Here is a 57,671-nt window from a genome sequence, read left to right as displayed (position 1 = left end):
AATAAATTAGTTTTCAAAGGGGAAGCTTCGTCGGCCTACGGCCTCCTCTGCTTCCCCTTTGAAATATAAACTTAAACCTAGGCACAGTTAATTGAACTATCCCTTAAAGAATTAGAAAACACAGTGGATCAATTTATCCGCTCCAGATAAAATTCTCCTTCGCTGATCAACACCGATTCTTTGGTAATCATATCATATACCCGACCGGAGAAAGTTCCTTTCGCCTCCTTTTCAGTAAGCTCGGTTAATTCGAAAGTAGGGTCTTCTTCATCAACATCAGAAACATAAGTTTTACTGTTGCTTTGCGTGTAGTAGCCTAAACTAGCCCCCCGAAGTCCGTATCCAGTAGATTCGAAAGGCTCCAAAAAATTATAGCTACCCACCCGAATTTCCTGATCGTCTTTGATGGCAATATTGAATCCTTCAGGGCTTCCGTTATCTTCCTCATTAAGCTCACCTCCTATAATGCTGGCCTCGAAGATTCCTGGGATATAACTTCCCACCATAATATAGAGCATATCCGGGTTAGTAAATTCCCTTAACTCTCCGTCTACTTTTGCACGAATATAATAGGGGTATTTTGCATTTCCTGCCGGCTGAATTTCACTTTCATGATCAGTAAATTCATTCGAATTTTCTGATCGTTCAGTGCAAGAAAATATCAGAAGAGGAAGTAAAAGGAGTAGCTGCCAGAAATTGTAATTTAGTTTCGTTCTCATATCAATATCGCTGGAAATCGGTTAAGACCATTCGATCCTTAATTTTTCTATTTAAGTCTACAGAGAATAGAGAATCATGCTGAACTCGATAGTTCACCTCTTGCTTAAGGTTGGTTTTATCCCAGATTCCTGCCCATTTTCTAGTTCGACCATCCATGTATGTTTCAACATCAATTAGATTCCAACCCTCCTTTATTCGAGCGGAAACCAATTTCTGAAACCCTGAGGATTCATAATTTCTGTTGAGTAACCCATCATTTCCTTCCACCCATACCCCGCACCATTTTTGTTGCCCATTCGAATAGTACACTTCGATATCAATTAACTTATACCCTGACTTTCCTAATTCTTCCCTCTTTTTACCAAATTCATCAGGGGAAAATCCGCGATAGAGTGCATACTTTCCTTTGCCTGGCAAAAACAATCCTGCATAAAGTCTTTTTGATCCTTCCATGTAGGTTTCCAGATCCACTAATCGATACCCTTGTTTACTCATTTCCTGCCATTTTTGATTGAACCCCTCCGAATCAAAGTTTCGCCACATCGCTTGTCTTTGGCTCTGCTTTTTGAAAATCCCATCCCAAACGCGTTTATCATTATGCATGTAGGTTTCAAAGTCCACACAGACATACCCGGCATCTCTAAGTAATCTCCATTCATCACCAAATGATTTGGTGCTATATCCCCTCCTTAAAATGGTATTCTGATCTCCCAAATGCCACACCGCGACAATTGGTTCGTTGCATGGATTGTTGGTATTCCTATTATCGGTATCTGAAAAATGGAAAGGTTCAGTTTCAAAAGCCCGGTTACTAATTCCTGTAGCCCTAAAAATCCTATTAATGATATTATCTCTAGTTCGAGAAGCATATGCTCCACCATTGACTGCAATAACAATCCCATTATCTGCCTCGGTACTAAAAATCATTTTGGTTCGCATATCGTCATGAGCACCTCCATGTTCAACAAATAATTCAGAACCTAATTGGACTCGCCTTAATCCTAAGGAGTAGTTGTTATTATTAGTAAACGTTCTGCTCCATAGGTCTTCTGTATTGGCCAAAAGGTCATCATTCATCAAGCCAACCATGAATTTTCGCAGATCATCTATCGTGGATAAAAAACCACCTCCAGGAACCTTCCAAATGACATCACTCCCATCTGTTTCAGTCAGCATATCATCACAGAATTTATTGTAACCGGTCATTTGACGGTTAGAATTATAGGTCAGGGAGCTCAAACCTAGTTTATCTTTGATATGAGCATTAATATAAGCATCAAAACCACCCCCCTGCTGGTCAATAACAGCTCCCAATAAACTCGTACCAAAAGTTGAATACCGAAATTGAGTCCCCGGTGTAAAAGCCAATGAACCTGAGCTAAACACCTCTACCCCCTCTTCTGCATCATAGGCCTCATCCGCATCTCCAGTATAATTATTCCTATTATATTGTTGATAATGCCTGATTCCACTTCTATGGGACAAAAGATGCTCTACGGTGATCAAGTTTTTATTATCTCTTGTGGGCCAATAATCAACCAGATCCGAAACCCGGTCACTAAGATCAATCGCTCCATCCTCAACCAATTTATGAATAGCCACAGCAGTCACAACTTTTGAAATGGACGCCCATCGAAATAAATCTGTATTCCGGAAAGGGGTTCGATTTTCTACATCCCTATAGCCATAGGTTTTTTGGTGAATGGTACGTCCATTTTGTACCACAGCAACAGCTACACCTACCAAGTTCCCATAAATCATTTCTTCTTCTACAATGCGATCTATGGCAGCAGTAGTTTGTTTTTCTGAACTAGAATCCTCCGTTGAATTGAAAAAAGAAGGAACTAGAATGAGTAAAAGGACTGGAAGAAGTTTTATCGAAAGGACCGTTCGATTCCAGACAAACAGATTATTTATCTTATTTTTCATGTGTTTATATTTTTTCTATAACGGCCACATGGAATCTAGCGGAATCGATAGTCATATCAGTGTGTGAATTTTTAGTCATGCTCGATTTTATGGGGTTATAATTGATTTTCAAAGGTCACATGGAATCTCACACATTTTACAATCATCCCGGTGTGAGACGGATACGTCATGCTCGATTTCATTAGTACAGTAGTTAGAAATTGGTTAAAATTTTACCAGCCATATGCCTCGATAATTGCATTGGCTAACTCATAGCGGAAATTGGTATTACTTCCATTGGTTAAGACCACAATTCCTGCACTAGAAATCCTTCGGTCTGGATCATTGATAGTCGGAAAACCAATTATAAAACTTCGGTACCCATTGTTTACTCCACCATGGCAGTAATATTCGTTATTTGCATTTATACTTGGATCCCTTGTATTAGTACCGAGCCCATTTTGTATTTTTAAAGCATGCTCCTTGGTAATGACAGGTCGTCCCTTGTAAACCCCTCCATTATTGATGGTTAGTAACAGGTTAGCCAATTCTTTGGCATTGGTATAAAGGCCTGCAGCAGCAAACTCAGGGTAGCGGTTTCGCACATTTCCCTTATTGTAGCCCCAGGTGAGTTCTTCAGTTTTGTAACTATTTTCTGGAGATACTGTAAAGGCACTTTTTTGCATACCCATTGGATTTAAGATAGTTGACTTCATCCATCGTTCATATGGGCTACGAGTAAGGTCAGCGGTTAATTTTTGTAAGACAGTAAATCCGGGTCCAGAATAGTAATCCCTTCTAGCCGTATCAGCTTGGTAGGCAATCGTAATCTTTTCGCTATTTGCGGGATTATCACCTTCTAAAATTTGGGTTAAGTTTGGAAGTCTAGATGCTGGAATGCTTTGGGCATATCCTGAATATCCGCCACCCTGTAAAGGATCAAAAACCCGAATTCCTGGCAAAGAGACGTCAGCACCATCTATCCCACTTCTGTGATTCAAAATTCCCTCTAGGGTAATGTCATCAGCTGTAAAATTTTTCAAACCACTGTTAACCGGTACTTGATAATTCGTGAATGAATCTTGAATATCTTCATCCAGCTCAATTGAAAAGTCCTCGGTTAGTTTTACCCCACCCACAGCCGCTACCACTTTACTTACAGAGGCCGCTTGAAACATGGATTCGGAGTGCACCGCATGGGTCTTGTCCCCATTTTTCAAGAATCCGTAGCCAGTTGACCAAACAATTTGGTTATTCATCACCACTGCAATACTTACCCCAGGAACATTTAGCTCCCTCATTTTTTTCCAAATATCAGGACTCACTGAATTTTCGAAATTTCGGATGGGATCTGAAGGAATTTGATTGATTCTTCCATTCGAAATGATCGACCATCCTCCAGTAGGAGTAAACATGACCAAATCAAGTCGCTCCTTGTTCCCACGCATCGTATTCATTTGTTTAAATGCTTCATTATCAATATTTCGAGCAAAATGGTAATCATCTGCAATCACCAACCACCCTCCAGAAGGGGTAAATTCTAGATGATGAATTTTCCGGGTGGCAGATTTTCCCGGTACAGGCGATTGGGAAAGGTTAGTTAAAATTTGATAGCATTCATCATCAATATTTCGTGCAAAAAAAGTCCCGTCTTCTGCCAGAATCACCCAAGAATTTTCTGTCCGAACAGAAGAAGGAAATACCACTTTTCTGATTTTTTTCCCTCGATTTTGAAGAGATTGTATTTGCTGATGAGCCTCATCGGGAATATTTCTTGAAAAGGTAGTTTTGTTGGTCACAATTATCCAACTATTCCCGCCCTTGGGTGGAAAAGCCACATGTTTTATTTCATGACCGAGTTTCTGAAATTCCTGGATCTTCTCATAGCATTCCTGGGGGATGTTTCTGGAAAAACTTTTTCCATCCTGAGTGGCAACTACCCACCCGCCATTGGGAGCAAACCCCACCGTATTTATCCCTGCTGAAATCAGCTTCCCTATTTGGGTATGTGCTTCATTGGGAATATTTCTGTTAAAATGAGTCTGGGAATTTGCTAGCTGTTGTATTGAGAAGAATAGTACTGTGATAACGTTTATTAAAAGTGACTTTTTCATAGTTCCGGTTCGTGTCATGATTTAAAAAAACTTCCCGATCCAGCGAAATTGACTCGAGTCATCCATATTTCGTATGGTGATCTTGGATGGAAAAGATCCCCTAATCTTCGGATCAGTTTCATACACTTCCTCGATGTCGTATTGCACCCAATTAAAACCCGGCTCCAAAGTCAATTTAAATTGATATTCCTGAAGAATCTCCTCTCCTTGATAGGGCATTTTTGAGCTGGCAGAATAATCCAGGGTAATTGGTTCTTCCACATAAATAATATTTAAATAAGATCCAATCACCGCATTGTTGTAGGCTGAGTCTTCTAACCAATTCTTCACTTCTTCACTGGTCACCGGAAATACATTTCCTGCCCAGCGATTTCTACTGGCCATAATGGAGATATAAGGATTTTTTAGCGCTATTACATCTGCCAACAACCCAAAATCATCTCTGGAAAATGCACCATCAAAAGCCGTATGTAGTCCTCCAAAAAATACCGCCATATCCTCTTCAGCCATGTCTGCGGGTAATGTTGCTTGAGACAGATCTATCGAAAAGTCCCCTCCCTTGTTTACCGTTCCAATCTCAATGGGAAAATCCGCTCCCAGCGTAAACAAAGCCAACTTCATCTCGGGAAGTTTATCAAATCCCTCTACTGTTCCCACCACGGGTTGAGTGGTTTGGTGAGCAGTTTGTACGGTCATGGACATCAGTCCAATTGTCAAGATTCCAAGTAGTTTTTTCATTAGTTTTAGTATTAAAGTTTATTTAACAGGGTAAATAATTACCCATTTTGTCCATCATTCCAATGAGTTTACTGAGTCCCCCCATGACTTCCTCAGGTTGGCCGGTCATTCCTCCGTGAATCCATCGGGCAGCATCACATGCATCCATCTGCAAAGCCTGAAGTACGTCTTGCTCCAAATTACTCGTATCCATGGTTTGGATGGCATGGGATGCGATTGCGTACAGCTTAATGAGAATCAATTGATACCCAATTAAGCCAATACTCCGTCCTGGATTTTGTTTAAAATGACGTGTATAGGCCCTTAAAACCATATTAATATCGTCGTAGCGGGTGTAAACTTTTCGCTTTCCACCACCGGTTTGATCTGGCAAAATACCCAGGAGCTCTCCAGTCTTCTTATCAATTTGCCAAAAAGCCAAGGTGTCTAGCTCCCTTCCAAAAATCTTCAATTCCGAACCCGCACGGCTCCAATATTGCTTGATGAAGTTAGCATGCGGGCCATTCTGAAGTTGCTCCTCAAACCAATTCTCATTTTTGGCTTCTTCGTTACTGATTAAATCAGCACCATTCAAAAGATTTAAGGTACTTTGTTCAAAAAATGCTCCTTCCAACAACGCTAAATGAACAGTCTTTTTAAGATTTATCCGAAAACTTTTCTCCAAGTCCTCTGATATCGTCACAAAATTTGCAGTCGGTAAAATATCTACTGCATCTTCTGAAAATTCTTGATTGATTCCCGTGGATCGCTTGACGATGACCATTCGAATCCCGCTGGCAAAAATCAAGGAATCCTCTGTAACTTGATCCGGTAAAGGTGCCAAAAGATGAATCATCAGGGGATCATAAGTCCAACTAGACTTTTCCACTGCTTCCAGCGCCAGATCGAGATTTTCCGCTTTGACTGCATCCATCCAGGGCTGTTTGCTCAGCCTATATTCCAGTAATTCATTCAAGGCATTGGCAAAAGTGGGTCCCTGCCCTTCCACACCGATGATGACCGAACCAAAAAGCAGGTTGCGAACCTCATCGGAGTGTTTTTTCCCAATCTGGACCTCTTCCCCGATCACCGGATCCCAACCTGCCAAGACTCGCTCAGTTATGTGATTCCCGATTTTTATTTTCAAATAAATCCCAATCACTTTTGGGCCAATCGTTTGGGATTCTTCCCTAAATTTAAATTGATAAGTTTCACGGGTACTAACTCGATCGTTGTCAACAGAAACCTTAATTTCATTGGTTTCCGATTGAAGTGAACCATGGAACGTGAATACATAAGCAGGCAACTCCAATAATGAAAGCTGCTCCAAAATCTCCTGCTGGGCGACTCCTTGGTCCTGAGCATTAATTATGTTGCCTTCACTGGAGACGGCCAAATTTTCGAAAACCTCCTGACTGCTTTCTCGAGTCGAATTAAATACATCCAAAACAATCACCGGTGGACCTGCTCGAAAAGCTTCCAAATCTCCATCTTTCAGCTCATCCTTATTATCCCCATCGGTGGCAAAAAGGATCAAGTCAAAGGATGTTTGACTGGCTTTGCGGAGCCATTGATACAAAGATGAATCGGTGGCCCAACTAGTCACCGAAGCTTTAGGGAAATCCTGCCGGATTCCCACCTCCAATTTTTCCAAAAACGCTTCCATCCCCTCGTTACGATATTCAAGAGGCATACTCAACGAGGTATCGTAAAGGATCAACACTTTAGGAGCTGTTTCATTGGACTCCATTAAAGGGCTGAACGGAAGGTCATTTTCCCAAAAAGTAAAATTAGAGGCCATCAAACCCTCTACCCGTTTTCCGTGTTCATTGGTCGGCCAAATCTCCATTTTTACCATAGAGGGAAGCCCCGCAGTAATTTTTAATGTTAATTGTGCGACATCCTTAACCCTGGTAGATTCCTCTACCCAATCGATTGGAAAACCGTTGACTCGAATAGTTTTTGCTTTTTCATCAACCTGGATTTTCTGACCCTCCAGGGTAAATGTTTCCCCAAGTTGCGACAATCCTACTTTTTCCTCTTGGGAAAGATCGGGACTCTCTATACTCAAGGCAGGTGAAAATATCCGAACCTGCTTAAAAGTGGTACTTGCCTGCTCCATCCAGTCCAATCCATGAAAAAAACCTAAATGCAGCTGCCTCCCAATCAGATCTTTAGCCTCATAATTTTTGGTTAAAAGAATTTTATCTTCTGTTGGTTCTATATTGTCTCGATAGCTCAAACTAAGCTCGACCTGATCCAAAACATATTCCGCAGGATCAGCACTTCTGACGGGGCTTCCGGCATTAAAAGCTTCCCCAAATGGAATGTCCGGATCAAAGAGATGGGCAATTAGGGTTTTATTTTCCCATTGAAACTGAACAGCGGGACATCGGGAATCATCCCAACGAAAATCAAAATCATGAAACCGGATCTTTTCTTTCTCAGGAATGAGATCCCAAAGTCGATCGGCCAATTTTTCAGCATCCTTCTGATCAGCATTAATAAAAGTGAGCTCCTGAAGGTCTGATTCGGAAAGCTCCAGCATATTCATCCATCGCTCATATTGACCCTGGTTCAAGTCTGGTAAAATTTGATTTTCATTAGGCCGAAAAAACAAGGACTTAACCATTTTCTCATCAAAATCAGTTCGCTCAAAAACGACCTCAGCCTGAATTCCTGACTCCTCGAGAAGTTGCCTTAAAACCTCTGCTTTTTCCCTTGGGGTAGCGAATCCATCCCTCAAAACCCCTCTAATCCCTGCACGCATCGCCGTACCCATTCCCCTTAATGAAGCTTCATTAGCGGGAATCAAAAAGATAGAATCTCTTACAAATGCTAACATCTGTTTGGGATCCCTACCCTCTTTAACTCGTTGGTAAGCTTCAATCAGACAGGATGGACTAGTTTGGATCAGCTGTTGCATCTCGCGCCAAACCTGAAAAACTCCTCCCTCCAGATTTTCGGGACGAAGCTCAGCGTCATCACAGGAGGCCAACCAGCCCCCTGTAGATGACACTAACCCAAAAAAAGCCAGTTTCTTGAAAAATTCTCTTCGATCTGAGGAATAAGACATGGTTAAAAAATTAGATTAAAAGTTTTTAAACCATTCTTCAAAACGATCTCCCAAAATGGGGACTGGTTCCATCCGACCGTTTACGGCGTGAATCAAGCCCATCACCCACATGTAAATCATCACCACCAAGCCTAACAGATAAATAATCCAACCCAGAATGGGGATCAAACTAATAATCACCAGGACCAAACCGACCACTACCAAGCCCAAGGATTGCTTGATGTGAAACTTAGTAAAGGGATACTTTTTCTCATTGTTCATTACAAATGCGATAATCAAACCAATCACCGTGATGTAAGCAATGATCGCCTCTGTTTTCCCCTCAGGAGAGGAGGCTACCGTTAAATGTTCTTTAGATTCTTGCATAGTTTTTATAATTAGTCCATAGTCAATCCTTCATCTCCCGGTCTCATTCGGAAAGTAAAGTCTCTGATGGTGATTTGATGAGAGCCGTTAAACGTAGCCAAAGTCATGGATGCCACCTCTCCGGTAAGCATATCCCCTTCGGTTTGGATCATGACCGAATTGGAGGTGTTTTCAAATCGATAATAAGACACATAATCCCGCTCTTCGGCATCATTCCAATAGCTGACGATTGCATAGCTATCGTATTGCTGCAATTGATTGATGTAAGCGGTGGTATAATCATTGGATTGGGCCCAAGGCTTAAGTTCGGGAGCTTTAATCGTTACCGAGAGTACATCCCCCGCTCTAGGGTTATCATCCGGCGGATAAAAATTAAGGGTCATCGTTCGGTCAAATTCCGTAGCCGTAACCATTAAATACGTATCAAAATCATCGGTCAACAAAGTTTCCCCTTCGGTCCCTACATACTTGGATTCATCGTAAACAATGCTTCCAGTGACATCACCGGTGACATCGACGGAAAAATATTCATAGTCAAAAGGCTCCATGTCATCCTCCTTCTGACATGAAAAAATGAAAATACTGAATACTAAGAGTAGTAGTTTGCTTTTGCAGTTCATGGTTTTTATCGATTAGAAATTGTGTATTCATAGGATTCAAAAGCGACACATTCCATGGTGGCACTTCCGTTTTTTTTGCCTTTGTTTTCCTTGTCCTCCATCTCCATATACATCATCAGACTACCTTGATGCTCTTCTACAAAGCGCTGCATCTCTGGAGGAAGATTTCCTTGTGTGTTTTTAAAAACATTATCAAAATTGGCGGGCATGTCAGTGGCAAAATAGACCGTGAACTTGTACTGCTCATTTTCCATTTGCCTGCCGATGCAGTCATAGCCCAGAAACTCCTTGTTTGGAAGCTCAGTAAGGGTAAAATCTTGATATTCTTCCATGTACTCTTCTTCTTGGTTATCCATGTTTTCGGCAAGATCCATTGAAGTGGCGATGGGGTTCCCGTCGATGTAGTTCACAATGACTTTTCTGTCTTCATCGATGATCGAAAAAAAATCCATTCCCATATCCATTTTGTAGCCCAGGTAGGACTCATTGGGGTTGAGGAAATAATCAAACTGCATTTCACCGGCAGAAGTGGACATTTTCATCGCATAGCGGTATTCGAAATAATAAGTATCAGGGAGTTCGGCAACGTCCACGGGCTTCCCTTTACCCCCACCTTTCATCAATCCTTCTAGATTTGGATTAAGGATTTTGTCCAAAGCATTTTCAGTCATTTGACCCGCCTTATCGGCAGTTTTATATTCAATGACTTCTTTGGTTCGTTCCTCAACTCTTTTTTTAAGATTTTTGAGAAATTGAGCCTCCGCCATCGGGACACTGCAAACCAGCGCCAGCAAGATTAAAATTGATTTTTTCATGGTCGTTCAAATTTTGATGGGATAAAGTTCTCGTTTGAGCTAAAAATGGGATATCAATAATGTATCAAATGATATAAAAATGGTAACATCACCCCTCCAACTAAGCAGAGGGGCGATTTTGATTAATTCAGCAATTCAAAGCGAACCCAAATAGCTGCTTTTTCACCTGCATTTCCTGCTTTAATGGGACCTTCAAGAATGTATTTACCACCCGTATCCGGAACATTGGTCAACCAAAGAGTATGGGTAGCTCCAAAATCTGAAAACCGGTAGGCACCCTGAGCAATTTGTCCATCAGGAAAAGTTTTGGTAGGATTTAAAGCTTTGATTCCAGACAAAACATCCAGAACTTCTCTTAACTCTACCCCTATAGAACTGTCGTGGATTACTTTATCATTTGATCCAGTATATTCCTTTAACCAGGTGTAGATTTTCATTTCCTGTTTTGGATCGGTGTAAGCATCCCATGGAATATCAAAAATAAGGGTGTTGTTGATTTGAAAAGGGTCCCGAGAGGTTCGATTCTCCCGAACATGAAGTTGCTTATTTACTCCTCCACCCATCCAGCAGGTGTAAGGACCAGATATTTGGTTTCGGCTAGGATCGCCAAAACCACAGGGGGCCCCTGGGAATTTGTTGATTTGGGTACTGCTGGGTTGAAATACTTTTCCCTGGGCTTTGAGAACTACTGCCATTTGCAACCCGTAATCATCTGGGTCATCTCCACCCCCATCTCGACCATCGACATTTTGGATATCTGTTAACGTCATTTTCAATTGGTAATTTCGTTTTTCCACGCAGGTTTCAATTTCCTGAATCATCGAATTGTCCATACCCACTTGCTGATTCCATAGGTTTTTTAATTCAAATCCAATGGGTAAAGCATATCTGTGATTCCCTGGCTGGGAGGTAATCCAATTTCCAATATTTGGGATTCCTTCATCCTGTACATCTACAATGGTATTTGCTGCACTAGAACTTGTACCTCCATACATAAATGCTTTGATCTCTACTTCGCTATTGTCATAGAGTTGACTGTATAGGGCATTTAATTCTGTTTTTGAAATACCTGAAAAACCAGAGCTAGCAGTTACTGTAGCGCCATACTCTTGTATAGATCGTTTACTTTTAAAGAGCACCCCTCCTTTTCTCCCATAGTCTACTTTTGAGATATAAACGTAATCTTTATAAGGCACCGGGTCCGAAGTTTTGAAAACAGCCTCCGCATCAAGACCATCCACTTCAAGTGAAAACATATATTGGCTAAATTCTACCAAATAATAATGGTAGTTTTTCTGTGTTCCTGCCTCTATACCTAACGAAGCTGCAAATGAACCTAATCCACCTGAGTACCTACCGGTAAGCTTAAAGCTTAAGTCTTCCCGACTTTTTATCTCGGTCATTCTAAAACTCATATTAGCAGCCACCGGACTCGCATTTTGGGAAATCAGCTGATTTTCCGCCTCAGAGATTTTAGATTTTTGCCGGGGATCCGGAATCGTAATGTAAGTCTTACTTACATTACGTAGGTCTGGCGTGGAAATGGTTATGGGATATCGATCATAATTTTCCTCGATTTGATAGGAGCCATTGACAAAACTTCTTGCCTTTAAAATTATTCCTGGCTTCAACCAATCCGGTCTTGAGCCTACCGGCATTTCTTCGAATCTCTTAATTTTAGACTCTAGGTTTAGTCGTTCCCGGGTACAATAAGCGGTCGAAGTATTCCGATCACTTAATTTTCGTACATCGGAGTTATGCGTATCGCTAAGTGAACCGCTGTTGATTGCCATTAGACTTTTCCTTCCCCCGGTGGAGGTGGGGCTCCCTTCAGTAATTGTGGCAAATACATCCATAGGGGTCACTGATGTAATGACAGTCATGGGCTGTAATTCATAAATAGGAGCTCCAGTTTTAGGGTCTCGCTTAATGGGTGCTGTTTTTGGTTCTCGTTTAAGAGGGATTTTTGATTCCGTCTTTTTCTTGGTTCGTGGGTTTATTTGTCCCTGTCCCTGAAGACTGAATGTTAAAAAAAGCACTAGAATGACCAGTTTGGTCAAACTAAAATTGATCTGGTTTTTAATGGATTTTTTCATAACTGATACCTTTGGTTAAAATTTAAATCGATGTAAAACTCCTGTTTAATCCTAGGTTCGGATGAAAAAATCCCACCTAATCCTATCAATTATGCATCATAGCTTTGGGTAGATGACCTTTCAGAATAAAAAAAAGTCCTAAAATTAATTTAGGACCTTTCAATTTCATCAAATGGTTAAAATCATTCAATTTGAAAGCTGAATTCAACCGGTGAAACTGATCCTCGGATTTCACCCACTGGGACCATTTCCAGTCGTACAGTGTACTTCCCCTTTGGAAGATTGGAGTCCAACTTAGGCCAATCTAACCTGGGAACGGGCATTTCATAAACTTCACTCTGTAAGGCTGGGATCAAATCAAAGGCCTCAATCGGCACATACATATCTCCGGGAAGCCAGGGCCAATTTCCACGGGAGCTGTGATGGATCGTTTTTCCATCTTTGATCAGCGTGGTTTTCATATCAAAAAGAACAATGCCTCGCTTTCCTACCTGATCAGCATTGTACGAAAACAGGATTTTGTATTTGTTCTCTTTGAAACTTTTGAACAAATCAACAGGAACAGTTTCTTTGAGAACCTGACCATTGGAGAATCCCTCGATCCGAATTCTACCCTCTAACGATTGGGCAGAAAGGGAATAGGATCCGAAGAGCATGGCGAAAATTAGAACATGTTTTTTCATGATTTTAGTAATTAGGGTTGATGAAAACTTGCATTTGATGAAAAATCCCAAAGTTGGGATAAACTAAGCCCAAAGCCTTTGATTTGGAATAGATACCGATTTTGATCCAAAAATTCGATCTCTGAAAACTGCTGAGATTTATTTTCAGATTCCCGAACTCGCAATCCTTCACGGAGGTAAATCCGGGTTTGTTTATCCCCTTTGTTCTCTTCGATATCCAGCTTGAGACGATCTTTTGCCGCCTGAATTAAAATGGAACCATTTTGCCCTGCTCCATCCATTATTTCCACTTTTACACCTAAATCTCTTAATTCACGATGCTGGTATTCCGCCAAAACAGAAACAATCCCTGAGTCCTCCCGGTGACCTGATAGTAATTGAATTCGATAATAGTCCCCCACCGTTTCAGGCACCCAGCTTTTCAATACTTCTTTGGAAATAGGTATTTTTTCTTCCAGAGGAATCCCTTCGGTTACAGTTTGATTTCCACCAGAATCTCGGCGACTTTGAGATTCATTGATCACTTTTACAGGAGGTTCTATTCGATCCATGAAACGCTCGGTTCGCTGGCAAGCTGTACCCCAACAAAGCGCAGAAAAAATCAATAGGCCCCAGAGGAAATAACGTTTCATTGAGAAAGAGAGATAGGATCTAAAATTTTTTGGAATTCCCAAAAAATGTCTGGGCTCATTTGCTCTCCCTGAAAATCAAAATAAAACCGTTGATCCAGTGCATACTGTAAAAAAGCTTTACCATCTGCTGGAGTATGCCGCTCAAAAGCTTTGATGCCATTAGAAACATAGACTTTGGCATAGCCATCGAGCAAGGGCTCATCATACTCCTCTCCCAAGTTTGCTTTAATCATTCCATTCACTGCCACAACCAAAGGTCCTTTACCATCCAAAACATCTAGGGTAAATCGCTTCTGAGGATTTTCATCATGAACATACCTGACTTGTACTCTAGGAAGGTCTCCATATTCAGTTGATGGATTTTTTTCTCGGGTAAATCCCGCATGGTTCATGGGTAACCAATCCAGCAGTTCCGATTTTGAAACAGGACCTGAGGCAACCGAAGAAGAACTTTCTTCAGCTTTTGAATCCGAACTTGTTTGAATTGAAGGGGTTGGTTCGGAGTCATTTTTCGAATTTTTATTTCCCTCGCAAGCTTCTAATCCAATAAGAGCAATTCCGAGAATAAGGTGTAAATAGCTGGGCGTTTTCATTAGTTGTTAGTTTGGAAATTGATTGTTTTGAAGCTCATCAAAAGCCCCATAGATTTTATCCGGCCCCACTTGATTGCCAAGAATCCCCACGTGGTACCGTTGATTTTGAATGTATTCAAGTTGAAAATCCTTTCGCCCTTTTCTGGTTTTACTGACAAAAAGAATTCGCTCACCTTTGTGGTCGTTGATCTCGGACCGGAAATCATCTCCAGATTCGTTTCGAACAGTTTCTAGCATTTTATACACGGCATTGACGTGTTGAAACTGATTATATCCTGCACCATCGATCACTTCCAGTCGCAACCCGGGATGCTCCTTTCCTTCTTTATGACTGTAAAATGCGATAAAGCCATTCAATCCCGGTTTAGGTTCCTTAGATTGCAAAGGAAATCCTTGAAGAGTGGCAGGTACCCATTCCAAATACTCCTCCTGCGATAGAGGCTGCTTTTCCATCAACCTCATCAGCCAAGTTTTGGAATTCTGAGATTCCCCATCACTTTGGGTTAAAACTTCCCCCAGTTGCTCAGTTTGACTGGTGGTTTTGGTTTCCCCACAAGAGGAAAATATCAAGAAGATAAAACAGGCATAACTAATCCATTGATGTGCTTTCATAGCCGTCTTGATTTTGGTGTAAATGAGGAAGGCAAGGTAGCCGCCAAAAAAAAATCGTGATAAAAATCCTGTAACAAATGATCCTACTACTGTAACAATAGGCTAAAAACAGGGCCAGATGAACTGAAAATCTGGAAAATTAAGTAGAGTACCAACTCTCCAAAGAAAAAATCACTTCCGTACCAGCGTGCCCCATCGGGCCCTCTTTGTGGTCGAGTATTTCAAAATGATAATAAACCCGCTCGTTTTGGTTGAAAAGCTCCAGCCTTTCTTTGGACAAACTCATCCCGATCGATTCCTTTTTCATCTTGCGCTTGGAATTGATTTGTTGAGAAGCCTTCCGACCGATTCCATTATCCCTAATTGAAAGTAGGTAACCACTCCTCTGCTTTTTTAACTTAACACAAATCCACTTCTCTCCCACTTTGGTCATTAATCCATGCCAGATTGCATTTTCAAAAAAAGGCTGCAATACTAAAGGTGGAATTGGAATTTCATTGAGCCGGACATCCTCTGCTATATCCAGTTTAAGTTCAATTCCTTCTTCAAATCGAATCGATTCCAAGCTTAAATAAAGTTGGGCAATCTCTAACTCCTCTCCGAGTGAAATTTTGGTTTTTCGTGAGCTTTCCAAGACCAAGCGGATCAATTTGGAAAAGCGGTTCAAATACAAAATTGCTCGATCCTTCTCTTGGTCAATGAGAAAAACTTTAATCGAATTTAGCGCATTGAAAATAAAATGAGGATTCATTTGGCTACGCAGTGAGCGCAAATGAAGTTCGGTGATTTCACGCTCGTAAAGGGCTTTGATTCGACTCATCCGCTCAGTTTCCGCATCGGACTCCAGCTCAATTATTTTTTCCTCCTTTTGAATGATTTCATGCTGAAGCTGACGATTCAATCGACCTCGCAAATCATCATTCTCTTTATAACGAAGGACCAATTCATTTTGAATTCGTATTTTTTCGTCAAAAATCACGCGCTGCTTTAACGCCAAGGCATAGGTAAAGAAAAAATTCTCAATCAAAATACCTAGGTAAAAAATGTAGTAATATTTATCCGTAAAGGCAGTCCCCCTGTCAGCAGCTAGTAGCCCAAATAAAAACGAAGCAATTCCTATGGTTAGAAAACCACAAAGAATCGGGCCTTTTACTTTTTCCTCAGTTCGGATGATCAGGAAAATTCCAATGAGCATAAACACAAACGTGATTGGCATAAACCCGAAGAAGTAAAACTGTCTCATCAATTGGTAGCCATCCCAAATAAAAATTCCTAAAAAAAATACCAAATAAACCAAGGAAATGAAAACGGTATATCGGAGGTAAAATTTGATGAATTTGGGATAGTAGGATTTCAGTTGTAAAATCTCAATCAAGAAAAAAGAGAAGACAATAAAGCTGATAAATTGTAACGGAGTAATGGTCAGTCTAAAAAATTCGGGAAAAGAAAAATAAATATCCTTTAAAAAACTTCGGTAAGGCCTTCCAATCAAAGCCACCGCATTGACCAAGGAGTAAATGCTGTAATGTAAAAAGTACTTTTCCTTGTTTTTGATATAAAGAATAAAGTGAAAGACTGCTAGGTAAAACAAAATCGAAATAGCCATGAGTGCCAGCCCATTTCGGTTACTGTTTTCAAGAAATAGCAGCAAATCACCCAAAATTCGATACATCTAGCCTTTCATTTACAGCCAAAAAATAACTTCCGTACCCGAATCCTCGGCAAGAAAATGATCAATAATCTCGAAGTGATAATGGACAGATTCATTCTTATTGAAGAGTTCCAACCTATCCTTGGATAGACTCATCCCGATGGATTCCTTTTTCATGGTTCGCTTAGAATTGATCTCTTGCGAAGCTTTCCTTCCAATTCCGTTATCCCGTATGGAAAGCATATGCCCCCCTTCCTGTTTCTTCAGCATTACCCTTATCCATTTTTTCCCAGCTTTATTCATTAATCCATGCCAAATCGAATTTTCAAAAAAGGGCTGTAATACTAAAGGAGGAACGTCAATATGATTGAGTCGAACATCTTCGGCTACTTCCATTTGAAACTCAATTCCATCATCAAAACGGATTGATTCCAAGGTTAAATAGAGTTGGGCTATTTCCAACTCCTCTCCAAGTGAAATCTTCGTTTTCCGTGAGCTTTCCAGTACCAAACGAATCAATTTGGAAAAGCGGTTCAAATATAAAATCGCCCGATCCTTATCATTTTCTATTAGAAATACTTTGATTGAATTCAGTGCATTAAAAATAAAATGCGGATTCATTTGACTCCGCAGTGATCGCAAATGGAGCTCAGTGATTTCCCGCTCATAATGAGCCTTGATGCGTTCCATTCGTTCAGTTTCAGCATCTGCTGCCAAAGTAATAATTTGTCGTTCCTTCAGGTCCAATTCACTCTGAAGTCGCTGATTAAGCATTTCTCTCAGTTCCTCGTTTTCCTTTAATTTAATGACCAACTCTTCCTGAAACCGAAGCTTTTCTTTATAAACCTCTCGCTGTTTTATCGCCAGTGCATAGGTAAATAGAAGATTTTCTACCAAAACACCGATGTAATACACATAAAAATTCTGATCGATCACTTCTGCAGGTTGACCTACAGTCAACACCGCTGACAAAATGGCTCCTACTCCTAAAAATAAAGATCCTGTTAAAATATATCCCTTAACTTTTTCATCGATTCGAAAGATAAGAACCGAACCATAAATCATCACCAAAAAATAAATGGGCAAAAAGATAAAGTAAAAGAACGTTTGAAGGAGGTTTAATTCTGGTTTAAAAACCTCAAGAGTCCCCAAAACCAAATATATTCCTATTCCGGATAAGGTGAAATAGTTGAAAAAGGCTACAAAACGCGGTAAATGATTTTTCAGATGCAGCACTTCTATTACGAAATAGGAAAATAGAATATAGCTGGCAAATTTTAAGGGAGAATCCAGCTGAATGAAAAAATCCGGATAGGCCAAAAAGATATCCTGCAAGAAGACATTGTACGGAATCGGCACCAATATCAGCACATTGGTGAAGGCGTAGGTACTGTAAAAGAGATAAAAATTGTCTTTGTTTTTGAGGTAGAGGACAAAATGATAAATGGATAAATAGAAAAGGATTGAAATGATACTAAAACCTAATCCATTGTAATTGCTGTCTTGTAAAAAGGGGATTATTCCATCCATCAGCTTGGCCTTTGGGTTAATTTTAAGATTTCCAAAAATTCCTTTTTTCGAAGCCTGGAAAGTGGTAAACGTACCCCAGAATCTAGGATTACATGGGAATGGGATTTATCCAAAACTGTGATCCGATCCATGTTGACTAGATAGCTGTGATGAATTCTAAAAAATTGTCGATCAGGTAAAATCCCTTCCAGATGTTTGAGATTCTTGGAAACCATAATCCGGTTTCCTGAATGAGGAACTACCCAAGAATAACTTCCTTCACTTTGACAAAACAAAATCTCATCTGGATCCACTACATGCATCTGTTGATCAGTATTCAAAATTACTTTTCCTTTCGTTACCGGGGCTGGCTGATTGGATTTTTCGATTTCTAATTTGGTCAGTACCCGATCCAAATCCTCCCCATCTACCGGTTTGAGCAAGTAATCAAAGGCCCGTTCCCGGATAGCCTGAATGGCATATTCGGAATAGGCTGTAACAAAAACGATTTCAAAGGATTTGACCGGTAATTTCTCTAAAAACCGAAATCCATCCATTCCGGGCATTTCAATATCTAAAAATAGACAATCCAACTCATTTTCTGCCAGCTGAATCAAAGCCTCTTCTACCTGGGTATATTGCGCGACTATCTCCACACGATCTTCAAACTGCTCCAATTCATACACCAACGATCGGATAGATTTGGATTCGTCATCCAAAATGGCAACTCTGATCATAAAACATTGATTTAGCTAAACAGTAAGGTGAAAAGGAAGGTCTAAAATACATTTATTTGTTCATATTGGAGAAGTTTAAAACAAACATTACGCATTTTTTTCCCTGAAAAAGCAATCATTATTTGGCTCATGTAACAATTATCCAATTACAAAGAATTTGATACATAGGCGATCTTAGATCAGATCAAATGATAATTTCATTTTCATGAACTAGAACACCATGAAAAATATCGCATTTCTCTTCATCCTGATTTTTGTTGGAGGCCCTTCTTTTTACCCGGCTTTTTCACAGGAAAACCCAAAATTCCATCAGGTTTGGATGCCTGATGGAATGAGAAATAATCGGGTTTTGGATCTGGAACAAGATCCGCAGGGATTCCTTTGGATTATTACCGAAAAAGGATTAAACCGATACGACGGCTACGAAATCAAAACCTATCCCCACCTTTTCAATTTCCTACTCGATGGAGATCTTTTGCTCAAAAGCAGTTTAATGATCGACTCCAAAAATCGGATTTGGACGATTTCCGGGTCCCTTCATCCCAATTTATTTGATAATGAAAAAAATGAATTCATTTCCATACCCAATTTCAATTCGGTTACTTCCATGGCAGAAACCCAATCAGGTAACATTCTCTTTGGGACATTGAGTGGTCAGCTTTACAGTTATGATCCAGATGAAAAAACCAAGGAATTAATCTTGGCAAAAGCTGACCAGGAAATGATCGGAATTTTCAAAAACCCAAAAAAAACTCATGAGTTCTTCATTTTATTCAAAAGTCAACTGGGAAAAATCAATATCGACACCAAAGAATTCAAGACTTTATATACTCATTCCGCCACCGATTCATTTTTATTTAGTACCGCAACTCTTGACCGGAACGGTAAGCTCTACATCGGAACCTTCGAAAATGGAGTGTATACCTTTGATTCATCGCAAACCTTGAAACCCTTGGATTCTTTGACCTTAAAAACTAAAATTTACAGCCCGATTCTGGATCTTAAATTGAAAAATGAACGTGAGCTTTGGATCGCCACCTATGGATTAGGCGTATTTACCTATGACCTCGCTCAAAAAAAAATCAACCATATCCCCCATCAAAAAACAGCGCCAAATTCCATCAAAGCCAATGACATTACAGCTTTGTACCACGACTACGCCGGTACAACATGGCTGGGAACTTTGGGGGCAGGATTGAATTACTTTGATCCCTTCTTGGAAAAGTTCAAGGTGATTTCCAATGAACAGGCACCCGATTTCATTCACTTAGAAAATATTCGGTCTATCTATGTAGATCCCCAAAAGAGGCTCTGGATGGGAAGTGCTGGAAATGGATTGATTCGTTATGATCTACATACCAAAAAGTGGAAGACCTTTTCTTCCACTTCTGACAAATCAGTTAGCTTAAAAGAAAATCGAATTTTAAGTCTTCAAGGAATCGAAGAGGAAATCTGGATTGGATATCAAAATAAGGGACTAAGTATTTTCAATACGCAGAAAAATACGATTCGGCATTTTAACGAAACTACTCAACCTACTCTACCGACCAATCAAATCGGTAGAATTATTAAAGACACGCAGAATCGCTTTTGGTTATGCACCAGAACCGAAGGCTTGATCCAGTTTGACTCCAAAAGGGGAATCGTAAAATCCTACAAGCATCGTGGAAATGTCCCCAATCCCTTTCCAGATAATCATATCATCGACTTAGTTCAATTGAGTGACGAGGAGTTTATGGTGGCAACCAAGACCAAAGGACTGATTAAACTCAATACCACTACCGATGAATTCCATACACTTCAAGATTCGCTCTCAGCACCCCAAAGAATGACTACCCTGTATAAAGACGAGCACCAGCACCTTTGGGTAGGAACAAGTAATCAAGGGATCAAAGTGCTGGACTTAGCTACCCATACCTGGATAAAGAAACCTGAATTAAGTGAGCTGGAGGGTGTTCAAATCCATGGCATAACCGCAGACTCGATGGGTAAGATTTGGGTAAGCTCGGATCAAGGAATTACTTCCATTGAACAAAAATCTAAGCATTCCATTTCTTTGGTCAACTATACCAAATCGGAAGATTTAGCCTCTCCGTTTAATCCAGGTGCTTTTACTTCAGACCCCAGTTTGGGTATATTTTTCGGTGGTTTTGATCGGATACTCTACTTCAAAGGAGAAGAACTCAACCCAAATAGAAGTGTCCCAAAAGTTGCACTCACCAAAATTTCCAATGGTAAAACTGAGTTTTCTCCAGAGGCCGATAACCGTTTTCGGCCGGATGAAAACGACTTAACCTTTCATTTCTCCAGTTTAATTTTCTCAGATCCTCAAAAAAACCACTATCAATTCCGTCTTCTCGGTTATGAGCAAAATTGGAAAACCCAACAGGGAACTAATGCTGTGACCTATACCAATTTGGATCCCGGAGAATATGAATTTCAATTTAAGGGGAGTAATTACGATGGGATTTGGAATGAAAATCCAGTCAGTTACACTTTTTCAATATCCCCAGACTGGTATCAAACCCTGTGGGCTAAAATTGGCTACCTACTTCTTTTTGCAGGCCTTTCCATTCTAATTTATCAGTACCTTAAATGGAGATGGGCGATGAGCTACAAATTGGAAATCAAAAACCATGAAGCACTCCGACTCCAGGAAATTGACCAATTGAAATCAGCATTCTTTAGTAATATTTCCCATGAATTGCGGACTCCGCTAACCCTGATTATGGGCCCCACCGAACGATTGATTCAGGAATGTGAAAACCCGATTCAAAAATCCCAATTGAACCTCATTCAAGAGAATGCTAAAAAACTTTTAATTGTCATCGACAAAATTCTTTCCATCCGTAAAATCACCGCAGAAAAACCTTCCCTTAAAATCAGAAAAAGTAATCTGGGGCTTTTAATTCAATCCGTATTGGTCAACTTTTATTACCTCAGTGCCAAAAAGAATCTCACGATTCAATCCGTTATTCCACTGATTACTGAGGTTTGGTTTGACTCCGATCAAATGGAGCGAATTCTAGAAAATCTAATTCACTTTGTTATTCAGGAAGCAGAAAACCATAGCATTATTGGTTTTGAGGCCATTTATAAAAATAAGGCAGTAAAATTCCACATCTGCTTTTCGCCCAAAAAACACACTGATCTGGTGCCTCCATTGAAACGAAAACAAAACCAACTTCCCGAACAGGAAGGATCAGATCCTGAATTGAAAATAAAATTAATCGAGAAACTAATTTTCTCTCATTATGGCTCTTTTAAATTGAGTCAAGAAAAAAGTGGAATCCACGGGATCGAAATGGAATTCTCGGTAGATAAATATTCCTTTCACCCTTCTGAAGTGGTCGATGAAGAGGAATGGGAAATGGACCGGATTAATCCTGCCGAGGCTAGGACAAAATTGAGTGATCAGGCACCAAAAATCCTGATTGTGGAGGACAATAAAAGTTTGCGGAATTTCCTAGTAAAAGAACTCAGCCACTCGTATCACATTATCGAAGCTGCAGATGGAAAAGAAGGGATTTATGAGGCCTACAAGCATATTCCCGACTTGATTTTATCAGACATCATGATGCCTGAGATGGATGGCCTAGCACTCTGCAAAGAGCTAAAAACCAATGAGAAAACCTCCCACATCCCGCTTATTCTCCTCACTGCAAAAATCGAAGAAGAAACCCAACTCATGGGGTTGGAGTTGGGAGCCGATGATTACATTCAAAAGCCCTTTTCTTCCCGACAGTTAGCAGTGCGGATTGAAAAACTCATTGAACTTAGAAACCGACTCAGAATTCGATATTCAAGAGGAAATTTCATTTCTCCAAAAGAAATAGCGGCAAGCTCCACAGATGAAAAATTTCTCCATAAAATTCAAGAAATGGTCGATTCAGATTTTATGGAGACAGACTTTTCTGTAGATGATTTCTGTCGAAAGCTAGGCATGAGTCGAATGCAGCTTCACCGAAAACTTACTGCTTTAACAGGCTTGTCTACCTCAGCCTTTATCCGAGATCAGCGCTTGCGAAAAGCAATCCAAAAGCTTGAAAAAACAGATGAAACTGTTTCAGAAATCGCCTATTCTGTCGGCTTCAGTTCCCCATCCTACTTTATCAAATGCTTCAAAGAAACCTACCAAATGACCCCTTTGGAATATCAGCAAAGTCGAGCAAAATAAGCATGCAGCCTTTTTAGTTTCGGCAGCCTTTCCATTTAATCTTCGTATAGTTCCTTGTAGTAATCCTGATAAGCTCCTGAGGTAACATGATCCAGCCAGTTCTGATTGGCTAAATACCAGTCAATGGTTAACTCAATGCCTTCTTCAAACTGAAGACTGGGCTCCCAACCGAGTTCATTTTTGATTTTAGTGGCATCGATGGCATAGCGTAAGTCATGTCCTGCCCGATCTTTGACAAAGGTGATCAGTTTTTCAGATGTGCCCACCTCACGTCCCAACTTCTCATCCATTTTTCTACAGAGCAACCGGACAATATCAATATTTTTCCATTCATTGAATCCACCGATATTATAGGTTTCTCCAGCCTCTCCCTGATGAAAAACCGTATCAATCGCTCGGGCATGATCTTTTACAAAAAGCCAATCCCGGACATTTTCCCCTTTTCCATAAATAGGGATGGGTTTTTCATTTTTGATATTGTTGATGCAAAGCGGAATTAACTTTTCGGGAAAATGATTGGGACCATAATTATTCGAGCAGTTGGAAACTACTGTACGCATTCCATAGGTATTGGCATACGCACGAACAAAGTGATCAGAAGCTGCTTTTGAGGCAGAATAAGGTGACTGGGGATCATAGGCGGTCGTTTCTAAAAAGAAGCCGCCCTCAGGTAAGGAACCATACACCTCATCGGTGGAAACATGGTAAAACAAATGACTTTGCAGGTCATCTTTCCAGTATTCTTTGGCAACGTTTAACAGATTAACTGTGCCAAAAACATTTGTCTTGACAAAAGCTAGAGGATCGGAAATCGAGCGATCGACATGAGATTCAGCTGCCAAATGGATCACATCGGTGATTTGATGCTTTTTAAAAACCTCCTCCAATGCAGTTGCATTCTGAATATCGACTTTCTCAAAAGTATAATTCGGGGAATTTTCAACTTCTTTCAAATTCTCCAAATTTCCGGCATAGGTTAGCGCATCTAGATTAATTATTTGATAATCAGGATATTTGTTAACAAAAAGTTGAACTACATGACAGCCAATAAAACCTGCCCCACCGGTAATTAATATATGCTTACTCATTTATGTTAACCTTATAATATTTCAAATACCAATCAGTAAATGCTTTCACTCCAGTTTCTATCGCAGTATTGGGTTTGTAATTCACATCGCGAACCAGATCATCCACATCTGCATGGGAGGCGGGAACATCACCGGGTTGAAGGGGCATAAGATTCATTTTTGCCTTCTTTCCTAACCCTTTTTCTACTGCTTTGATGTAATCCATCAACAAGACCGGAGAGGAATTGCCGATATTATAAATCTTAAAGGGCACTTTCCCACTACCCGGATCGGGATTTTGTGCATCAAAATCAGGATTTGGTTGAGCAGGATGATCTGCTACCTTGATCACACCTTCAACAATATCATCGACAAAGGTGAAATCCCGCTTCATCTCCCCATAATTAAACACCTGAATAGGTTCGCCTTTAAGAATAGCTTCGGTGAATAAAAACAAGGCCATATCGGGCCTTCCCCAAGGACCATAAACAGTAAAAAAGCGTAAACCTGTAGTTGGGATTCCAAACAGATGGCTGTAGGTATGCGCCATTAATTCATTGGATTTCTTCGAAGCTGCATAAAGTGAAATCGGATGATCCACATTATCGGAAGTAGAAAAGGGCATCTTTTCATTACTTCCATAGACGGAACTCGAACTGGCATAAACCAAATGCTTTACCGGGTAGTATCGGCAAGCTTCCAAAATATTCAGGAAAGCCACAATATTACTTTCAATATAAACCTCTGGGTTGGTCAACGAATAGCGAACTCCCGCCTGTGCAGCCAAATGGATCACCACGTCAAATTTTTCTTCTTTGAAAAGTTCGAGAAGGGAATCTTTTTGAGCTAAATCCATCCTCAAAAACCGATACGTAGGAAAGATACTGGACTGAACTATTCGGTTATACTCCCGAGCATCAGCTCCGATTCCCATATGTTTCAAGCGGGAAAATTTCAAGTCAATATCATAGTAATCATTTACGATATCAAGTCCTACGACCTCCTCCCCTCTTTCGAGCAGTTTTTGAGCTACATGGAATCCTATAAAACCGGCAGTCCCGGTCACTAAATATTTCATAGATGAAAAATTCGTCTTTTTTGATCGGTCAAATATAAACTATTCATTGGTTTGGTGTGCCTTCAAAAGCTCCTGGTAGGCTGAAAAAATTGATTCTTGTAAAAATTTTCGATTATAATTGGTTTTTACTTCTTGATATAAGTTTTCCGCCAACGCAATCATATGATCTCTTTTGACGAACGCAAATTCCAATGCTTCTCGTAAAACTTCTACATTTTTTACCGGAAAAATCAATCCTGTTTTCTGCTGTGAAATTAAATCTGTATTCCCGATAATATCTGAACAAATCACAGGCAGTTGCATGGCTCCTGCCTCTAAAAGTACATTGGGGAAGCCTTCACGATGTGAGGCATGAACCAAAACATCGGCCAAAGCCATGTAGTGGGCCACATGATCAGTCCAATCGATCTGTACGATACGTGGATGGTCCTGAATCGTTTGAATGGTAGTCGGATTAAGTGGATTGAGTTTTTGCTCGAATTCACCAAGCAAAATCAGCTTAGACTGATTGACAATTTTGGATCCCAAAAATGCTTCTACCAATTCTTCCACACCTTTATCCTTGACTAGTCTACCCACGGCCAAAATCAAATATTCATCTTCACTAGGCAAAATCCGCATGGTGGCGGCAACTAAATGATTCTCCTTCAGTGCCTTCCGATTGAATTTTTCCAAATCCACGCCATTGGAAGATCCTTTTGCGATCACTCGCATTTTTGATTCCGGACAAAGTTTTTGTTTAAGCACAAAATCATACAGCCCTTTGGAATTAGGCCAGATATTGGTTGCATTCGAATAAGTGAATTTTTCGGCTTTTTCTAAGAATTTCTTTCTTCTACCATTTGACGCCATAGCTAAAATTCCTGCAACAGTATGAATCCTAATTGGGACTCCGGCTAAATTCGCTGCGATCATTCCTAATAATCCCGCCTTAGGAGTGTGTGTGTGAACTATATTAGGCTTTTCCTTTTTTAGCAGAAAATATAACTTTATTACACATTTTAAATCTTGCCAAGGTGTTATTTGCCTCGTAAAAGGAATTATTTCATGCCTTACATTTTCTTTTTTCTCAATTGATTTAATTTCACTCCCTCCTGAACTAACCATTATTATATCCCAACCTTTCTCCCTCAAAAAATTCATTTGACCAGCAAGCAAAAGTTTAAGGGAAAGGGGAACAGTGGTAATTCGAATTATTTTAGGCATCATCGAATAAAAGATAAGCTTACAAATGTATAAGATAAAAGGGTTTTCAACCTAAATCAATTCTAATTTTTGAACAAAAACCCACCTCACTTGGGATTAAAAAGCAAAAGCGACAAAATCATGCCGCTTTTTGTGGAATTTGAGTTTTATTCCAATTTACCATAGAATTAATCTTCTTCCTCCAGTTGAAAAACATCTTCCAAAGCAATTTCAAATACGCGGGCGATTTTCAAGGCTAACACCGTCGAAGGCACATATTTTCCCGCTTCGATCGAATTTATGGTTTGCCGGGAAACCTGCACTTTTTCAGCCAAATCCTGCTGAGTGAGATTATGTCTGGCCCGCTCTACTTTGATCGTATTTTTCATAAAGATAGCTCCATAGTTCTATGTTGTCCGAATAGTGTCCAGCGAAAATGAAGGATAAATATCAGGGGAATCGAAAACAGGTTAAAGAATAAAAATGATAGATAATCGAGGCTGTAAAATACCAATGCTCCCCCCATATGGAGAAAAAAATACAGGTAACAGGAGATCAAAATGGAGTCTAGACGAAGCTTTTGAATGTACTCATCTTCATTTTTTTCCTTGGAAAAGGAAATTAAGAACAAAGCGGAAAACAAGCCCAATATCGACAATTCATTGCTTAGGTTATTATCGGTCCCCTCAAATGCATTTGGAACGGAAATTGGCCCTAAATCTAGCCATTTCAACTCAAAATCATGAAAAGCAGATCCATAAGCAAAGCATGCAAATGGGATTAAGGAAAACCAGCCGAGTTGCTGATAGCGATGAGGAAGGAGAATCTTTGAAAGTAAATTAGTCATGGTCTTGGGCAGTTTTGGATTGGTAGAGTTGTAATTGAAAGGCCGCGTAGATATAAATGTTCAGCAGGAAAAGCACCAAAAAGGCGGTAAACATTTCGGAAGTAAACCGCTCAAATCGAATGTAATTGATCAGCATCAAAGCACCCACTCCCCAAATCAGCCAAAAAAAACCAGTTTGGAATGATTTGAGTCTCATCCTCTGAATCATTTCATCTTCGACTTTTTCTCGGGTTAAATTCAATATTGCAAAAGCAATCGCCCAAAACCCATAAATTATTTGAGCCACCTGATTCGGATCAAATTCCGGGTTCACAACGCCTAAACCAATCACTAACACAATCGGTAAGGGGAAAAAGATCAAAGCAATCTTCTTCCAAATCGGAGCAAAAAGGGGGACATTAAATAGCGGATCTGTTTTCATAAGTCAAATTATTTTTACCAAATGTAAAATAAACTTTACCTATTATCAAGTATTCTTTTCAAAAAGTTCATACTACAGGATTGTGTAAATTTTAATTTCTTTAATAAAACCCTCCTTTTATTTACCTTTATTCAACACATTCACTTAAAAATTGAAAAGTTGAAACTTCTCGATCAAAAAATTGCAATAATTGGTTGTGGCAATCTAGGAACTTCAATTGCCAACGGCCTTCTTCAGTTGGAAGAGTTTAAACCCCAAAATTTAACCTTGACCAAACGAAACACGAAATCCTTAGCCGAATTTGAAGCGATGGGAGTTCATGTTCACCATGACAACCTTCAAGCAGCTAAATATGCTGATATCTTAATTTTAGGGGTAAAACCCTATACCATCGCTCCGATTTTAAATGAAATCCGATCCGAATTGGCTCCTGAGAAACAACTGATAGTTTCTCTGGCAACTGGAATTTCTTTACAGGAAATTTTTGAGGTAATTGATCCTAGATCAGTGGCATTTCGGGCCATGCCAAATATCGCAGCAGATATTCAAGAGTCCATCACTTGCATTTGCTCTCAAAATGCAGAATCAAATCAAGTAAAAGTCATCCAAGACCTTTTTGATGCCATCGGGTTTACCATTCCAATCGATGAAAATCTGATGGAAGCAGCAACTGTTTTGGGAGCCTGTGGAATCGCCTATGTCTTGCGCTTTATCCGAGCCATGATTCAAGGCGGAATTCAAATCGGGTTTGATGCCGCCACGGCCAGCAAAATCGTCAATCAAACAGTAAAGGGGGCGGCTGAACTAATGATCAGACGAAACATGCACCCTGAGGAGGCCATTGATAAGGTCACCACACCAAAGGGTTGTACCATTGTCGGCCTTAATGAAATGGAGCATCAGGGCTTTAGCTCAGCTATGGTCAGAGGCGTCATAGCCAGCTTTGAGAAAATCGAAAAGAAATGAAGTTTCTTCTTCCAATAAATATCCACCGATCCTTAGGGTCGGTTTTTTTTTGTAAAAAAAATCTTTTTCACAATTATTTAATACAATCGAATACAGGCTGGAAATGGCATATTTGAAATCATAAAATTGGAATAATAATACCTATTATTATTTTAATGCACTTTAATAAGAAAGCAATTATTTAAGGTTTGTTTTTCTTTTGAATATTTTCATTAGTTTTGTCTCGGGTGATAAACAACTTTTGCTATTCCTTTTTCGAAGTCACGATTTTTAAAGGGAGGATTGTTTGGTATTTTTAATCCTTCCTTCCTTTTGAAATTTTCTGCTCACAAAAAAACCCTGCTTCTCAAAAGGCAGGGTCTTTTTTTGCGGTAGCAGCCGGTTGTTTAATCAAACAACTCGGCCAATTTATTTTCTAAACTAGGTCCTCTTAGATCTTTAGCGATAATTTTTCCCTCTGGATCAATCATGTAAGTTGCCGGAATCGCTTGAATTTGATACGTTTCAGCCGCTTCAGAATTAAAATACTGCAAATCCGATACCTGAGTCCAGGTTAGTCCATCCTCTTCAATGGCCTTTACCCAGTCTTCTTTCTTCCGATCCAAGGATACCCCAAATACCTCAAATCCCTTGTCTTTATATTGATTGTATAACCTCACCACATTGGGATTTTCTACTCGACAAGGCTTACACCAGGCCGCCCAAAAATCGATCAATACATATTTTCCTCGTAGGTCTGAAAGCTTCACTACTTCCCCATCCGGAGTAGGGAGTTCGATCTCTGGTGCAGGTTGTCCGACAGAAAGTGCCCTCATTTCATCAAGCTGCTGTTTCATTTGAAGAATCGAATTGGTACCTGGATATTTTTCATTCAGACGTGCAACTAATTCATCAATAAATGGAAAGTCATTTTTGGGATTCAACAAGCCAATCGCAGCTAAAGAAGCAAAACTATCTCCCATGCTCGTGATGGTTTCTTTGACCCGTTCTGCTTGATTTGACTCCAAAAGAAGCGCTTGAGACTGGATTTCCTTCACCTTTTCGGTGTCATTATTTCCCATAGCCTCGTAATAGGCTTCATTTAAATTGTTTACCTGGATCTGATACTCATTCATCAAGGTCTCCAATTTTAGCATTTCTTTACTATCCTGGGATCCGTTAATTTCCAAGCTGGAAGGACTGTTTAAGTCATAGTTGATTTCTACATCCTCATCGAGTAAAGCCAGCCGAACAGAGCGCTGCCCATAGAGATTGAGTTCATAAAAAGTCGGGGTATCTACTTCCAGCTCATAGTCAAATTTCCCAGAATCGTCGACCGAAAGAGTATCCAATACCTTAGGTCTATTGTCTGTAAATTGGGATAACACGACATATCCACTAGGGGTGTTTTCCAATTGGCCCTTGATTTGCACTTTTCCGTCCACCTGCTTTGAACCGGTATTGCCGCAAGAAAAGAAGCTGAAAAGAGCTAAAGCCCCTATTCCCGTTATTGAGTATTTCATCTGTTTATAATTTGTTTTTTGCCGTCAGATGGAATCTCGCAATTCTAATCATCCCCGTGTGTGACAGGTACGTCATGCTCGATTTCATCTGTTTATAATTGTTTTTTAGCGGTCATATGGAATCTCGCAATTCTAATCATCCCCGTGTGTGACGGGTACCTCATGCTCGATTTCATTTGTTTTTAATTTATTCCAACCTTGTTTTTTGGATCACCATCCAATGGCTTTCACCTAAAATGATATCCAAATAATTCTAATTTTTCAATAATTCTGTCAACAATTTTGTAGCCACCTTCGGATCAGCTTTTCCTTGGGACTTTTTCATCACTTGTCCCATAAACATTCCCATGAGACCTTTTTTACCCGATCGGTATTCCGCCACTTTGGATTTATTTTCATCCAACACAAGTTGTACCACAGGTCTCAACGAAGCCTCATCACTTTCTTGAATCAAATTCAAACGCTCCGCTATTTCAACCGGAGATTGATCCCCAGCACTTAGCAACTCCGGAAAAATCGCTTGTGAAGCGGATGAAAAGCTGACTATTCCATCGTCTATAAGCTGAATCAGTTCGGCCAAAATTTCAGGAGTAATTGGAAGTTCTTCAATAGTGAGATTTTGCTCATTTAGATAAGACTTAATCGGTCCCATCATCCAATTGGATGCAGCTTTATAGTTGTTTGTTTTTAAGCAGAGTTCTTCAAACCAAGTGGCTATTTCTTTTGATTCGCTCAGAAAAGCCGCATCATAATCCGGTAGCCCGTATTCGGTCACAAACTTAGCATAAAGCTCCCGGGGTAAAGCCGGAAGGGTATGACGGACCGAATTGAGCCATTCTTCAGAGATCACCACTGGACTGAGATCAGGCTCAGGAAAATAGCGATAATCATTTAAGTCTTCTTTGGTGCGCATGGGTGCTGTGCGTCCGGTATCGGCATCGAACGTTCGGGTTTCCGAGACGATTTCTTTTCCTTCCTCTAACAAAGCGATTATTCGTTCATGCTCGTGTTCGATTGCTTTTGCCACATTCCGGAAAGAATTCATATTTTTCACTTCCACTTTCTTTCCGTATTCTTTGGCTTGTTTGGGCATTACCGAGATATTGGCATCACAACGAAGAGAACCCTCCTCCATATTCCCATCACAAATCTCAAGGTACTTCACCAGCTTTTTGATTTCTGCCAAAAAAGCAGTGGCCTCCTCCGGGCTTCGTAAATCAGGTTCAGTTACAATCTCAATCAAGGGAGTACCTGCTCGATTAAAATCCACCAAAGTATCGGTCTGGTTATCCAGGTGGATGGATTTACCTGCATCCTCCTCCAAATGAATCCGATTGAGTTGAATTGATTTTTTGGTGCCGTCAGCAAGCTGAATGGGCACCTGCCCACCCACGCAAATTGGAGCTTTGTCTTGCGTAATTTGATAGCCCTTGGGAAGGTCTGGATAGAAATAGTTTTTCCTGGAAAAAAGGGTATGACGCGTGATCGTACAATTACAGGCCAAGCCCATTTTGATCGCAAATTCTATAGCTTTTTTGTTTACTTTGGGAAGTGTACCCGGATGACCGAGTGTGATCGCAGAAACTTGCGTATTGGGTTCGTTACCAAACTTGGTGGAGTCTGCAGCAAAAATCTTACTCTGCGTCTGCAGTTGGGCATGAACTTCCAGGCCGATGACGAGTTGATACTTATTTTTTATTTCTTCGCTGATCATGCGTATGTGTTCACTTTCTTATTGATATAATTTTCGAGCCTTAGTCACGACTTGATTCAACCCCTCGAGATTCTTTCCTCCCGCTGTCGCAAAAAACGGCTGTCCCCCTCCTCCACCTTGAATCTCCTTGGCCAATTCTCTTACAATTTGACCGGCATTCAAACCTTTTGACTGGATTAAATCCTCCGCTAGAATGACCGCAATTTGAGGTTTTTCGGAAATATTCGCGGCCAAAATCACAAAAGCATTTTCCAATTCATTTTTCAATTCATACGCCAGTTTTTTCAGAGCATCTGCATGGGGTAATGTGATTTTGGCTACAAGGGTCTGCATGCCATCTTTAATTTGAACTTGCTGGAGCAAATCCTTTTTTATCGAAGAGGCTTTCTCCAAATAAAGACCTTCTATTTCCTTTTTCAGTTCATTACGCTCATCGATCAAATTCTCTATGGATTTTCTCAAATCTTTGGGATTTTTTAACAAATCCTTCAATTCTTTCAAAAGCGTTTCCTGTTGGCGAAAATAATTCTCCGCAGCAGCAGCCGTAAGGGCTTCTATTCGGCGTACCCCAGAGGCTACTGAACCTTCGGAAACGATTTTAAAAAGTCCTACTTGGGAGGTAGAGGACACATGAGTACCGCCACAAAGCTCCACAGAAAAGTTGGGATCAAACGTGATCACACGCACATAGTCTCCGTATTTCTCTCCAAATAGTGCCGTAGCCCCCATTTTCTTTGCTTCTTCGATGGGAACATTCCGCTGCTCCATCAGCGCAATATTCTCCCTGATTTTAGCATTGACAATATGCTCCACTTGGTTGAGCTCTTCATCTGTCATTTTTGCAAAATGAGAAAAATCAAATCGCAGAACTTGATGGTTCACTAAAGAACCTCGCTGTTGAATATGACTACCAAGTACCTGCCGAAGGGCTGATTGAAGCAAATGAGTAGCCGTGTGATTATTCATCGTAAGCTGACGTTTTTCTTTATCGATTTCAGCTGAAAATCGGACTTCCGGTTTTTTAGGAAGCTTCTCCACAAAATGAACAATCAAATCATTTTCTCGCTTCGTGTCAATCACTCTGATTTTTTCACTTTCGGATATCAACCAACCCGTATCGCCAACTTGTCCTCCGCTTTCGGCATAAAATGGTGTTTTATCGAGTACCAATTGATACTTATCCCCTTTTTTATCCTTGACGGTCCGGTACTTGATGATGTGGGCAAAAGACTCCAGAAAATCATAACCGATAAACTCCACACCTTCATCTTCATGAACTAAGACCCAATCGCCAGTTTCCGACTCAGATGCAGCCCGGGATCGATTTTTCTGCTTTTCCATTTCAGAGGCAAACCCTTGTTCATCTAAGGAAAAACCACTCTCCCTAGCAATCAATGAGGTCAGATCCAATGGAAAGCCAAAAGTATCATACAACTCAAAAGCGGTCTTTCCGGAAATGACCTGCTCACCTTTTTCGCCCAATTCAGCCTTGATCGAGTCAAGCATTTTTAGACCTTTATCCAAGGTTCTCAAAAACGAGCTTTCTTCTTCTTGAATCACCTTGGCAATAAAATCCCTTTGATCTTTCACTTCAGGAAAAATTTCACCGAAATTTTCAGCAATCAACCCTGTCAACTCATGTAAAAATGGCTCTGAAAACCCTAAAAAGGTATATCCATAGCGCACTGCTCTTCGGAGAATTCTTCGAATTACGTAGCCCGCTTTATTGTTTGAGGGAAGCTGCCCATCTGCAATCGTAAATGAAATCGCCCGAATATGATCCACGATCACTCGAAAGGCTATGTCAGTTTGCTCGTCTTTTCCATACAATTTCCCTGATTTTTGCTCCAGGTATTGGATAAAAGGCGTAAATAAATCCGTGTCATAATTGGAGGATTTGGCCTGTATCGCTCGCACCAATCGCTCAAACCCCATTCCGGTGTCCACATGCTTGGCAGGAAGTTCCTTTAATGTACCATCTGAGAGTCGATTGTACTGCATAAAGACCAGGTTCCAGATTTCAATCACCTGAGGATGGTCATTATTGACCAAGTATCGTCCTGGAATCGAGGCTCTTTCTTCTTCTGAACGCAAGTCAATGTGGATTTCCGAACAGGGACCGCAAGGTCCGGTATCACCCATCTCCCAAAAATTATCCTTTTTGGAACCCATGATAATTCGGTCCTCGGGTACAATGGCTTTCCAGAAATCGTATGCTTCTTGATCCATTCCCAATTGATCTCCTTTGTCTCCCTCAAAAACCGAGACGTAGAGTTGATCTTTTGGCAGTTTGTACACTTCGGTCAAAAGCTCCCAAGCCCAGGCTATCGCTTCTTGTTTAAAATAATCTCCAAAAGACCAATTGCCCAACATTTCAAACATGGTATGGTGGTAGGTATCCACTCCCACCTCTTCTAAATCATTGTGTTTACCGCTCACACGAAGGCATTTTTGGGAGTTAGCTACTCGGGAAAACTTAGCAGTTTCATTTCCGAGAAAAGCATCTTTGAATTGATTCATCCCTGCATTGGTAAACATCAGCGTTGGATCATTTTTAATCACAATCGGTGCTGAAGGGACAAACTGGTGCTGTTTGGATTGGAAAAAGGAAATAAAGGTACTCCGGATCTGTTTTGCTTCCATGAAGATTAATGCAAACGAATGATTGAATAAACGAATTAAGGCACAAAAATGCGCCTTTTTCATCGGGACTCAAAATTAGTAGAATTGACGGGCTTATGTACAATTGTTAGGGTAAAATACACCTGCCATTCAGCAGCCGTTACCGAAAAGAAAGGATCTTCACCAGTAAAATCAATCCGTTCTAATTTCCGGCTTCTTTTTCCTGTTTTCTAAAATACCGCCGAAAAAGGATATTACTTCGCATGGCTTCCAGATTTTCATTGAGTTTTTCTGAACTTTCTCTGAGCTCAACCATCAGTTGAGAAACATGTTCCTGAAAACTTGAATCATTCAACAGCATCCCTGCGGTGCCTTTTCCATCTTCCAGGTTAGCACTGATTTGAGCCAGATTTTCCATAAGCACCGCTGCTTGATCGGTGCTTCGGGCCAAAGCATGCATGGATTGTTCAAAAGAAGAAACCATGGTGGTGTCGGTAAATAGCGTATGGACCAAGCCCTCACCTTCCTGAAGATGAGTCAAGATTTCTTCACCCGCCTGAGTCATTTTTCTTGCCGCCGTACCCGCTTGACGAAATTCACCAAGGGTCTTTTTAATCTCTAGGGTTAACTCCTCATCAGATAAAAAATCCCAAAGCAAATTATTGGAATTCAATCGCTCGGTGATCGCGGTAATATTAATCAGTGACTTTTCCAGGTATTCCCCCGATCGATCAAGTCGACCCATTAGTTCATTCGTGCCCGAGACCAAACTGGCACCAAGCACATCTCCCTCCTCAACTGGGGCAAAATCTCCATTGACTACCAAAATCTGAAGGACTTTATTTCCCATTAAGCCATCGGTACTAATCGTCACTTCATAATTTTTGCCTATAAATTGCTGTTTGGATTTATGGATGAGTAAGCCTACCCGAATGGTTTGATCGTCCAGCATTTCTACCCCGCTTACAGTTCCTATATCCATTCCACGGAAACGCACATTATTGCCGGGCAGCAGTCCATTGATGTTTTCAAGGTCTGCATACAATTGAAAAGATGTCCCAAAGATATTTTGATTTTTCCCGATCATGTAGAGGGAGAAAACCAAAAATACCATTCCGGCTAAGACCATAAACCCCAGTTTTGCATGTGCCATTTGTTTTTCCTTTTTCATAATCAATCGAAGAATTCCCGAATCTTCGGATCGGGGTTTTGATGTAAATTCTCTAAGGTATCACAGGCATAATTCTTCCCATCGATCAGCATAATCACCCGATTTGAAGTAATGCGAATACAATTCATATCGTGGGAAATGATGACAGAAGCAGTTTGATATTTATGCTGAATTTTAACAATTAAATTGCTGATTTCTCGTGCCGTAATCGGATCAAGTCCAGTGGTAGGTTCATCGTAAAGAATCACTTGGGGTTTTAAGATCAGAGTTCTGGCCAAGGCAATACGTTTACGCATTCCGCCGGAAAGTTCTGCTGGCATCATATCCAAGGTATGGACCAATCCCACATCTTCCAAGGCCTCCAAAATGGCGTTTTTCGCATCTTTTTCTCTTTGTTCTTGTGTCCAGTGGCGCCGAAGTGGAAATTCCAGATTTTGCCTCACAGTCATGGAATCATAGAGTGCATTAGCCTGAAATAAAAACCCAACATCGGCTCTCAAATCATCCATTTCTTCCTGATTTAATTGATTGATATCTTTTCCCAGAACTTCGATTCTGCCCGAATCAGGTTCCAATAGATTGATGATGCATTTGATCAAGACGGATTTACCAGAGCCAGATTTTCCCAAAATCACTAAATTCTCCTGGGCTTTTAATTCCATGGAAAAATCATTGAGCACGACATTATCCCCAAATGCTTTGCTGATGTGTTCGACTTTAATCATTAATTCGGCTTGTCCCATATTAAGTCAGACCCATTAAATCCATCAATTGAACTGCCAGCAAATCAAGAACGAAGACCAATAGCGAAGCTACAATTACCGCTGTGGTAGCCGATTGCCCAACTCCTTCGGTTCCCTTTTTAGAAGTATATCCCTTGTAGGTCCCAACAATTCCGATCGCAAACCCAAAAAAGAAGGTTTTTACAAAACCCGGGATGAAATCTCCATAACTCAACGCATCGTAGGCCTGGAACCAGTACAGGGACCAACTCACTTCACCCCGAATGTTCACTCCCAAATATCCTCCATAAATGGAAATAGCAATCGCCAAACTGGACAATACAGGGACCATCAGGGTGCTTGCCAGCACTCGGGTGACCACAAGATATTTGAAAGGATTGGTACCTGAAACCTCCATGGCGTCGATTTGCTCAGTCACCCGCATGGAGCCAAGTTCTGCTCCCATCCCTGAACCTATCTTTCCGGCACAAATCAAAGCGGTGATTACCGGTGAAATCTCGCGAACCAAAGAAACAGAAACCATGGCTGGCAAAAGTGAAGCGGCGCCAAATTCGACCAAGGTTGGGCGAGACTGAATTGTCAAAACCAGTCCCATTATAAAGGCAGTAATTCCAACTAGGGTCAAGGATTTATACCCTACCCAGTAGCATTGGTTGATAAATTCTTCCCACTCCTGCCGAGGCTTGGTGACCTCACGGAAAAAACGCCCCGTAAATCGCGCTATTTCCCCGACTTCAGTGAGGAATGGACCTTGAATTTTGAATACCATAGCTGCATTTTTTCAATAAAGAAAGGTGGATATTTTCTTTCAATAAGTTGCCTATCTCCGTCAACAGTTTCAATGATTAAAATCATCAAATACAGAGAAAAGAAAGACAAGTCGATCCGCTCATTTGCGAGGTTAAGCCCTTTATCCATTCCCCTGTTCTGAGAATTTCTTATTTTTAACCTTCGAACCAAAAAGCCTAATATAAATCACGATGTCTTACCTCTCCACAATTAGTTCTCCTACCCTACTCATCGACGAAAAAATCTGCAGAGCAAATCTGAAGCGAATGGCAGAAAAAGCGAAGCGTCACGAATTAAATCTTGCTCCTCATTGGAAAACTGCCCAGTCCCGCAAGATCGGTGGTTGGGCTAAAGACTATGGGATTACCGAAATTTCAGTCTCTTCGATCAAAATGGCCGAGTACCTTAGCGGTCAAGGCTGGAAAAATATTCATATCGCATTCCCATTCAATGTGAGAGAAATCCCAACGCTAAATACCCTGGCAAAAGCCCAATCCATTTCCGTACAGGTCATCAATCCGGTGACCGCAAAGCGCTTAGTGGATGAGCTGACCGTTCCTGTTGGTTTTTTTATTGAAATAGATGCGGGATATGGGCGAACGGGGGTTTCGGTTTCCGATTTTGGATTGATTGAAGAGATACTTTTGATTAGTAAAAAATCAGAAAACCTTAATTTTAAAGGGTTTTATTTACACGCAGGTCATTCCTACTACATGCCCGATATTCCTGAGCTTTATGAACAAACCCGCAATGCGCTATCCATGCTCAAAAACAAATACCGAACTGAATATCCAGAACTTTTGACCCGAACGGGTGATACCCCTGGCTGTGCGGTAATGGAAGATTTTGGAGATATCGATGAAATGGGACCGGGAAACTTTGTCTTTTATGATTTAATGCAAGAAAAACTGGGTGGCTGTTTCAAATCAGATATTGCCGTGGTCCTGGCAGTGCCGATCGTAGATATCAATCGAGAAAGAAATGAAATTTTAGTACATGGAGGGGGAGTCCACCTGGCCAAGGACGCATTAAAAGAAGAAGATGGCTCGGCTAATTTTGGAGAAGTGGTCTACCTGAATGAACATGGCTGGGAAATTCCCGAAATTCAAAACCGTTCCTATTTGAAAAGTATTTCTCAGGAACACGGAATTATCAAAGCTTCTGATTCCTTGATGCAAACGGCAAAAATCGGTCAGCTTCTCGGGATTCTCCCCGTTCACTCTTGCATGACTGCGGATGCAATGGGTTCCTATTTAAGTTTAAACGGGGAAATAATTGATCACTGCGAGGGTTCCTTTGGTAAAAACTAACGGAATTTCGACTCCAAGTTTCCTCAAATCAATCTCCTTTTCTTGTAAAAGAATAGGAGATTTTTTGCTTTAACAAAAGCCCTTTCTTTCTATTTTTGACTAAAAAAAACGCTATGGCAAACTTCATTCTGGGCCGGATCAAAAGTATCTACTTTGCTTTGAAAGGCTTTTTTTGGTTGATCCGAAACGAAAATTCCATCATGGCCCAAGGTATTTTTGCGCTAGCATTTACGGTTTTGGGGTTCTATTTGGCAATTAAACCAATGGAATGGGCCCTTCAGATTTTAGCGATCGGATTGGTCTTGTCTGTGGAGAGCCTCAATACTGCGATTGAAAAAATCTGTGACTTTATCCATCCAGATTTTCACAGCAAAATCGGATTGATCAAAGACATCGGATCTGGAGCCGTGACATTCGCTGCTTTTACTGCATTTCTGATCGCTTGTTTGATTTATTTTCCGTATTTCTTCTAAATCAAAAAACCGGCTGAAATTCCACAGGTGGGGTTTTTCGTTTGGTAAAATCAAGATTGTGATACACCGAGAAACGGATTAAATCCCGATTGACATAGTCAATCCCTGAGTCTCGCTGCTGAAAACTTTTTGCATACCCGGCTTGAAACTGCACATTTTCATTCAAAATATAGCCGATCCCGACAAAGGTCCGGTTGTCCTCAAAAGGGTTTCGGATAACCGGTTTTCCAGTTTGGATGAAGAGCTCGTTATACAACGAAGCAAAGTAAGTCCCTTGCTGTAATTTGGGAGAATTAATCGGAATATAGGTGGCGATTTTATAGCGCCATCTCCAGGTCAGCTCAAACGGAGAACCGACATAATTATCCCTTCTCCAGCGCTGTTCAGTACGGATTTGATGGTATACTTTTGCCCGTCCCATCGACTGGATAAACAGTGCCTGCTGCCAAAACCGAAACTGATTGACTACGTTATCATAGGGTTTTTCTTGATTTTTGTAGTCAGGAGTAGCCCAATAAAATGGTGTCGCAATCCCACCGGTGATTTCTAGATTTTTGTTGATAATATAACTCATCCCAAACCGGAGATAAATCTGAGCCATATTTTGCACGAGCTGATCACGCGTTCGAACGTGATACTCACCATAATAATAGAGCTTTTCCCCGACCCGATATTTGGTGTATAATCCATTCCAAAGCTCGGATCTTCGCGCCGTATTTCGCTGTTCGGGTTCTTCCTCTTTGCTTTGACTTTGAGCAAAACCAACTCCACAAAGAAGTGAAAATGCCGCAGTCAAAAGGAAGGTAATCCCAGCCTGATGTATCGTAAGTTTATGCAATCTCACAGTGATAGCAATTTTTTAAGTTGGTTAATATCGGATCCGGCCTGGTTGAGGTTTCGTTCCAATCGCTTGGTATTTCTGCCTTTGAGTTCCAAAAGTCGGTTTTTGAGGGATTCCAGGGTCAGGAGTCGTGCTCTGACCACTTCAAAGTCTTTAGTTTGCTCGATTTGATTCAATTCATAGGAGATGATTCGTTGGGCTGCTTGAACCAAGGCGGCCTGTCTAAGTACTTCAAATTCAGACTCAAAGGTAAATGGATCCAAGGTTTTCTCGGTAAACTCAGCTTGAAGTTGTTGTCCTAAACCTGCATACTGATCCAATTCGGGAAGTCGGGAAAGTACAAATTGAAGCAATTCAATGATTTCGTCCCCTGCACTTGCCTTATCGAGAAAATCCTCAGTTTCATTATACTGATCCAACAGAATCTGGTATTGATCGACCGCAAGATTTTCATAAAATGCCTGGACCAAAGTTCGATGAATATCCGTTGTTAGGCGAAGCGATTTTCGCAAACTATCAATCAAGCCTTTCTCGCTCAAAATCCTCGATTCGATTGCTTCCAGATCCTTATCCTGTCGGAAATCTTGCTGTTGACTACTCACATATTGCTCTATTTCAATAAAATAAGCGAGTTCTTGATTGAGGTAATTGAGCAGATCTTCACCCAGCATATTGGCTTTCTCCACTGCTGAGAAATCGAGTTCTTTGGTTTTCACTTCGCCTCTGTAGGTATATTGGATCGTTTCGGATTCTTTGAGAAAATCCAGTCCGTCCCGGAGGTAGTTACTTGGGTCAAAAAAGCGAATACTTTCACTTTTCAAAAGGTCGATTACCCGTTCAAACTTCTTGACTTTATTATTCAGGTATTCAAAATATGCCTTACTGAAGGAAAGGGAATCAGCAGTGTTTTGATTGAGCATCAGAAAATCCAAACGACTTTTTAAAGCTGCCTCACGCTGTAATTCATCAAAAATCCCGATAGCTTCCTGATAACGCTCCTTGTCTTTTTTACTAATTTCATAGGCAAATCTCCTGGTCGATATCGGAGATTTGACCAAGTTGCCTTCTTGGATAAAATTACCTTGCTCAAACTGTAAAATTCGAGTCAATGCATCCTCAAGCAAATAAGTCCCCCGATATTGGCCTTGATACTCTTGGCTTTCTTCAGAAAATCCATCATTGAAAGTAAGTCCAAAAAACTCCTCAGAAACCGAATAATCTACCTCAAAACCCTGATTGAGAGAATCTAACTTTTCAATGGCATTGTAAAAAACCACTTCATCGATTTTTTCATTCGTCAGGCTGTTGACTTTGGACAAACCGATCAAAAAACCACTTTCGTAGCGCCGAGTCTCATGGATAGAAATTGAATCTGAAGAATAAAAAAAGTCCCAATTCCCATTCATTAATCCTTTTTCATTGACTAGCCCAAAAATCTGGTAGGTATTCGCTCCGTCGGCACTTTCAAAACGGACTTTACCTGTGAGTTTATCAGCTTGGAATACTAAATCCTCCGCTTTGAAAACCTCTTTAGCCGATTCTCCCACCCATCGATTCTCATAGTAATCCCAAATTCCCTGTAGCTTTCCTTCTTTGTAGTGAGCTTTTAGATCAATGAACTTGCTCTCGAGCTCAGCAATGATCGACCGATTCTGGATATCCTCAATTTTGATTTTATGCTCCGCTTTTTTGTATACCCAATCTTTATCCTTTTTGTAGGATTTGTAGGATCCGTCCACGCTAAGTTTTAGAAAACTGGATCGAGTGAGACTGTCGAGCTTTTTGTATTCAAAGTTAAATTTGCCGTCTAAAACAGCTTCATTATCTTCGATGAGGTAATAATAAAAATCCCCAATTCCTCGGAGATCATTAAAGGTATATCCTCCTTTATAATTTTTGGTTTCCTGTGCACTCAGTTTTAGACCACAGGAAAGTACAAGTGTGAAGAGGAAAAAAAGCTGTTTCATGTTCTTCAAGTTACCAAAATACTTGCCAACTATAATTTGGCTGAAAATCAGGGTATTTTAACGAAAAAAGAATCTATTTCACGAAATCGATTGATTTTTTGCAAAAAAGTATGCCCCTCGACTTTTTCAATAGATTCTTCTTTGATGATAGGAATTGACCGATTTAAAATTTTTAAGCTTTATTTTCTTTATAAAGATCAAAACGTGAAGGTTTTAGTCTCATTCCTGGTAGCCTAGCACTTTCAACATGCTCTCCTCAGTCTGATCCGAGGCGAAAAGCCAATGCTTCACTTGGCCATTTTCATCACGATCGATCAAGACATGCTTAGGTGCTGGAATCAAACAATGTTGAATGCCACCATACCCCCCCAAAGATTCCTGATAGGCACCGGTGTGAAAAAATCCAATGTATTGTGTCCTTCCCTTTTCCACCTTGGGAAGATAAATATTGAATTGATGAGCCTCTGAGTTATAATAATCCATGCTATCACAGGTTAGGCCTCCCAGGGAAATATTGTGATATTCCTCGTCCCAATTGTTGACTGCCAGCATGATGTACTTTTGATTGAGCCCCCAGCTATCAGGCAATTGGGTAATAAATGACCCATCGATCATATACCATAGCTCCTTGTCGTTTTGAAGTTTTTCCTCCAAAACAGAATAAAGTACCGCACCACTTTCGCCTACGGTGTAGCTTCCAAATTCAGTAAAAATATTCGGTTCGGTGGTGTTGTTTTTGGCACACATCCATTTGATGTTTTTAACAATCTGATCGGCCATGTATTGGTAGTCATAGTCAAAAAACACATTGGTTTTTATCGGCCAGCCTCCTCCAATGTCCATCGTATCTAAGCTGGGCGCTATTTTTTTAAGATCCACGTATTTCTGGATAAAGCGAGTTAATTCAGACCAATAATATGCCGTATCCCGAATCCCTGAATTGATGAAAAAATGCAACATTTTCAGGCTTACCTTTGGATTGTTTTTGATTTTTTCTTCGTATAGACTTAGAATGTCATTGTACCGCACCCCCAGTCTGGAAGTGTAAAAACCGAATTTGGGTTCCTCATCCGCGGCAATCCGTATTCCGACCTGAAAAGGTACGTTTACATGTTCCAAGTAATAATCAATTTCAGTCAAATTATCCAAAATCGGCACACAGTTTTTAAAACCGTCATTCAGCAACTCGGTGATGTATTGCTTGTACTTCTCCCGCTTAAAGCCATTGCATACAATGTAGGTATCTTTGGTAATTTTGCCTTTGGCATACAGGCTTCTGACCAAAGGAATATCAAACGTCGAGGAGGTCTCGATATGGATATCATTTTTTAACGCTTCATCCAACACGAAACTAAAATGCGAAGATTTTGTGCAGTAACAATAGGTGTATTTACCTTGATAGTTATGCGTTTGAATGGCATTATTGAAATAGGATTTCGCGTTTTGTATACTTTCAGAAATTTTGGGCAAATAGGTAAGTTTTAATGGAGTACCATAGGTTTGAATGATTTCCATAAGGTTCACTCCGTTGAAAAACAATTCATTATTCTCCACATGAAATTCATTGGTAGGAAAGTCAAAAGTCTGTTGAATTAAATCAATGTATCGGTTCATTTGCCCAGTTTTAAGATTGCAGTACAAAAATTGCTTTTTCTCAGCGCAATTCAAATCAAAAGCCGAAAATCCCACCAAGCCAGCTTGCTCAAAGATTTCATGAATCCCATTTTTGCTTAGGATAAAAATTTCTAAATCCCAAAAGAAATGGATAAATGGGGCTTTTTAGCTAGTTTTGCGCACTTGAAAAAGCAAACCCAAATACTTTTAAAAATATGAGAGATATCAAGCTTGTTGAGGTAAGGTCCGAACTTGCAGCCGGTACCCGAGGGGCCAGTTTAGGCATCGATGCTTTGAAGATTGCCAGTTTGGATAAAAAATCGGATTTTTTCACTCAATTTGACCCGATAAATGTGCAGGATGCCAATAATTACCTGTGGAAAGGAAATCAATTTCCTTATGCAAACTACATCGATGGGGTGTACCAAGTGCTCAAAAATGTTTATTCTACCATCGAGTCCCTTCGTCTGGAAAAGAAATTTCCCATCGTTTTGGCCGGTGACCACAGTACAGCGGCCGGCACCATCATGGGGATCAAAGCCGCAGAACCTGAAAAACGATTGGGCGTGATTTGGATTGATGCTCATGCTGACCTACACACTCCTTACACCACTCCTTCGGGAAATATGCATGGCATGCCCCTAGCTATGGTCACTCAGCTGGACAATTTAGAATCTAAGGTCAATGAACCTTCAGAGGAAACGATAACTTACTGGGAGCGAATCAAACGGATAGGTGGAGATCAACCCAAAATCGACCCCAGGGACATTGTATTTATTTCCGTCCGTGACACTGAATCACCTGAAGATTTCCTACTAAATAAATATGGAATCAAAAATTTCAAAACCAGTGAAGTGCGAGAAAAGGGAATCACAAAAATTGCTGCCGAAACGTTAGAGCGGTTAAAAAATTGTGATCAACTCTACATCTCCTTTGATGTGGACAGTTTGGATACGAGCATTTCGGTAGGCACCGGCACTCCAGTTCCCGATGGATTAACCATAGAGGAAGCCATCCTACTCAATGCCGAATTGATCAAAGATAAACGAGTATGCTGCTGGGAAATCGTTGAAGTTAATCCCACGTTAGACTCTGAAAACACCATGGCAGAAGCTGCTTTTGAAGTATTGGAGATCACCACCAAATCTTTGGTAGATCATTTCTAAAGAGTAAAGTAACAAGTTAGATTAATTAAATTAATCAGCTTATTTATAATTAGTTATAATAATTAAAACCACAGATAGCACACCCTATCATGAGCATTCAGCAAAATATCCTTAGTGGAATTCAACAGGCCTTTAGGCAGATTTTTCAATTGGAAGTCGAGCTCGATAAACTCAATTTGGCTCCTACTCGAAAGGAATTTGAAGGAACGTACACCTTTGTGGTTTTTACTTTTCTAAAACAGACCAAACTTTCCCCGGAAATGACCGCCTCCAAAATTGGGGATTTCCTCAAAGAAAACTGTAGGGACGTTTCAGATTATAACGTGGTCAAAGGTTTCTTAAATTTGGTATTAAATGAGAATAGTTGGATTGATATTTTCACCACTTTATACCGAAAAGAAACCATCGGACAACTTCCTTCCAATGGCCAAAAAGTTATGGTGGAATACTCTTCTCCAAATACCAACAAACCGCTTCACCTAGGCCATCTTCGAAATAATTTTTTGGGTTATTCGGTCGCTGAGATCCTCAAGGCCAATGGCTATGAAGTAATCAAGTCAAATCTGGTCAATGATCGAGGAATCCACATCTGCAAATCCATGGTGGCTTATCTACATTTTGGAAATGGAGAAACCCCTGAATCTGCTGGATTAAAAGGAGATCATCTGGCGGGAAAATATTATGTGCTTTTTGACAAGACTTATAAAACTCAAATCAAGGAACTCCAAGCAAAGGGTCAAACTGAGGAAGAAGCCAAAAAAAATGCTCCAATTCTGATTGAAGCCCAGGATATGCTTCGAAAATGGGAAGCGAATGATCCCCAGACAGTGGCACTATGGAAACAAATGAACCAGTGGGTTTATGCCGGCTTTGAAGTAACTTACCAGACCATGGGGGTTGACTTTGATCAATTCTATTACGAATCCGATACGTATCTGTTGGGAAAAGACATTGTCGAGGAAGGCTTGAAGAAAGGCGTCTTTTTCAAGAAGGAAAACGGATCGGTCTGGGTGGACCTGACCGAGGAAGGCTTGGATGAAAAGTTGGTATTAAGAGCGGATGGAACCTCGGTTTACATCACCCAGGATATGGGCACCGCAGACTTGAAGTATCGGGATTTTCAGATTGACAAATCAGTTTATGTGGTTGGTAACGAACAAGATTATCATTTTGAGGTCTTGTTTAAAATCATGCGAAAACTGGGTCGTTCTTATGGGCCAGGACTCTACCATCTTTCCTATGGGATGGTGGATTTACCCACTGGAAAAATGAAATCCCGCGAAGGTACCGTGGTGGATGCCGATGACCTCATGCAGGAAATGATCGATACTGCTGAAAGTCATACCAAAGAACTTGGTAAAATCGAAGGATTCAATGAAAAACAAGCACAGGAACTCTACCGAATCTTGGGTTTGGGAGCCCTGAAATATTTCCTGCTAAAGGTAGACCCGAAGAAACGAATGCTTTTCAATCCCAAAGAATCAATCGAATTCCAGGGCAATACTGGCCCTTTTATTCAATATTCACATGCCCGAATTGCTTCTATACTCCGCAAGGCCGATCAGCTTGAAGTGAACTACCAAAATCCTGATTTTTCCTCAATGGGGCAATTGGCAGAATCAGAAACCTCGTTGATTTTGATTCTAAATGATTTTGAGAAAAAAATCGCTCAGGCAGGGACAGAATATTCACCAGCTATCATTGCTCAATATCTTTTTGATTTGGCAAAAGAATACAACCGTTTCTATGCCGATGTTCCTATTTTCTCAGAAAATGATGCCAGTATTTTGGCATTTCGGGTAGCTTTGTCTGCCCAGACAGCCAAAACAATCAAAAAAGGAATGCGTTTGCTTGGTATTGCCGTCCCTGACCGAATGTAATTATGAAAAAACTATTTGCAATTTTATTGTTTTCCGCCTCTTTTGCCTGCGGCAAAACGTTGGAAAGACCAGAGAGGCTTAATGCAGATTTTCTAAAACAGCATGAACGAATGATCGATAGTAAATTTTACGACTTCAAACTCAACGATATTGATGGTAAGGAGGTAGATTTTAGTCAGTTTAAAGGCAAAAAAGTACTTCTAGTTAATGTCGCTTCGGAGTGTGGCTATACCCCTCAGTACGAAGCCTTGCAAGAACTTCACGAAAACTACGGTGATCAAATTGCCGTTTTGGCTTTTCCTGCCAATAATTTCGGGGGGCAGGAACCTGGTAGCAATGAAGAAATCAAGGAATTTTGCACCTCAACTTACGGAGTGACCTTTCCGGTTTTTGAAAAAATATCCGTCAAAGGTTTCGACAAACATCCCCTTTATCGTTGGCTTTCTGATGAAAAAGAAAATGGCTGGAACAATCAAGAGCCCAGTTGGAATTTTTGTAAATACTATGTGAATGAAAACGGAGAATTGGAAAAATTCTTTCCCTCGTCCATCACTCCACTAGATGAAGCTATACTTTCATTGATAGACCAATAATCATTGAATGTCAGAACCTAGTGAAATAAAAACTAAGAAACAAGCCTGGCTGCATGCAGTCAGGCTTCGTACTTTGCCCCTGGCCCTAGCCAGTATTTTGGCTGGTTCATTTTTAGCCGGATACGACCAAGATTTTCGCTGGGAGGTTTTGGTCCTTGCAGCATTAACGACCACATTTTTACAAATCCTTTCCAACCTTTCGAATGATTACGGAGATTCGGTTCACGGAGCAGACTCAGCAGAACGACAAGGACCTGTACGAGCCGTACAATCTGGCTTAATCAGTTTGGCTGAGATGAAGCAGGCCATGATCTTGTTTGGAATCTTTTCTCTGGTTTCTGGGCTTGGTCTATTATTTATCGCAGTACAAAACTGGACCTTATTTCTGATTTTTTTAGGTTTGGGGCTCGCGGCCATTTGGGCGGCAATCACCTACACCTCGGGTAAAAACCCTTATGGATATCTGGGTTTCGGAGATATTTCGGTTTTCGTCTTTTTTGGGCTTTTAGGAGTCTCGGGGACCTACTTTCTTCACACAGGAACTTTTACTTTACAAAGTTTACTCATCGCCTCCTCCTTGGGATTTTTCAGCACTTCGGTATTGAACATCAACAATATCCGGGACATTGACTCCGATCAAAAAGCAGGCAAACGATCCATTCCGGTTAGGATCGGAAAAAAACATGCCATCACCTACAATTGGATCTTAGTGGATTTAGGAAATATCAGTTTAATCATTTGGGCGATCTATTCCGAAAATTATCCCTCGCTGCTTGCTTTGCTTGCCTTACCCCTGATGATATTGGTCGGAATGGGAGTACAAAAAGCTAAAACTTCGAAAGCAACCGATCCTTTCTTGAAAAGAATGGCTCTCAGTACCTTACTTTGGGTTATACTTTTTGGTATGGGACTTCTTTTGTAATCATTCCCCCCAAAACTCTTTTTTGATCTAAAAAAACTGTTAAATTGGCATAAGCAATAACCCGTTGAACCATGACCAAAATACTCGTACCCTACGATTTCTCAGAGCAAGCCCAATATGCTTTGGACTTTTGCACAGCCTTAGCCAACCGACTCGACAATGTGCATGTAGAAGTCCTTCATGTACTCGAAATTCCAGCCAATACCGGTTTTGGGACCATGGGTGGTGGTGAAATGATTCCTGAAATGGAAAATCAGATTTTTTTCGTTGAGCTGACCAATCGACGAAAAAATCAAATGCAAGAACTGGATGAGAAATTCAAAAATAGCTCATTTAAGTTTACTACCCGTATCAAAATGGGAAATGCGTTTAAAGGCATTCATGAGTCAATCAAAGAGGAAAATCCAGATCTTGTGGTCATGGGTTCTCAGGGTTCCTCAGGAATTGAAGAAATCTTTGTAGGGAGTAATACCGAGAAAGTGGTCAGAAATGCTACTTGCCCAGTAGTTACGGTCAAACATCCGATTGACCCTAAAGACATCAAAAAAATTGTATTTGCCAGTGATTTCCGAGAAAACTCTGCCGAGGTTGCCGCCCGAGTGAAACGACTCCAGCATTTGTTTGATGCAGAGCTATACTTCGTCATTGTCAATACGCCAGGTACATTTGAAACCAGCAGGGAATCCCTTCAGCGAATCAAGTATTTTACCAAGGAGTTTCACTTCGAAAGTGTCAAAGCAGAAATTTACAATTCCCTTTCCGAAGAAGGGGGGATAATTGAATTTGCCGAAGATATCAAAGCGGATATGATCGCCATGGCTACCCATGGGCGCACCGGTTTTATGCATTTGATTACCGGAAGTATCGCCGAGGATGTGGTCAACCATGCCAAGCGACCGGTTTGGACTTTTAGAGCAAAAGAATAATCACTGAGAGCCTGTCTAAACCACAGGCTTTTTTTAATTTTGAACATGGCAAAACGAAATAACGACTGGAAAAAACGGGATGGGGTGGTTTTCTCCACCAATGATGAGTTTGAATTTGACTACGACTCCGAAGAAACCAACCAAACGCTTCCCCCTTCTGAGCAAAAATTGAAAGTAATGCTGGATAAAAAGTCAAGGGCAGGAAAACAGGTGACTTTGGTTGCGGGTTTTTTGGGAACCGAGGAGGATCTTAAGGATTTAGGAAAGTTGCTCAAAACCAAATGTGGGGTCGGAGGATCAGCCAAAGCAGGAGAAATCCTGATTCAAGGAGATCATCGAGATAAAGTGTTACAGGTTTTACTTGCTTTGGGCTATAAAGCCAAAAAATCAGGCGGTTGATTTGGATTGGGATGGTATAAAAATTATCAGATGGGGTTGATCAACCAAAGGATTCAACCTAATCCACCATTTTATTTAGAAATTTGATCAGAAAATAATTTGCTCAAAACAGTTCTGTAGCTTGTCTGTTTCATAAGAGAACGTATCTTTGCTGACCAAATGAATACACTTATCCCATCATTTGAGATTTTTAGAGCCCATCACCATGTGATTGGGTTGCATCATTTTCATCATTCCCTTTGAGGAATACTTTTACACCCCCACCCGGTGACGCTGATGACAGGGATTCGGCCTTTCACCACTAAAACATGACCACCCTTTTATTTCTTAGTGTAACTTGCAGACATGGAAAAAATAATTCGCATTGCTGTCCAAAAAAGTGGCAGACTATCCGATGATTCACTCAGCCTGATTAAAGAATGTGGAATCAAATTCTACAACGGAACAGGCAAATTAAAATCTACATCCACCAATTTCCCCATCGAATTTTTATTCCTTCGCGATGACGATATCCCTGGCTATGTAGCCGATGGCGTCGCCGATTTGGGAATTGTTGGAGAAAACGAACTGGTAGAAAAAAATAAATCAGTTATTACGCTCAAAAAATTAGGCTTTTCAAAATGTCGACTTTCACTAGCCATCCCTAAAGGTCAGGAATATAGTGGAATACAGTATTTTGAAGGGAAAAATATTGCCACCTCCTACCCTAAAATCCTCAGTGATTACCTCAAAGCCAAAAATATCAAAGCGGATATCCACGAAATTTCAGGTTCGGTAGAGATTGCGCCATCCATTGGCTTAGCCGAAGGAATCTGTGATATTGTCAGCTCAGGCTCCACTTTGATGATGAATGGACTCAAAGAAGTCGAAGAAATATTCAAATCAGAAGCCGTTTTGATTGCCAATACTAGCCTGGAGGGCTGGAAATCGGAGATTGTCGAAAAGTTACTATTCCGAATGAATGCCGTCCAAAAAGGGAAAAGCAATAAATACGTCCTGCTCAATGCGCCCAATGAATCTTTGGATAAAATTATCAGCTTAATCCCAGGGATGCGCAGCCCGACCATTCTTCCTTTAGCCCAACAGGGTTGGTCCTCCGTACATTCGGTGATTAGCGAGGATCAGTTTTGGGAAAACATCGAAGAACTCCGAGCTGCTGGAGCCGAGGGGATTCTCGTTGTTCCTATTGAAAAAATGGTGATTTAATCTTTTTACAACCTATGAACATTCTTGTAAACCCTGCCCCATCCACTTGGAAAAAAGAACTGGCCCGGCCCGTGTTCAAAACCAAGGATATCAATAAAATCGTCAAACCAATTCTCCGCAAAGTCAAACGAAACGGTGACAAGGCGCTTTATAAATTTGCACACGAATACGATCATGTTGATCTTGATTCTCTTTTAGTTGGACAAGATGAGCTGGCTGAAGCTACTTCAGCCTTGGATCCCGAACTTCAAGTTGCTATCCAGACGGCCAAGAAAAATATTGAACGATTTCATCAAGCCCAGGCCGGACAGGAATTGATTGAGGAGGTCATGCCTGGTGTGATATGCAGAAGAAAAAATGTTCCCATCCAGCGAGTGGGTTTGTATATTCCCGGAGGGACTGCACCCTTATTCAGTACTGTACTTATGCTTGGCATTCCTGCAAAAATAGCAGGTTGTCAAGAAATTGTACTTTGCACTCCCCCAAATCGGGAAGGCAAAGTCCATCCAGCCATACTTTTCACAGCCCAGCTTATAGGCATTACTAAAATCGTCAAAGCTGGAGGAGCTCAAGCGATTGCTGCTTTGACTTTTGGGACTGAGTCAGTACCACAGGTGGATAAAATTTTTGGTCCGGGAAATCAGTTTGTCACTGCGGCAAAACAGATTGCTACCAAATACGGGGTGGCTATTGATATGCCGGCAGGTCCATCGGAAGTTTTGGTTTATGCCGATGATTCCGCCATTCCGTCTTTTGTGGCTGCAGACCTTCTTTCTCAAGCCGAGCATGGAGTGGATTCCCAAGTCGTGTTGGTCACCCATTCGGAAAAATTTGCTAAAAAAGCGCTCAAAGAGATCAATAAGCAGTTAGAAAATCTTTCCCGAAGAGATATTGCTAAAAAAGCCCTAACTAATTCGGTGGCAGTTGTGATTCAAACACAGGAAGATGCGTTGGCACTGATCAATGATTATGCCCCTGAGCACTTAATTATCGCGGTGAAAAATGAAGAAGAGGTCGTGGCAGGAATCATCAATGCAGGCTCAGTATTCATTGGAAATTATACTCCAGAATCAGCTGGTGATTATGCCTCTGGTACCAATCATACGTTGCCAACTTATGGTTATGCCCGAAATTACAGCGGTGTTTCCCTAGATTCATTTGTCAAAAAAATAACCTATCAGAAAATAAGTGCTGAGGGCTTAAAAAATTTAGGCCCAACCGTAGAGGTGATGGCAGAGAATGAACTACTCGATGCGCACAAAAATGCCGTAACTATTCGACTCAATTACCTGAAAGAAAATAATTTATGAGTTTTGAGTTAACCTCACTCCTGCGTCCACATATTACCAAAATACAACCTTACACCTCCGCCCGGGATGAGTATAGCGGAAAAGAAGGAATATTCCTGGACGCGAACGAAAATCCATATGGATCGATTACCGAGCAGGATTTCAACCGCTACCCTGATCCCTATCAGCATGCCTTAAAGGCTGAAATTGCAAAGATTAAGCAGGTAGATCCCGCTCAGATCTTTTTAGGAAATGGATCAGATGAAGCAATTGACTTGTTGTTTCGGGCATTTTGCCGGCCCGGGATAGACAATGTAATTCTTCTTCCTCCAACCTATGGAATGTATGAGGTTAGCGCAGCAATCAATGATGTTGAAACGCGCAAGGTACCGCTTACGCCAGATTTTCAATTGCAGACAGATCGGGTATTGGAGAAAATAGATAAAAACACCAAAATCATTTTCATCTGCAGCCCGAATAATCCGAGTGGAAATAAATTGGATCGAACTGAAATCCGGCGAATTATCCGGGAATTTCAGGGCTTGGTCGTAGTGGATGAAGCCTACATTGACTTCAATGATGAGCCCAGCTTCACTACCGAATTAACCGAGTTTCCCAACTTGCTGGTTATGCAGACTTTCTCCAAAGCTTGGGGACTTGCCTCCCTGCGCTTGGGGATGGCATTTGCATCGAAGGAACTCATCCGGATCTTAAATTTGATCAAGCCACCTTACAATATTTCGGGTTTGACTCAAGCCACGGTGTTAGAAGCGATTCAAAATATTGGTAAAGTAAATCGGATGATTGCCGAGATACTCGAAGAAAGAGCCTTTTTAGCCAAGAAATTAACTGATTTAACTTTTGTTCAAAAAGTGTATCCTTCTCAGGCTAATTTCCTTTTGATCAAAATATCGAATGCAAATGAGGTGTACGCTGCTTTAATCGATGAAAAAATTATAGTTCGTAACCGGTCCAAGGTAATTCTCTGTGAGGATTGTCTTCGGATTACTGTGGGTACCCGAATGGAAAATGAAACATTTTTGAGCGCCTTGGAAAAAGTCTTTGCCAAAACCGAACATTAAAATGAAGAAAAAAGTATTATTTATCGATCGGGACGGAACCATCATCAAGGAGCCTCCCACGGACTTTCAGGTTGATAGTTTGGAGAAACTGGAATTCATCCCCAAGGCAATTTCCAACCTTCGCAAGATAGCCGAGGAAACGGATTTTGAATTGGTCATGGTGACCAATCAGGATGGATTGGGTACAGATTCCTTTCCTGAAAAGGATTTTTGGCCGGCACAGTATAAGATGCTCAAAACCTTGGAGCAGGAAAATGTCCTTTTCAAAGCCATTCATATTGACAAAAGCTTTGAGCATGAAAATCTCCCCACCAGGAAACCCGGTACTGGATTGCTTCAAGAATATTTCTCAGAGGAGTATGATTTGGCGGCAAGTTATGTTATCGGGGATCGGTTGACCGATATTCAACTCGCAAAAAATCTAGGAGCTAAAGCCATTTTTATTGGTGAAAACCAGGAAGATGCTGAATTTTCCTCCCGAGATTGGGATGAAATTTACCGATTTCTGAAATTTCCACCTCGAGTGGCGGAAGTCAAACGAACCACTTCAGAAACTGATATTTACATCAAACTGAACCTAGATGGAAGTGGTACATGTAAAATTTCAACGGGCTTGCATTTCTTTGATCACATGCTGGAACAACTAGGAAAGCATGGTTCAACCGACTTGGAAATCCAAGTAAAGGGAGATCTTCACATCGACGAGCATCATACCATTGAGGATACAGCCTTGGCATTGGGTGAAGCTTATTCGAAGGCACTCGGAGATAAAAAAGGCATTTATCGCTACGGTTTTCTGCTGCCGATGGATGATGTTCTGGCCCAGGTTGCCATCGATTTTGGCGGAAGACCCTGGTGTGTTTGGGATGCTAAATTCAATCGCGAAAAAATTGGCGAAATGCCTACTGAGATGTTTTACCATTTCTTCAAGTCCTTTTCCGATACAGCGAAATGCAACCTAAATATCAAAGCAGAAGGCGAAAACGAGCACCATAAAATTGAAGCGATTTTTAAAGGACTGGCCCGAGCAATCAAAATGGCCGTTCAAAAAGATCCCATGAATTTAGACCAGTTGCCCTCAACCAAAGGGGTGCTTTGATTGTAAAGGAATGGAAAGGGATAAAAAATATTTCAAAAAAATATTTTCTATCCCTTTATTTTTTTGTTTATTACGTCATGCTACGAAAAATTCATATACCAACTATTGCTCTGATATCTTTTTGGCTAAGTGCCTGTCAGTCTACCTTAAACGAAGCTGAAATTTTGTTTAAAAACCAAGCTTACGAAGAGGTGGTTTCCAAACTAGACAATTACCTGTTTTTCAATGTGACTGATCTTAAAGCCCTTCACCTCAGGGCAAGAGCCTACGAGGAACTCGATCGGATTCCGGAAGCCATTAAGGATTATGAGCGAATTATCGCCTTGGATCGAGACTATGCTCAAGCCTTTGCGGGTATAGGAAAAATTTATTTTAACCAAAAAAACTATAAAGACGCAGAGCTTGCCTTACTCAATGCAGCCAATAAAGATCCTGAAGATTACGAAATACTCTATCTTTTAGGCAGAACTTTGCTGGTCAATGAAAACTACAGTCTTTCCGAGGAGTTCTTGATGAAAGCCCGTGAAATCAACCAGAAAGATGCCAAGCTTCACTTTTACCTCGGCATGGCAAGAGCTTTCCGAGGAGATATCTTAGGCTGTGCCGCATCGTTTAACACCTATGTAAATTTCGAACCTAACAATGCGGTAGGTCGATATAATCGAGGCTTTGCTTTGATGAGAGCGGAATATTACGAATGGGCTTTAGAGGATTTTGAAGCAGTTTTGAAACAAAATCCCAATCACGTAGAGGCACTTGCCAAAAAAGGCATTTGCCTGAAGCAATTGGGAGATTCTCAGGGCTGTCAATTTATTCAAGAGGCTGCAAGCAAAGGCTCAGATTTTGCCCAAAGTTACTTGGAGCTCTGCAGCTGATCAGAGCAGGCGATCACTGAGTGCTTGGATATAATTAGGGATTGCCTCCGGAGTCAAGGCCAAAAACAAATAAGGCTCGATCAATTCTAATTCCATCAACTGAAATTCACCGGAAACAAGCACACCGTCTACTCGTGCGTAAAGGGTATTTGGTCCAAATTCCCGAATCAACCGTTTGGCAGATTCCAGCAGTTGAGATTCCGGTTCAATGACTTGAATAGTCCCTCCGAAATAATGTTGGACTCTAAAGTCTGCCTTAGCTGGCCTCTTCAGTACCGCATGTGAAAATACGCCATTCAAGAAGATCAGAGAATACTCCCCGACTTCGGCGACCTCTTTTACAAATGGCTGAACCAAAAAAGCCTCCTCTTCCAACAAGGACATCAATTTGGGTAAGAAACTATCCCAATCCGAAAGGGAAATTTTAAACGTATTTTTGGCTCCACCACTGACCAACGGTTTAATGACGACAGTTTCCTTTTGGATTTGCGCCCGAATCGATTCCACGTGGGGCAACTTTCCCTTTTCCAAAAGCATCCCCGCAATCACTGGAAACCCTTTATCGGCAATTTCGAGCAAATAGGATTTTGAGCTATTCCAGCGGATGGTATCCAAATCATTCAAAACCGGAATCCCAAGTGCTTTTATTTTATCCAGCCAATCCAAAAACTCCGGATAATAATCAAAATAATCCCAGACCGACTTGATCAAAAGGGTGGAATACTGGGACCAATCTACCTGGGGATCGGACCAGGGAACAATATCATTAGAAAATCCTAAATCAGTCAATATTCCCGAAAGGATCTCGTCTTCATTGACTGTATTGGTATCATAAGCTCCAGTAGAAAAGTAACTGACGATGGCGATTTTGGAAGTCATAGGGTGAATTTTGCCACAAATGTAGCTTTTAAGTAAAATTTGCAAGCACCATTCTTCAAAAACTCCTACTATCCCTTACTTTTGACCTTTGCTAAGAATATGAAACACCGCAAACTCGTCATCATTCCTACTTACAACGAATGTGAAAACATTGCTGAGATGATCCATAAAGTGATGGGATTAGAGGACTTTTTTGAGTTGTTGATTATTGACGATGCTTCACCGGATGGCACTGCCCAAATCGTACAAGATCATCAACATCAATTTCCCGACAGGCTCCACCTTTTGGAGCGAAAGGGGAAATTAGGCTTGGGAACGGCTTATATTTTGGGTTTCAAGTGGGCATTGAATAAAGGGTATGATTACATTTTTGAAATGGATGCAGACTTTTCACATGACCCAAAAGATCTGGTTAGACTATATAAAGCCTGTGCAGTGGATGGTTTTGATCTAGCAATCGGTTCCCGCTACATTACTGGCGTCAATGTGGTTAACTGGCCCATCGGCCGGGTGCTGATGTCCTATTTTGCCTCGGTTTATGTCAAATTTATAACCGGACTACCCATCAAGGATGCTACGGCAGGATTTAAATGCTATCATCGTTCGGTTTTAGAAGGCATTGTTTTGGACAATATTCGCTTTATCGGTTATGCATTCCAAATTGAGATGAAATTCACGGCTTGGAAATTGGGCTTTAAAATCACCGAGGTCCCCATTATTTTCACCGACCGAACCAAAGGGACTTCAAAAATGAGCAAAGGAATCTTTAAAGAAGCCGTTTTCGGGGTGATTTGGATGAAAATCAAAAGTCTTTTTTCCCCCTACAAACTCAATCAAAACGAATCGATTGAATGGGGTTCACCCGCGAAATAACTACCACAGGAATCCACAGCACCAGCGCAGTCAAGCCTGCAATCCCCAAATTCAACAGCACAAAAACTGGCCAATTCCAATCAATAGGAACATAGCTCATGTAGTAACTTTCAGCTTCCAACGGAATCAGTCGAAAGTTATATTGCAAAAATCCAAAACCCAGACCCATAGCATTCCCAATAAGCAATCCTCGACCCAGAATTCGCATGCCATTCCAGAAAAATATCCGACGGATTTGAGCGTTTTTGGCACCGAGTGCCTTGAGTAAACCAATCATCTGTGTACGCTCCATGATCAAAATAAACAGGATTGCTCCCATGTTAAAAATAGCAACAAATCCGATTAAACTGATAAAGACGTAAACATTGGTATCCAGCAACTTAAGCCAATCAAAAATTTCTAAATATTTTTCTTGTGAATTGATTAGCTTCAGGTCCAAATCCAAAATCTCTTCTAGGGCAAAACTCAATTCTTCGCTGGGACCCGGATTGACAAAAACTTCCATTCCTCCGATTTGATCAGCTTTCCAACCATTCAGATTTCGAATAGTTTGAAGTTCTCCGATGACGATTTTTTCATCAAAATTTTCCAAAAAGGTCTCGTAAATCCCCACTACTTCCACTCGGCGATAGCGTGGTGGATCTTGTACGAAATAGAGAATAATCCGATCCCCAACCTCCAATTTAAGCCGATTAGCGATGTATCGGCTCAGCATAATTTCATTGGAAGTTCCTTCCCGGGGAATCTGAATCATCCGACCTTCGATGAGGTATTGGCTAAATGCCAGCGTATCAAAATCCAGCCCAACTCCCTTCATCAAAACGCCTTCTACCTCTTCTTCTCCTTTAATCAGCGCGGCTTTATGAGCAAATGATTGGGTTTTCTCAACAAAAGGTAATTCGGACTTTTTCGTAGCAAATTCAGAATCTTGCGAAAATGGCAATTCTTCAAAGGCATTACTCATGCTGAAGCGCTGGATTTGATAATGTCCTGTAAATCCGTACACCCGCTCTGAAACCGTTTTTTGGAATCCACCCAAAACCATGAATGACAAAAGCGAAACCCCTAACCCTAAGGCCAAGCTCCCCACGGCAATCCGGTGAATGGTTTTGGAAAAACCTCCGCCGCCTTTAAAACTGATTCTTT

49 protein-coding genes and 1 pseudogene (2 of these 50 cut by a window edge) are annotated in these 57,671 nt (G+C 40.8%); 17 read left to right on the top strand and 33 right to left on the bottom strand.

The annotated features are described in order from the left end of the window. Positions 1 to 10, top strand: a pseudogene (locus Q0L00_RS00765) (IS256 family transposase); it begins 1,229 nt to the left of the window's first position. Between the two features lie 118 nt (positions 11 to 128). On the opposite strand, the gene Q0L00_RS00760 reads toward Q0L00_RS00765, so the two are convergent. The 16 genes from Q0L00_RS00760 to Q0L00_RS00685 form a co-directional block, all read right to left on the bottom strand. Then, complete coding sequence (locus tag Q0L00_RS00760; RefSeq protein WP_297334943.1) at positions 129 to 719, bottom strand: hypothetical protein; 591 nt, start codon at positions 717 to 719, stop codon at positions 129 to 131. A 1-nt stretch (position 720) separates the two neighbouring features. Continuing rightward, on the bottom strand, positions 721 to 2,649 hold the full coding sequence (locus tag Q0L00_RS00755) for a serine hydrolase (protein WP_297334942.1): 1,929 nt from the start codon (positions 2,647 to 2,649) through the stop codon (positions 721 to 723). Between the two features lie 212 nt (positions 2,650 to 2,861). Beyond that, positions 2,862 to 4,742: a serine hydrolase domain-containing protein gene (locus tag Q0L00_RS00750; protein ID WP_297334941.1), complete on the bottom strand. Its 1,881-nt coding sequence runs from the start codon at positions 4,740 to 4,742 to the stop codon at positions 2,862 to 2,864. Between the two features lie 21 nt (positions 4,743 to 4,763). After that, a complete protein-coding gene (locus Q0L00_RS00745; RefSeq protein WP_297334940.1) occupies positions 4,764 to 5,480 on the bottom strand; it encodes a hypothetical protein in 717 nt (238 codons plus the stop codon). Between the two features lie 22 nt (positions 5,481 to 5,502). After that, positions 5,503 to 8,535 carry a hypothetical protein gene (locus tag Q0L00_RS00740; protein WP_297334939.1) on the bottom strand — a complete coding sequence of 1,011 codons (3,033 nt, stop codon included), beginning with the start codon at positions 8,533 to 8,535 and terminating at the stop codon, positions 5,503 to 5,505. A gap of 15 nt (positions 8,536 to 8,550) precedes the next feature. Continuing rightward, positions 8,551 to 8,901 carry a hypothetical protein gene (locus Q0L00_RS00735; protein WP_297334938.1) on the bottom strand — a complete coding sequence of 117 codons (351 nt, stop codon included), beginning with the start codon at positions 8,899 to 8,901 and terminating at the stop codon, positions 8,551 to 8,553. 11 nt (positions 8,902 to 8,912) lie between these two features. Beyond that, complete coding sequence (locus Q0L00_RS00730) at positions 8,913 to 9,521, bottom strand: hypothetical protein (protein ID WP_297334937.1); 609 nt, start codon at positions 9,519 to 9,521, stop codon at positions 8,913 to 8,915. A gap of 5 nt (positions 9,522 to 9,526) precedes the next feature. Then, the gene (locus Q0L00_RS00725; RefSeq protein WP_297334936.1) at positions 9,527 to 10,336 is read right to left on the bottom strand and encodes a hypothetical protein; all 810 of its coding nucleotides are present in this window, start codon (positions 10,334 to 10,336) and stop codon (positions 9,527 to 9,529) included. A 122-nt stretch (positions 10,337 to 10,458) separates the two neighbouring features. After that, positions 10,459 to 12,432 (bottom strand): thiol-activated cytolysin family protein, encoded by a 1,974-nt coding sequence (locus tag Q0L00_RS00720; RefSeq protein ID WP_297334935.1) that lies wholly within the window; start codon positions 12,430 to 12,432, stop codon positions 10,459 to 10,461. A 182-nt stretch (positions 12,433 to 12,614) separates the two neighbouring features. Then, positions 12,615 to 13,115 (bottom strand): hypothetical protein, encoded by a 501-nt coding sequence (locus Q0L00_RS00715; RefSeq protein ID WP_297334934.1) that lies wholly within the window; start codon positions 13,113 to 13,115, stop codon positions 12,615 to 12,617. Positions 13,116 to 13,126: 11 nt separating this feature from the next. Continuing rightward, positions 13,127 to 13,747: a hypothetical protein gene (locus tag Q0L00_RS00710; protein WP_297334933.1), complete on the bottom strand. Its 621-nt coding sequence runs from the start codon at positions 13,745 to 13,747 to the stop codon at positions 13,127 to 13,129. After that, entirely contained in the window at positions 13,744 to 14,340 is a 597-nt protein-coding gene (locus Q0L00_RS00705; protein WP_297334932.1) for a hypothetical protein, read from the bottom strand. Before Q0L00_RS00705 ends, Q0L00_RS00710 begins: the two co-directional genes overlap by 4 nt. Before the next feature lie 6 nt (positions 14,341 to 14,346). Beyond that, positions 14,347 to 14,952 carry a hypothetical protein gene (locus Q0L00_RS00700; RefSeq protein WP_297334931.1) on the bottom strand — a complete coding sequence of 202 codons (606 nt, stop codon included), beginning with the start codon at positions 14,950 to 14,952 and terminating at the stop codon, positions 14,347 to 14,349. Between the two features lie 139 nt (positions 14,953 to 15,091). After that, positions 15,092 to 16,624 (bottom strand): histidine kinase, encoded by a 1,533-nt coding sequence (locus tag Q0L00_RS00695; protein ID WP_297334930.1) that lies wholly within the window; start codon positions 16,622 to 16,624, stop codon positions 15,092 to 15,094. A gap of 12 nt (positions 16,625 to 16,636) precedes the next feature. Next, positions 16,637 to 18,133: a histidine kinase gene (locus Q0L00_RS00690; RefSeq protein WP_297334929.1), complete on the bottom strand. Its 1,497-nt coding sequence runs from the start codon at positions 18,131 to 18,133 to the stop codon at positions 16,637 to 16,639. Then, positions 18,133 to 18,849, bottom strand: a complete 717-nt coding sequence (locus tag Q0L00_RS00685) for a LytTR family DNA-binding domain-containing protein (protein ID WP_297334928.1) — start codon at positions 18,847 to 18,849, stop codon at positions 18,133 to 18,135. Before Q0L00_RS00685 ends, Q0L00_RS00690 begins: the two co-directional genes overlap by 1 nt. 220 nt (positions 18,850 to 19,069) lie before the next feature. On the opposite strand from Q0L00_RS00685, the gene Q0L00_RS00680 reads away from it, so the two are divergent. Beyond that, positions 19,070 to 23,026, top strand: coding sequence for a response regulator (locus tag Q0L00_RS00680; protein ID WP_297334927.1), 3,957 nt, complete (start codon positions 19,070 to 19,072; stop codon positions 23,024 to 23,026). Between the two features lie 35 nt (positions 23,027 to 23,061). On the opposite strand, the gene rfbB is transcribed toward Q0L00_RS00680, so the two are convergent. The 6 genes from rfbB to Q0L00_RS00650 form a co-directional block, all read right to left on the bottom strand. Beyond that, positions 23,062 to 24,114, bottom strand: a complete 1,053-nt coding sequence (gene rfbB / locus Q0L00_RS00675; RefSeq protein WP_297334926.1) for a dTDP-glucose 4,6-dehydratase — start codon at positions 24,112 to 24,114, stop codon at positions 23,062 to 23,064. Continuing rightward, positions 24,107 to 25,171 (bottom strand): NAD-dependent epimerase, encoded by a 1,065-nt coding sequence (locus tag Q0L00_RS00670; RefSeq protein WP_297334925.1) that lies wholly within the window; start codon positions 25,169 to 25,171, stop codon positions 24,107 to 24,109. The genes rfbB and Q0L00_RS00670 overlap by 8 nt, the downstream gene beginning before the upstream one ends. A 39-nt stretch (positions 25,172 to 25,210) precedes the next feature. Then, a complete protein-coding gene (locus Q0L00_RS00665) occupies positions 25,211 to 26,314 on the bottom strand; it encodes a glycosyltransferase family 4 protein (RefSeq protein ID WP_363318483.1) in 1,104 nt (367 codons plus the stop codon). Positions 26,315 to 26,544: 230 nt separating this feature from the next. After that, positions 26,545 to 26,751: a helix-turn-helix transcriptional regulator gene (locus tag Q0L00_RS00660; RefSeq protein ID WP_363318482.1), complete on the bottom strand. Its 207-nt coding sequence runs from the start codon at positions 26,749 to 26,751 to the stop codon at positions 26,545 to 26,547. Further along, positions 26,742 to 27,203, bottom strand: a complete 462-nt coding sequence (locus Q0L00_RS00655) for a hypothetical protein (RefSeq protein ID WP_297334923.1) — start codon at positions 27,201 to 27,203, stop codon at positions 26,742 to 26,744. Before Q0L00_RS00655 ends, Q0L00_RS00660 begins: the two co-directional genes overlap by 10 nt. Beyond that, complete coding sequence (locus tag Q0L00_RS00650) at positions 27,196 to 27,624, bottom strand: hypothetical protein (RefSeq protein ID WP_297334922.1); 429 nt, start codon at positions 27,622 to 27,624, stop codon at positions 27,196 to 27,198. The genes Q0L00_RS00655 and Q0L00_RS00650 overlap by 8 nt, the downstream gene beginning before the upstream one ends. 159 nt (positions 27,625 to 27,783) lie before the next feature. Here Q0L00_RS00650 and proC point away from each other — a divergent pair, with 159 nt between their 5' ends. Then, positions 27,784 to 28,590: a pyrroline-5-carboxylate reductase gene (gene proC / locus Q0L00_RS00645; protein ID WP_297334921.1), complete on the top strand. Its 807-nt coding sequence runs from the start codon at positions 27,784 to 27,786 to the stop codon at positions 28,588 to 28,590. Positions 28,591 to 28,976: 386 nt separating this feature from the next. Here proC and Q0L00_RS00640 read toward each other — a convergent pair whose 3' ends face one another. The 6 genes from Q0L00_RS00640 to Q0L00_RS00615 form a co-directional block, all read right to left on the bottom strand. Then, complete coding sequence (locus Q0L00_RS00640) at positions 28,977 to 30,092, bottom strand: TlpA disulfide reductase family protein (RefSeq protein WP_297334920.1); 1,116 nt, start codon at positions 30,090 to 30,092, stop codon at positions 28,977 to 28,979. A gap of 253 nt (positions 30,093 to 30,345) precedes the next feature. Beyond that, positions 30,346 to 31,806 (bottom strand): Asp-tRNA(Asn)/Glu-tRNA(Gln) amidotransferase subunit GatB, encoded by a 1,461-nt coding sequence (gene gatB / locus Q0L00_RS00635; protein ID WP_297334919.1) that lies wholly within the window; start codon positions 31,804 to 31,806, stop codon positions 30,346 to 30,348. 18 nt (positions 31,807 to 31,824) lie between these two features. Continuing rightward, positions 31,825 to 34,449: an alanine--tRNA ligase gene (gene alaS, locus Q0L00_RS00630; RefSeq protein ID WP_297335001.1), complete on the bottom strand. Its 2,625-nt coding sequence runs from the start codon at positions 34,447 to 34,449 to the stop codon at positions 31,825 to 31,827. Positions 34,450 to 34,630: 181 nt separating this feature from the next. Then, entirely contained in the window at positions 34,631 to 35,599 is a 969-nt protein-coding gene (locus Q0L00_RS00625; protein ID WP_297334918.1) for an MlaD family protein, read from the bottom strand. Between the two features lie 2 nt (positions 35,600 to 35,601). Further along, a complete protein-coding gene (locus tag Q0L00_RS00620; RefSeq protein ID WP_297334917.1) occupies positions 35,602 to 36,324 on the bottom strand; it encodes an ATP-binding cassette domain-containing protein in 723 nt (240 codons plus the stop codon). 19 nt (positions 36,325 to 36,343) lie between these two features. Further along, positions 36,344 to 37,111 (bottom strand): ABC transporter permease, encoded by a 768-nt coding sequence (locus Q0L00_RS00615; RefSeq protein ID WP_297334916.1) that lies wholly within the window; start codon positions 37,109 to 37,111, stop codon positions 36,344 to 36,346. Positions 37,112 to 37,322: 211 nt separating this feature from the next. On the opposite strand from Q0L00_RS00615, the gene Q0L00_RS00610 reads away from it, so the two are divergent. Together Q0L00_RS00610 and Q0L00_RS00605 are read left to right on the top strand one after the other, a co-directional pair. Continuing rightward, positions 37,323 to 38,441, top strand: coding sequence for an alanine racemase (locus Q0L00_RS00610; RefSeq protein WP_297334915.1), 1,119 nt, complete (start codon positions 37,323 to 37,325; stop codon positions 38,439 to 38,441). Between the two features lie 113 nt (positions 38,442 to 38,554). Next, positions 38,555 to 38,914, top strand: coding sequence for a diacylglycerol kinase family protein (locus Q0L00_RS00605; protein ID WP_297334914.1), 360 nt, complete (start codon positions 38,555 to 38,557; stop codon positions 38,912 to 38,914). A 1-nt stretch (position 38,915) separates the two neighbouring features. Here Q0L00_RS00605 and Q0L00_RS00600 read toward each other — a convergent pair whose 3' ends face one another. The 3 genes from Q0L00_RS00600 to Q0L00_RS00590 all read right to left on the bottom strand — a co-directional run bounded on the left by Q0L00_RS00600 (position 38,916) and on the right by Q0L00_RS00590 (position 43,336). Then, a complete protein-coding gene (locus Q0L00_RS00600) occupies positions 38,916 to 39,758 on the bottom strand; it encodes a DUF2490 domain-containing protein (protein WP_297334913.1) in 843 nt (280 codons plus the stop codon). Further along, on the bottom strand, positions 39,755 to 41,722 hold the full coding sequence (locus tag Q0L00_RS00595) for a hypothetical protein (protein WP_297334912.1): 1,968 nt from the start codon (positions 41,720 to 41,722) through the stop codon (positions 39,755 to 39,757). Before Q0L00_RS00595 ends, Q0L00_RS00600 begins: the two co-directional genes overlap by 4 nt. Before the next feature lie 219 nt (positions 41,723 to 41,941). Next, positions 41,942 to 43,336, bottom strand: a complete 1,395-nt coding sequence (locus Q0L00_RS00590; protein ID WP_297334911.1) for an arginine decarboxylase — start codon at positions 43,334 to 43,336, stop codon at positions 41,942 to 41,944. Between the two features lie 215 nt (positions 43,337 to 43,551). Here Q0L00_RS00590 and rocF point away from each other — a divergent pair, with 215 nt between their 5' ends. The 11 genes from rocF (at position 43,552) to Q0L00_RS00535 (ending at position 54,773) form a co-directional block, all read left to right on the top strand. Continuing rightward, a complete protein-coding gene (rocF, locus tag Q0L00_RS00585) occupies positions 43,552 to 44,502 on the top strand; it encodes an arginase (protein ID WP_297334910.1) in 951 nt (316 codons plus the stop codon). Between the two features lie 89 nt (positions 44,503 to 44,591). Then, positions 44,592 to 46,382, top strand: coding sequence for an arginine--tRNA ligase (gene argS / locus Q0L00_RS00580; protein WP_297334909.1), 1,791 nt, complete (start codon positions 44,592 to 44,594; stop codon positions 46,380 to 46,382). A gap of 2 nt (positions 46,383 to 46,384) precedes the next feature. Beyond that, a complete protein-coding gene (locus Q0L00_RS00575) occupies positions 46,385 to 46,975 on the top strand; it encodes a glutathione peroxidase (RefSeq protein WP_297334908.1) in 591 nt (196 codons plus the stop codon). A 7-nt stretch (positions 46,976 to 46,982) separates the two neighbouring features. Beyond that, entirely contained in the window at positions 46,983 to 47,897 is a 915-nt protein-coding gene (locus Q0L00_RS00570; RefSeq protein WP_297334907.1) for a 1,4-dihydroxy-2-naphthoate polyprenyltransferase, read from the top strand. Between the two features lie 71 nt (positions 47,898 to 47,968). Then, positions 47,969 to 48,823: a universal stress protein gene (locus Q0L00_RS00565; protein WP_297334906.1), complete on the top strand. Its 855-nt coding sequence runs from the start codon at positions 47,969 to 47,971 to the stop codon at positions 48,821 to 48,823. A 45-nt stretch (positions 48,824 to 48,868) separates the two neighbouring features. Next, complete coding sequence (locus tag Q0L00_RS00560) at positions 48,869 to 49,222, top strand: translation initiation factor (RefSeq protein ID WP_297334905.1); 354 nt, start codon at positions 48,869 to 48,871, stop codon at positions 49,220 to 49,222. A gap of 345 nt (positions 49,223 to 49,567) precedes the next feature. Then, entirely contained in the window at positions 49,568 to 50,428 is an 861-nt protein-coding gene (gene hisG, locus Q0L00_RS00555) for an ATP phosphoribosyltransferase (protein ID WP_297334904.1), read from the top strand. Between the two features lie 14 nt (positions 50,429 to 50,442). After that, positions 50,443 to 51,738 carry a histidinol dehydrogenase gene (gene hisD / locus Q0L00_RS00550; RefSeq protein ID WP_297334903.1) on the top strand — a complete coding sequence of 432 codons (1,296 nt, stop codon included), beginning with the start codon at positions 50,443 to 50,445 and terminating at the stop codon, positions 51,736 to 51,738. Beyond that, positions 51,735 to 52,799 (top strand): histidinol-phosphate transaminase, encoded by a 1,065-nt coding sequence (hisC, locus tag Q0L00_RS00545; protein WP_297334902.1) that lies wholly within the window; start codon positions 51,735 to 51,737, stop codon positions 52,797 to 52,799. Before hisD ends, hisC begins: the two co-directional genes overlap by 4 nt. Position 52,800: 1 nt before the next feature. After that, positions 52,801 to 53,898, top strand: a complete 1,098-nt coding sequence (gene hisB / locus Q0L00_RS00540; RefSeq protein WP_297334901.1) for a bifunctional histidinol-phosphatase/imidazoleglycerol-phosphate dehydratase HisB — start codon at positions 52,801 to 52,803, stop codon at positions 53,896 to 53,898. Positions 53,899 to 53,975: 77 nt separating this feature from the next. Then, positions 53,976 to 54,773, top strand: coding sequence for a tetratricopeptide repeat protein (locus Q0L00_RS00535; RefSeq protein WP_297334900.1), 798 nt, complete (start codon positions 53,976 to 53,978; stop codon positions 54,771 to 54,773). Here the strand turns inward: Q0L00_RS00535 and Q0L00_RS00530 are convergent, their stop codons facing one another. Next, positions 54,774 to 55,652, bottom strand: a complete 879-nt coding sequence (locus tag Q0L00_RS00530) for a glutathione synthetase (protein ID WP_297334899.1) — start codon at positions 55,650 to 55,652, stop codon at positions 54,774 to 54,776. A gap of 99 nt (positions 55,653 to 55,751) precedes the next feature. Here Q0L00_RS00530 and Q0L00_RS00525 point away from each other — a divergent pair, with 99 nt between their 5' ends. After that, complete coding sequence (locus Q0L00_RS00525; RefSeq protein ID WP_297334898.1) at positions 55,752 to 56,525, top strand: polyprenol monophosphomannose synthase; 774 nt, start codon at positions 55,752 to 55,754, stop codon at positions 56,523 to 56,525. Here the strand turns inward: Q0L00_RS00525 and Q0L00_RS00520 are convergent. Then, a protein-coding gene (locus Q0L00_RS00520) for an FtsX-like permease family protein (RefSeq protein ID WP_297334897.1) crosses the window boundary here: on the bottom strand, positions 56,482 to 57,671 show its 3' portion. 25 nt of this gene lie beyond the right edge of the window; 1,190 of the gene's 1,215 nt are visible here — the last part of the coding sequence; its start codon lies off the right edge, out of view — the gene reads right to left on this strand; it ends in the stop codon at positions 56,482 to 56,484. The two genes, Q0L00_RS00525 and Q0L00_RS00520, sit on opposite strands and share 44 nt — an antisense overlap.

The sequence above is a fragment of the Algoriphagus sp. genome (assembly GCF_024305035.1).
Taxonomy (GTDB): Bacteria; Bacteroidota; Bacteroidia; order Cytophagales; family Cyclobacteriaceae; genus Algoriphagus.
Note: the sequence above shows the minus strand (reverse complement) of the source record. Positions and strands in the feature narration are given on the sequence as shown.

What these genes read in the sequence shown, in the direction of transcription:
- Q0L00_RS00640 (WP_297334920.1), bottom strand. Translation starts at nt 30,092, where the DNA reads ATGAAATACTCAATAACGGGAATAGGGGCTTTAGCTCTTTTCAGCTTC.
- Q0L00_RS00565 (WP_297334906.1), top strand. Translation starts at nt 47,969, where the DNA reads ATGACCAAAATACTCGTACCCTACGATTTCTCAGAGCAAGCCCAATAT.
- Q0L00_RS00655 (WP_297334923.1), bottom strand. Translation starts at nt 27,203, where the DNA reads ATGACTAATTTACTTTCAAAGATTCTCCTTCCTCATCGCTATCAGCAA.
- Q0L00_RS00575 (WP_297334908.1), top strand. Translation starts at nt 46,385, where the DNA reads ATGAAAAAACTATTTGCAATTTTATTGTTTTCCGCCTCTTTTGCCTGC.
- Q0L00_RS00680 (WP_297334927.1), top strand. Translation starts at nt 19,070, where the DNA reads ATGAAAAATATCGCATTTCTCTTCATCCTGATTTTTGTTGGAGGCCCT.
- Q0L00_RS00695 (WP_297334930.1), bottom strand. Translation starts at nt 16,624, where the DNA reads ATGTATCGAATTTTGGGTGATTTGCTGCTATTTCTTGAAAACAGTAAC.
- Q0L00_RS00615 (WP_297334916.1), bottom strand. Translation starts at nt 37,111, where the DNA reads ATGGTATTCAAAATTCAAGGTCCATTCCTCACTGAAGTCGGGGAAATA.
- Q0L00_RS00570 (WP_297334907.1), top strand. Translation starts at nt 46,983, where the DNA reads ATGTCAGAACCTAGTGAAATAAAAACTAAGAAACAAGCCTGGCTGCAT.
- Q0L00_RS00700 (WP_297334931.1), bottom strand. Translation starts at nt 14,952, where the DNA reads ATGAAAGCACATCAATGGATTAGTTATGCCTGTTTTATCTTCTTGATA.
- Q0L00_RS00685 (WP_297334928.1), bottom strand. Translation starts at nt 18,849, where the DNA reads ATGATCAGAGTTGCCATTTTGGATGACGAATCCAAATCTATCCGATCG.
- Q0L00_RS00715 (WP_297334934.1), bottom strand. Translation starts at nt 13,115, where the DNA reads ATGAAAAAACATGTTCTAATTTTCGCCATGCTCTTCGGATCCTATTCC.
- Q0L00_RS00755 (WP_297334942.1), bottom strand. Translation starts at nt 2,649, where the DNA reads ATGAAAAATAAGATAAATAATCTGTTTGTCTGGAATCGAACGGTCCTT.
- Q0L00_RS00590 (WP_297334911.1), bottom strand. Translation starts at nt 43,336, where the DNA reads ATGAACCGATACATTGATTTAATTCAACAGACTTTTGACTTTCCTACC.
- Q0L00_RS00625 (WP_297334918.1), bottom strand. Translation starts at nt 35,599, where the DNA reads ATGAAAAAGGAAAAACAAATGGCACATGCAAAACTGGGGTTTATGGTC.
- Q0L00_RS00760 (WP_297334943.1), bottom strand. Translation starts at nt 719, where the DNA reads ATGAGAACGAAACTAAATTACAATTTCTGGCAGCTACTCCTTTTACTT.
- Q0L00_RS00745 (WP_297334940.1), bottom strand. Translation starts at nt 5,480, where the DNA reads ATGAAAAAACTACTTGGAATCTTGACAATTGGACTGATGTCCATGACC.
- rocF (WP_297334910.1), top strand. Translation starts at nt 43,552, where the DNA reads ATGAGAGATATCAAGCTTGTTGAGGTAAGGTCCGAACTTGCAGCCGGT.
- Q0L00_RS00735 (WP_297334938.1), bottom strand. Translation starts at nt 8,901, where the DNA reads ATGCAAGAATCTAAAGAACATTTAACGGTAGCCTCCTCTCCTGAGGGG.
- alaS (WP_297335001.1), bottom strand. Translation starts at nt 34,449, where the DNA reads ATGGAAGCAAAACAGATCCGGAGTACCTTTATTTCCTTTTTCCAATCC.
- argS (WP_297334909.1), top strand. Translation starts at nt 44,592, where the DNA reads ATGAGCATTCAGCAAAATATCCTTAGTGGAATTCAACAGGCCTTTAGG.
- Q0L00_RS00725 (WP_297334936.1), bottom strand. Translation starts at nt 10,336, where the DNA reads ATGAAAAAATCAATTTTAATCTTGCTGGCGCTGGTTTGCAGTGTCCCG.
- Q0L00_RS00650 (WP_297334922.1), bottom strand. Translation starts at nt 27,624, where the DNA reads ATGAAAACAGATCCGCTATTTAATGTCCCCCTTTTTGCTCCGATTTGG.
- gatB (WP_297334919.1), bottom strand. Translation starts at nt 31,806, where the DNA reads ATGATCAGCGAAGAAATAAAAAATAAGTATCAACTCGTCATCGGCCTG.
- hisB (WP_297334901.1), top strand. Translation starts at nt 52,801, where the DNA reads ATGAAGAAAAAAGTATTATTTATCGATCGGGACGGAACCATCATCAAG.
- Q0L00_RS00750 (WP_297334941.1), bottom strand. Translation starts at nt 4,742, where the DNA reads ATGAAAAAGTCACTTTTAATAAACGTTATCACAGTACTATTCTTCTCA.
- Q0L00_RS00535 (WP_297334900.1), top strand. Translation starts at nt 53,976, where the DNA reads ATGCTACGAAAAATTCATATACCAACTATTGCTCTGATATCTTTTTGG.
- Q0L00_RS00665 (WP_363318483.1), bottom strand. Translation starts at nt 26,314, where the DNA reads ATGAATTTTTTGAGGGAGAAAGGTTGGGATATAATAATGGTTAGTTCA.
- hisC (WP_297334902.1), top strand. Translation starts at nt 51,735, where the DNA reads ATGAGTTTTGAGTTAACCTCACTCCTGCGTCCACATATTACCAAAATA.
- Q0L00_RS00610 (WP_297334915.1), top strand. Translation starts at nt 37,323, where the DNA reads ATGTCTTACCTCTCCACAATTAGTTCTCCTACCCTACTCATCGACGAA.
- Q0L00_RS00705 (WP_297334932.1), bottom strand. Translation starts at nt 14,340, where the DNA reads ATGAAAACGCCCAGCTATTTACACCTTATTCTCGGAATTGCTCTTATT.
- Q0L00_RS00595 (WP_297334912.1), bottom strand. Translation starts at nt 41,722, where the DNA reads ATGAAACAGCTTTTTTTCCTCTTCACACTTGTACTTTCCTGTGGTCTA.
- Q0L00_RS00670 (WP_297334925.1), bottom strand. Translation starts at nt 25,171, where the DNA reads ATGAAATATTTAGTGACCGGGACTGCCGGTTTTATAGGATTCCATGTA.
- Q0L00_RS00740 (WP_297334939.1), bottom strand. Translation starts at nt 8,535, where the DNA reads ATGTCTTATTCCTCAGATCGAAGAGAATTTTTCAAGAAACTGGCTTTT.
- Q0L00_RS00730 (WP_297334937.1), bottom strand. Translation starts at nt 9,521, where the DNA reads ATGAACTGCAAAAGCAAACTACTACTCTTAGTATTCAGTATTTTCATT.
- Q0L00_RS00605 (WP_297334914.1), top strand. Translation starts at nt 38,555, where the DNA reads ATGGCAAACTTCATTCTGGGCCGGATCAAAAGTATCTACTTTGCTTTG.
- Q0L00_RS00720 (WP_297334935.1), bottom strand. Translation starts at nt 12,432, where the DNA reads ATGAAAAAATCCATTAAAAACCAGATCAATTTTAGTTTGACCAAACTG.
- Q0L00_RS00560 (WP_297334905.1), top strand. Translation starts at nt 48,869, where the DNA reads ATGGCAAAACGAAATAACGACTGGAAAAAACGGGATGGGGTGGTTTTC.
- hisD (WP_297334903.1), top strand. Translation starts at nt 50,443, where the DNA reads ATGAACATTCTTGTAAACCCTGCCCCATCCACTTGGAAAAAAGAACTG.
- Q0L00_RS00690 (WP_297334929.1), bottom strand. Translation starts at nt 18,133, where the DNA reads ATGGATGGAATAATCCCCTTTTTACAAGACAGCAATTACAATGGATTA.
- rfbB (WP_297334926.1), bottom strand. Translation starts at nt 24,114, where the DNA reads ATGAGTAAGCATATATTAATTACCGGTGGGGCAGGTTTTATTGGCTGT.
- Q0L00_RS00530 (WP_297334899.1), bottom strand. Translation starts at nt 55,652, where the DNA reads ATGACTTCCAAAATCGCCATCGTCAGTTACTTTTCTACTGGAGCTTAT.
- Q0L00_RS00710 (WP_297334933.1), bottom strand. Translation starts at nt 13,747, where the DNA reads ATGAAACGTTATTTCCTCTGGGGCCTATTGATTTTTTCTGCGCTTTGT.
- Q0L00_RS00620 (WP_297334917.1), bottom strand. Translation starts at nt 36,324, where the DNA reads ATGATTAAAGTCGAACACATCAGCAAAGCATTTGGGGATAATGTCGTG.
- Q0L00_RS00525 (WP_297334898.1), top strand. Translation starts at nt 55,752, where the DNA reads ATGAAACACCGCAAACTCGTCATCATTCCTACTTACAACGAATGTGAA.
- hisG (WP_297334904.1), top strand. Translation starts at nt 49,568, where the DNA reads ATGGAAAAAATAATTCGCATTGCTGTCCAAAAAAGTGGCAGACTATCC.